The sequence below is a fragment of the Citrobacter sp. Ca225 genome, from assembly GCF_030337175.1.
In the GTDB taxonomy this organism is placed as follows: Bacteria; Pseudomonadota; Gammaproteobacteria; order Enterobacterales; family Enterobacteriaceae; genus Citrobacter_A; species Citrobacter_A amalonaticus.
In genome coordinates this window covers 1-46433 of the sequence record NZ_JAOWCD010000080.1, presented here as the reverse complement: position 1 = coordinate 46433, position 46433 = coordinate 1, and the positions used below count along the sequence as shown (strand labels likewise).

At 50.7% G+C, this 46433-nt stretch carries 51 protein-coding genes, 1 tRNA gene and 1 pseudogene; 32 read left to right on the top strand and 21 right to left on the bottom strand.

What is annotated here, in order from left to right; translation table 11 throughout:
* Nucleotides 1-416: 416 nt before the first annotated feature.
* Nucleotides 417-962 (bottom strand): oligoribonuclease, encoded by a 546-nt coding sequence (gene orn / locus OGW13_RS14875; protein ID WP_042999177.1) that lies wholly within the window; start codon nt 960-962, stop codon nt 417-419.
* A gap of 106 nt (nt 963-1068) precedes the next feature.
* On the opposite strand from orn, the gene rsgA reads away from it, so the two are divergent.
* The 3 genes from rsgA to mscM all read left to right on the top strand — a co-directional run bounded on the left by rsgA (nt 1069) and on the right by mscM (nt 6533).
* On the top strand, nt 1069-2121 hold the full coding sequence (rsgA, locus tag OGW13_RS14870; protein ID WP_044327158.1) for a small ribosomal subunit biogenesis GTPase RsgA: 1053 nt from the start codon (nt 1069-1071) through the stop codon (nt 2119-2121).
* Nucleotides 2122-2216: 95 nt separating this feature from the next.
* Nucleotides 2217-3188 carry an archaetidylserine decarboxylase gene (asd, locus tag OGW13_RS14865; RefSeq protein WP_042999175.1) on the top strand — a complete coding sequence of 324 codons (972 nt, stop codon included), beginning with the start codon at nt 2217-2219 and terminating at the stop codon, nt 3186-3188.
* Nucleotides 3189-3206: 18 nt separating this feature from the next.
* Entirely contained in the window at nt 3207-6533 is a 3327-nt protein-coding gene (mscM, locus tag OGW13_RS14860) for a miniconductance mechanosensitive channel MscM (RefSeq protein ID WP_042999174.1), read from the top strand.
* A gap of 58 nt (nt 6534-6591) precedes the next feature.
* Here mscM and OGW13_RS14855 read toward each other — a convergent pair whose 3' ends face one another.
* From OGW13_RS14855 to epmA, 3 genes are all read right to left on the bottom strand, one after another.
* Complete coding sequence (locus tag OGW13_RS14855; protein ID WP_287116249.1) at nt 6592-6906, bottom strand: YjeO family protein; 315 nt, start codon at nt 6904-6906, stop codon at nt 6592-6594.
* Nucleotides 6907-7572: a hypothetical protein gene (locus OGW13_RS14850; RefSeq protein WP_353622484.1), complete on the bottom strand. Its 666-nt coding sequence runs from the start codon at nt 7570-7572 to the stop codon at nt 6907-6909.
* A 475-nt stretch (nt 7573-8047) separates the two neighbouring features.
* Nucleotides 8048-9025 carry an elongation factor P--(R)-beta-lysine ligase gene (epmA, locus tag OGW13_RS14845; RefSeq protein ID WP_042999172.1) on the bottom strand — a complete coding sequence of 326 codons (978 nt, stop codon included), beginning with the start codon at nt 9023-9025 and terminating at the stop codon, nt 8048-8050.
* Nucleotides 9026-9348: 323 nt separating this feature from the next.
* Here epmA and frdA point away from each other — a divergent pair, with 323 nt between their 5' ends.
* From frdA to OGW13_RS14820, 5 genes are all read left to right on the top strand, one after another.
* Complete coding sequence (gene frdA, locus OGW13_RS14840; protein ID WP_042999171.1) at nt 9349-11139, top strand: fumarate reductase (quinol) flavoprotein subunit; 1791 nt, start codon at nt 9349-9351, stop codon at nt 11137-11139.
* Nucleotides 11132-11866, top strand: a complete 735-nt coding sequence (frdB, locus tag OGW13_RS14835) for a fumarate reductase iron-sulfur protein (RefSeq protein WP_042999170.1) — start codon at nt 11132-11134, stop codon at nt 11864-11866. Before frdA ends, frdB begins: the two co-directional genes overlap by 8 nt.
* Before the next feature lie 10 nt (nt 11867-11876).
* On the top strand, nt 11877-12272 hold the full coding sequence (frdC, locus tag OGW13_RS14830; protein WP_042321376.1) for a fumarate reductase subunit FrdC: 396 nt from the start codon (nt 11877-11879) through the stop codon (nt 12270-12272).
* A 10-nt stretch (nt 12273-12282) separates the two neighbouring features.
* Nucleotides 12283-12642 (top strand): fumarate reductase subunit FrdD, encoded by a 360-nt coding sequence (gene frdD / locus OGW13_RS14825; protein ID WP_042999169.1) that lies wholly within the window; start codon nt 12283-12285, stop codon nt 12640-12642.
* Between the two features lie 107 nt (nt 12643-12749).
* Nucleotides 12750-13283, top strand: a complete 534-nt coding sequence (locus tag OGW13_RS14820; protein ID WP_042999168.1) for a lipocalin family protein — start codon at nt 12750-12752, stop codon at nt 13281-13283.
* Here the strand turns inward: OGW13_RS14820 and sugE are convergent.
* Nucleotides 13280-13597 carry a quaternary ammonium compound efflux SMR transporter SugE gene (gene sugE / locus OGW13_RS14815; RefSeq protein ID WP_042321373.1) on the bottom strand — a complete coding sequence of 106 codons (318 nt, stop codon included), beginning with the start codon at nt 13595-13597 and terminating at the stop codon, nt 13280-13282. The genes OGW13_RS14820 and sugE overlap by 4 nt on opposite strands.
* Nucleotides 13598-13853: 256 nt before the next feature.
* Here sugE and OGW13_RS14810 point away from each other — a divergent pair, with 256 nt between their 5' ends.
* A complete protein-coding gene (locus OGW13_RS14810; protein ID WP_287116248.1) occupies nt 13854-14444 on the top strand; it encodes a LuxR C-terminal-related transcriptional regulator in 591 nt (196 codons plus the stop codon).
* A gap of 33 nt (nt 14445-14477) precedes the next feature.
* Here OGW13_RS14810 and ecnB read toward each other — a convergent pair whose 3' ends face one another.
* From ecnB to efp, 3 genes are all read right to left on the bottom strand, one after another.
* Nucleotides 14478-14624 (bottom strand): lipoprotein toxin entericidin B, encoded by a 147-nt coding sequence (gene ecnB, locus OGW13_RS14805; protein ID WP_042999166.1) that lies wholly within the window; start codon nt 14622-14624, stop codon nt 14478-14480.
* Nucleotides 14625-14732: 108 nt separating this feature from the next.
* Nucleotides 14733-14867: an entericidin A/B family lipoprotein gene (locus OGW13_RS14800; RefSeq protein WP_287116247.1), complete on the bottom strand. Its 135-nt coding sequence runs from the start codon at nt 14865-14867 to the stop codon at nt 14733-14735.
* A gap of 63 nt (nt 14868-14930) precedes the next feature.
* Nucleotides 14931-15497: an elongation factor P gene (efp, locus tag OGW13_RS14795; protein ID WP_042999164.1), complete on the bottom strand. Its 567-nt coding sequence runs from the start codon at nt 15495-15497 to the stop codon at nt 14931-14933.
* Nucleotides 15498-15538: 41 nt separating this feature from the next.
* On the opposite strand from efp, the gene epmB reads away from it, so the two are divergent.
* Nucleotides 15539-16567: an EF-P beta-lysylation protein EpmB gene (gene epmB, locus OGW13_RS14790; protein WP_287116246.1), complete on the top strand. Its 1029-nt coding sequence runs from the start codon at nt 15539-15541 to the stop codon at nt 16565-16567.
* A 161-nt stretch (nt 16568-16728) separates the two neighbouring features.
* Nucleotides 16729-17595 (top strand): YjeJ family protein, encoded by an 867-nt coding sequence (gene yjeJ, locus OGW13_RS14785; RefSeq protein WP_287116245.1) that lies wholly within the window; start codon nt 16729-16731, stop codon nt 17593-17595.
* A gap of 166 nt (nt 17596-17761) precedes the next feature.
* Here the strand turns inward: yjeJ and OGW13_RS14780 are convergent, their stop codons facing one another.
* From OGW13_RS14780 to OGW13_RS14770, 3 genes are all read right to left on the bottom strand, one after another.
* Nucleotides 17762-18115, bottom strand: coding sequence for a DUF4156 domain-containing protein (locus OGW13_RS14780; protein ID WP_042999161.1), 354 nt, complete (start codon nt 18113-18115; stop codon nt 17762-17764).
* A gap of 158 nt (nt 18116-18273) precedes the next feature.
* Nucleotides 18274-19920: a chaperonin GroEL gene (gene groL, locus OGW13_RS14775; RefSeq protein WP_003025464.1), complete on the bottom strand. Its 1647-nt coding sequence runs from the start codon at nt 19918-19920 to the stop codon at nt 18274-18276.
* Nucleotides 19921-19963: 43 nt separating this feature from the next.
* Entirely contained in the window at nt 19964-20257 is a 294-nt protein-coding gene (locus OGW13_RS14770; protein ID WP_000027827.1) for a co-chaperone GroES, read from the bottom strand.
* Nucleotides 20258-20529: 272 nt separating this feature from the next.
* On the opposite strand from OGW13_RS14770, the gene yjeH reads away from it, so the two are divergent.
* Nucleotides 20530-21780, top strand: coding sequence for an L-methionine/branched-chain amino acid transporter (gene yjeH / locus OGW13_RS14765; RefSeq protein ID WP_109739545.1), 1251 nt, complete (start codon nt 20530-20532; stop codon nt 21778-21780).
* 53 nt (nt 21781-21833) lie between these two features.
* Here yjeH and OGW13_RS14760 read toward each other — a convergent pair whose 3' ends face one another.
* A complete protein-coding gene (locus tag OGW13_RS14760) occupies nt 21834-22310 on the bottom strand; it encodes an FxsA family protein (RefSeq protein WP_042999159.1) in 477 nt (158 codons plus the stop codon).
* A gap of 340 nt (nt 22311-22650) precedes the next feature.
* Here OGW13_RS14760 and aspA point away from each other — a divergent pair, with 340 nt between their 5' ends.
* The 5 genes from aspA to OGW13_RS14735 all read left to right on the top strand — a co-directional run bounded on the left by aspA (nt 22651) and on the right by OGW13_RS14735 (nt 28266).
* Nucleotides 22651-24087 carry an aspartate ammonia-lyase gene (aspA, locus tag OGW13_RS14755; RefSeq protein WP_042999158.1) on the top strand — a complete coding sequence of 479 codons (1437 nt, stop codon included), beginning with the start codon at nt 22651-22653 and terminating at the stop codon, nt 24085-24087.
* A gap of 114 nt (nt 24088-24201) precedes the next feature.
* Nucleotides 24202-25503 carry an anaerobic C4-dicarboxylate transporter DcuA gene (gene dcuA, locus OGW13_RS14750; protein ID WP_042999157.1) on the top strand — a complete coding sequence of 434 codons (1302 nt, stop codon included), beginning with the start codon at nt 24202-24204 and terminating at the stop codon, nt 25501-25503.
* Nucleotides 25504-25622: 119 nt separating this feature from the next.
* Entirely contained in the window at nt 25623-25970 is a 348-nt protein-coding gene (gene cutA, locus OGW13_RS14745; RefSeq protein ID WP_044257253.1) for a divalent cation tolerance protein CutA, read from the top strand.
* Nucleotides 25946-27655, top strand: a complete 1710-nt coding sequence (locus OGW13_RS14740; protein WP_109739546.1) for a protein-disulfide reductase DsbD — start codon at nt 25946-25948, stop codon at nt 27653-27655. The genes cutA and OGW13_RS14740 overlap by 25 nt, the downstream gene beginning before the upstream one ends.
* Nucleotides 27656-27690: 35 nt before the next feature.
* The gene (locus tag OGW13_RS14735) at nt 27691-28266 is read left to right on the top strand and encodes a transcriptional regulator (RefSeq protein ID WP_287116250.1); all 576 of its coding nucleotides are present in this window, start codon (nt 27691-27693) and stop codon (nt 28264-28266) included.
* On the opposite strand, the gene OGW13_RS14730 is transcribed toward OGW13_RS14735, so the two are convergent.
* Together OGW13_RS14730 and OGW13_RS14725 are read right to left on the bottom strand one after the other, a co-directional pair.
* Nucleotides 28263-28853, bottom strand: coding sequence for a LysE family translocator (locus OGW13_RS14730; protein ID WP_109739547.1), 591 nt, complete (start codon nt 28851-28853; stop codon nt 28263-28265). The two genes, OGW13_RS14735 and OGW13_RS14730, sit on opposite strands and share 4 nt — an antisense overlap.
* A 38-nt stretch (nt 28854-28891) precedes the next feature.
* Complete coding sequence (locus tag OGW13_RS14725) at nt 28892-29737, bottom strand: AraC family transcriptional regulator (RefSeq protein ID WP_044268503.1); 846 nt, start codon at nt 29735-29737, stop codon at nt 28892-28894.
* 169 nt (nt 29738-29906) lie between these two features.
* Here OGW13_RS14725 and OGW13_RS14720 point away from each other — a divergent pair.
* A tRNA-Phe gene (locus tag OGW13_RS14720) sits at nt 29907-29982 on the top strand.
* A 595-nt stretch (nt 29983-30577) separates the two neighbouring features.
* On the opposite strand, the gene OGW13_RS14715 is transcribed toward OGW13_RS14720, so the two are convergent.
* Nucleotides 30578-31996, bottom strand: a complete 1419-nt coding sequence (locus OGW13_RS14715; RefSeq protein WP_039260992.1) for a hypothetical protein — start codon at nt 31994-31996, stop codon at nt 30578-30580.
* Nucleotides 31997-32535: 539 nt separating this feature from the next.
* On the opposite strand from OGW13_RS14715, the gene OGW13_RS14710 reads away from it, so the two are divergent.
* Nucleotides 32536-33720 (top strand): tyrosine-type recombinase/integrase, encoded by a 1185-nt coding sequence (locus OGW13_RS14710; protein WP_266072310.1) that lies wholly within the window; start codon nt 32536-32538, stop codon nt 33718-33720.
* Nucleotides 33721-33773: 53 nt separating this feature from the next.
* Here the strand turns inward: OGW13_RS14710 and OGW13_RS14705 are convergent, their stop codons facing one another.
* The 4 genes from OGW13_RS14705 to OGW13_RS14690 form a co-directional block, all read right to left on the bottom strand.
* Entirely contained in the window at nt 33774-34142 is a 369-nt protein-coding gene (locus tag OGW13_RS14705) for an Arm DNA-binding domain-containing protein (protein ID WP_248188627.1), read from the bottom strand.
* A 49-nt stretch (nt 34143-34191) separates the two neighbouring features.
* A complete protein-coding gene (locus OGW13_RS14700; protein ID WP_266072294.1) occupies nt 34192-36105 on the bottom strand; it encodes a DUF927 domain-containing protein in 1914 nt (637 codons plus the stop codon).
* Between the two features lie 84 nt (nt 36106-36189).
* Nucleotides 36190-37020: a tyrosine-type recombinase/integrase gene (locus OGW13_RS14695; RefSeq protein WP_287116244.1), complete on the bottom strand. Its 831-nt coding sequence runs from the start codon at nt 37018-37020 to the stop codon at nt 36190-36192.
* 131 nt (nt 37021-37151) lie between these two features.
* Nucleotides 37152-37451, bottom strand: a complete 300-nt coding sequence (locus tag OGW13_RS14690) for a hypothetical protein (RefSeq protein WP_249417253.1) — start codon at nt 37449-37451, stop codon at nt 37152-37154.
* 567 nt (nt 37452-38018) lie between these two features.
* Between OGW13_RS14690 and OGW13_RS14685 the strand changes: the two genes are divergently transcribed.
* From OGW13_RS14685 to OGW13_RS14640, 10 genes are all read left to right on the top strand, one after another.
* Entirely contained in the window at nt 38019-38372 is a 354-nt protein-coding gene (locus OGW13_RS14685; RefSeq protein WP_136088100.1) for a hypothetical protein, read from the top strand.
* Nucleotides 38365-38796, top strand: coding sequence for a hypothetical protein (locus OGW13_RS14680; RefSeq protein WP_136088099.1), 432 nt, complete (start codon nt 38365-38367; stop codon nt 38794-38796). Before OGW13_RS14685 ends, OGW13_RS14680 begins: the two co-directional genes overlap by 8 nt.
* A 46-nt stretch (nt 38797-38842) precedes the next feature.
* Nucleotides 38843-39271 (top strand): DUF2787 family protein, encoded by a 429-nt coding sequence (locus OGW13_RS14675; protein WP_049012548.1) that lies wholly within the window; start codon nt 38843-38845, stop codon nt 39269-39271.
* Between the two features lie 58 nt (nt 39272-39329).
* Nucleotides 39330-39794 carry a lecithin retinol acyltransferase family protein gene (locus OGW13_RS14670; RefSeq protein WP_023293479.1) on the top strand — a complete coding sequence of 155 codons (465 nt, stop codon included), beginning with the start codon at nt 39330-39332 and terminating at the stop codon, nt 39792-39794.
* Nucleotides 39773-40012 carry a DeoR family transcriptional regulator gene (locus OGW13_RS14665; RefSeq protein ID WP_071977973.1) on the top strand — a complete coding sequence of 80 codons (240 nt, stop codon included), beginning with the start codon at nt 39773-39775 and terminating at the stop codon, nt 40010-40012. Before OGW13_RS14670 ends, OGW13_RS14665 begins: the two co-directional genes overlap by 22 nt.
* 74 nt (nt 40013-40086) lie before the next feature.
* A complete protein-coding gene (locus OGW13_RS14660; protein ID WP_223349776.1) occupies nt 40087-40473 on the top strand; it encodes a hypothetical protein in 387 nt (128 codons plus the stop codon).
* Between the two features lie 143 nt (nt 40474-40616).
* Nucleotides 40617-41366 (top strand): YaaW family protein, encoded by a 750-nt coding sequence (locus tag OGW13_RS14655; RefSeq protein ID WP_136088098.1) that lies wholly within the window; start codon nt 40617-40619, stop codon nt 41364-41366.
* Between the two features lie 103 nt (nt 41367-41469).
* A complete protein-coding gene (locus tag OGW13_RS14650) occupies nt 41470-42183 on the top strand; it encodes a DeoR family transcriptional regulator (RefSeq protein ID WP_136088097.1) in 714 nt (237 codons plus the stop codon).
* Between the two features lie 58 nt (nt 42184-42241).
* Complete coding sequence (locus tag OGW13_RS14645; protein WP_114213009.1) at nt 42242-42553, top strand: hypothetical protein; 312 nt, start codon at nt 42242-42244, stop codon at nt 42551-42553.
* A gap of 61 nt (nt 42554-42614) precedes the next feature.
* A complete protein-coding gene (locus tag OGW13_RS14640; RefSeq protein WP_305955580.1) occupies nt 42615-42806 on the top strand; it encodes a DUF262 domain-containing protein in 192 nt (63 codons plus the stop codon).
* Between the two features lie 9 nt (nt 42807-42815).
* Here the strand turns inward: OGW13_RS14640 and OGW13_RS14635 are convergent.
* Nucleotides 42816-43510, bottom strand: a protein-coding gene (locus tag OGW13_RS14635; RefSeq protein WP_114213008.1) for an IS1 family transposase whose coding sequence is annotated in 2 segments (ribosomal slippage) — nt 42816-43264 and nt 43264-43510 — 696 coding nt in all. Because the reading frame shifts where the segments join, the coding sequence is not laid out codon by codon here.
* 212 nt (nt 43511-43722) lie between these two features.
* Here OGW13_RS14635 and OGW13_RS14630 point away from each other — a divergent pair.
* The 3 genes and pseudogenes from OGW13_RS14630 to OGW13_RS14620 form a co-directional block, all read left to right on the top strand.
* On the top strand, nt 43723-44433 hold the full coding sequence (locus OGW13_RS14630; RefSeq protein ID WP_114213007.1) for a flagellar brake protein: 711 nt from the start codon (nt 43723-43725) through the stop codon (nt 44431-44433).
* A gap of 118 nt (nt 44434-44551) precedes the next feature.
* Nucleotides 44552-45136, top strand: a complete 585-nt coding sequence (locus OGW13_RS14625; RefSeq protein ID WP_114213006.1) for a helix-turn-helix transcriptional regulator — start codon at nt 44552-44554, stop codon at nt 45134-45136.
* 141 nt (nt 45137-45277) lie between these two features.
* A pseudogene (locus OGW13_RS14620) lies at nt 45278-45382 on the top strand (EAL domain-containing protein); the annotation flags it as partial.
* Between the two features lie 50 nt (nt 45383-45432).
* Here OGW13_RS14620 and OGW13_RS14615 read toward each other — a convergent pair.
* Nucleotides 45433-46401: an IS5 family transposase gene (locus OGW13_RS14615; protein ID WP_000654811.1), complete on the bottom strand. Its 969-nt coding sequence runs from the start codon at nt 46399-46401 to the stop codon at nt 45433-45435.
* Nucleotides 46402-46433 lie beyond the last annotated feature (32 nt).

Here is a 46433-nt window from a genome sequence, read left to right as displayed (position 1 = left end):
GAGACTCGAACTCGCGACCCCGACCTTGGCAAGGTCGTGCTCTACCAACTGAGCTATTCCCGCTTAATCTTCGTCTTTCATGTTGCTGCTGTGTTGGCTGCCTTTACTCACCACAGTCACTTACTTAAGTAAGCTCTTGTGGATTCGCTCAGTTGCCGCCTTGCTGCAACATGAAATGCTTTGATTAAAATTTGTTGCTGCCGTAACGCATAATTCTCTGTCGTTACGGGAGGCGCATTATACGAGAAATCCTTTCTCCTGCAACCCCTTCAAACGCAATTTTTTGTGAATTTCGTTTGAGTGGCGATTTTATCAGCAAAGCGAGTAATTTAGCGGCAATCTTCGGTATACGCAAGCTTCCCGGATGTAAACTGTAGGCCGGGTAAGGTAAAGCCGCCACCCGGCATAGCCACCTTTTAAAGCTTAATAAAATTCTCACGATAGTAAGCCAGTTCCGCCACCGACTCGCGGATATCATCCATCGCCTTGTGCGTTCCTTCCTTGCTCAAACCGTCCAGAATTTCGGGTTTCCAGCGACGAGCCAGCTCTTTCAGCGTGCTGACATCCAGGTAGCGGTAATGGAAATACGCTTCCAGTTCTGGCATGTACTTAAACAAAAAACGGCGATCCTGTCCGATGCTGTTCCCGCAGATTGGCGACTTACCCGCTGGCACCCACGCTTGCAAAAATTCAATCGTCGCCAGTTCCGCTTCACGTTCACCCATTGTGCTCGCCTTCACTCGCTCCACCAGCCCGCTCCCGGTATGGGTACGCACGTTCCAGTCATCCATCAGTGCCAGCTGTTCATCAGACTGATGAACAGCAATCGTTGGCCCTTCAGCCAGAATATTCAGGTTGGCATCGGTGACCAGTGTGGCGATTTCAATTATGCGATCGCGCTCGGGATCCAGACCGGTCATCTCCAGATCAATCCAAATCAAGTTGTTTTCATTGGCACTCATGCTATTTTCCACCCCTCATACGTCACATTCTGTGTGACTACTCTCAACTAGAATTGTGTGTATCATAGATGTTTTGCCCAACATGGGCGACCAGGAGCCAGTACGATTGAGTAAAAATAAACTCTCCAAAGGCCAACAGCGCCGCGTGAACGCTAATCACCAGCGTCGTCTTAAAACGTCTAAGGAGAAGCCAGACTACGATGACAACCTGTTTGGCGAGACCGCTGAAGGGATCGTCATTAGCCGTTTTGGCATGCATGCCGACGTCGAATCTGCCGACGGTGAAATTCACCGCTGCAACATTCGCCGGACGATACGCTCGCTAGTGACCGGCGACCGTGTGGTCTGGCGTCCCGGCAAAGCGGCTGCGGAAGGGGTCAACGTCAAAGGCATCGTCGAGGCGGTGCATGAACGTACCTCGGTATTGACGCGCCCGGACTTCTACGATGGCGTAAAACCCATTGCCGCCAATATCGACCAGATTGTCATTGTCTCCGCGATTTTACCGGAGCTGTCACTCAATATTATCGACAGGTATCTGGTGGCCTGTGAGACATTGCAGGTTGAGCCGATCATCGTGCTCAACAAAATCGATCTGCTGGATGACGAAAGCATGGCGTTTGTGAATGAGCAGATGGATATCTATCGTCATATCGGTTATCGCGTGCTGATGGTCTCCAGCCACACTCAGGATGGTCTGAAACCGCTGGAAGAAGCGTTGACCGGGCGCATCAGCATCTTTGCCGGTCAGTCCGGCGTTGGGAAATCCAGCCTGCTCAACGCATTGCTCGGTCTGCAGGAAGCCATTCTCACCAACGATGTCTCTGACAACTCCGGTCTGGGGCAGCACACTACCACCGCGGCCCGCCTCTACCACTTCCCACATGGCGGCGACGTCATCGATTCCCCTGGCGTGCGTGAATTCGGCCTGTGGCACCTGGAGCCGGAACAAATCACCCATGGCTTTGTCGAATTTCATGACTATCTGGGGCTGTGCAAATATCGTGACTGTAAGCACGACACTGACCCAGGCTGCGCCATTCGTGCCGCCGTAGAGGACGGGAAAATTGCGGAAACCCGTTTCGAAAATTATCACCGTATTCTCGAAAGCATGTCGCAGGTAAAAACGCGTAAAAACTTTTCTGATACCGATGACTGACAACTAAGCTAAGCATCGCTAGAATCGTCCCCCTTTTTCAGGATCCGGCATCAACGCCGGGTCAGGAACGATAAAACAATAGCCTGGAGGCTACCTTGTTAAACTCATTTAAACTTTCGCTACAATACATTCTGCCGAAACTATGGCTCACTCGCCTGGCGGGCTGGGGCGCGAGCAAACGAGCGGGATGGCTGACTAAGCTGGTTATCGATCTGTTCGTGAAGTACTACAAGGTCGATATGAAAGAAGCGCAGAAGCCAGATACCGCCAGCTACCGCTCATTCAATGATTTCTTTGTCCGCCCACTGCGTGACGACGTTCGCCCGTTGAATACCGATCCGAACGTACTGGTCATGCCGGCTGACGGTGTCATCAGCCAGTTAGGCGCTATCGAAGAAGATAAGATCCTGCAGGCCAAAGGCCACAACTACAGCCTGGAAGCCCTGCTGGCTGGTAACTACCTGATGGCGGATCTTTTCCGTAACGGGTCGTTTGTGACCACCTATCTGTCACCGCGTGATTACCACCGCGTGCACATGCCATGTAACGGCATTCTGCGTGAGATGATTTATGTTCCGGGCGATCTGTTCTCGGTTAATCATCTGACGGCCCAGAACGTTCCAAACCTGTTTGCCCGTAATGAGCGTGTTATCTGCCTGTTCGATACGGAGTTTGGCCCAATGGCGCAAATTCTGGTCGGTGCTACGATTGTTGGCAGTATCGAAACCGTCTGGGCGGGAACCATCACGCCGCCGCGCGAGGGCGTGATCAAACGCTGGACCTGGCCTGCCGGAGAAAGCGAAGGCTCCGTGGCGCTGCTGAAGGGTCAGGAAATGGGTCGCTTTAAACTGGGTTCCACGGTGATCAACCTGTTTGCGCCAGGTAAAGTGAATCTGGTCGAGCAGCTTGAGAGCCTCTCTGTGACCAAAATTGGTCAGCCGCTGGCGATCTCCACAGAGACATTCGTTGCGCCAGTCGACGCCGAGCCTGCACCACTGCCAGATGAAGAGATCAAAGCTGAACACGACGCCAGTCCGCTGGTCGACGATAAGAAAGACGAAACCTAATAGTAGAAGGACGTTGCTGTGCGCCTGATTATCGCGTTTCTGATGGCCTGGTGCCTCAGCCAGGGGGCGTACGCTGCAACCGCCCCCGACGCCAAACAAATCACTCAGGAACTGGAGCAGGCGAAATCCGCAAAGCCTGCTCAGCCTGATGTTGTTGAAGCCCTTCAGTCTGCGTTGAACGCGCTCGAGGAACGTAAAGGTTCTCTCGAACGCGCACAGCAATATCAGCAGGTTATCGATAATTTCCCGAAAATGTCCGCCAGCCTGCGCGCGCAGTTAACCAATCTGCGCGATGAACCCCGCAGCGTATCGCCGGGCATGACGACTGATGCGCTGAATCAGGAAATTCTCCAGGTCAGTAGCCAGCTGCTGGAAAAAAGCCGTCAGGCCCAGCAGGAGCAGGAACGCGCCCGTGAGATTGCCGACTCATTAAGCCAACTGCCTCAGCAGCAAACCGATGCCCGCCGACAGCTCAACGAAATTGAACGCCGTATTGGCAGCGCCACCGGCAACACCCCGCTCAACCAGGCGCAAAATTTCAGCATGCAGGCTGAATCCGCTCGCCTGAAAGCGCTGGTTGATGAGCTGGAGCTGGCGCAGTTGTCGGCCAACAACCGTCAGGAACTGGCTCGTATGCGCTCGGAACTGGCGGAAAAACAGAGCCAGCAACTGGATGCGTATTTACAGGCACTGCGCAATCAGCTCAACAGCCAGCGCCAGCGTGAAGCCGAACGGGCGCTGGAAAGTACCGAGTTACTGGCGGAGAACAGCGCTGATTTACCGCCGGATATTGTCGCCCAGTTCAAAGTGAACCGGGAACTGTCAGCCGCGCTGAATCAGCAGGCGCAGCGCATGGATCTCGTCGCCTCTCAGCAACGTCAGGCCGCCAGCCAGACTCAGCAGGTACGTCAGGCGTTGACGACGCTGCGTGAACAGTCGCAATGGTTAGGCTCGTCTAACCTGTTGGGTGAAGCGTTACGCGCCCAGGTGGCACGTCTGCCGGAAATGCCCAAACCCCAGCAGTTGGATACTGAAATGGCGCAACTGCGCGTCCAGCGTCTGCGCTATGAAGATCAGCTCAATAAGCAGCCTCAGCTGCGCCAGCTCCATCAGGCGGACGGGCAGCCGCTCACCGCCGAACAAAACCGTATTCTTGAGGCGCAACTGCGCACCCAACGTGAGCTGCTGAATTCGCTGTTACAGGGCGGCGACACGCTGATCCTTGAACTGACCAAGCTGAAGGTCTCCAATAGCCAGCTTGAAGATGCGTTGAAAGAGGTGAACGAAGCGACCCACCGCTATCTGTTCTGGACCTCAGACGTTCGTCCAATGTCATTCTCCTGGCCGATAGATATCGTGCAGGATCTGCGTCGGCTGATCTCACTCGACACCTTCAGCCAGTTAGGTCAGGCCAGCGTGATGATGCTGACCAGCAGAGATACCCTGCTGCCGCTGTTTGGCGCGTTGATTCTGGTCGGGTTCAGCATTTACTCGCGTCGCCACTTTACCCGTTTTCTGGAGCGTTCTGCCGCCCGAGTGGGCAAGGTGACGCAGGATCACTTCTGGCTGACGCTGCGTACCGTATTCTGGTCGATACTGGTGGCCTCGCCGCTGCCAGTACTGTGGATGACGCTGGGATACGGACTGCGCGAGGCCTGGCCTTATCCGCTTGCCGTCGCGATAGGCGATGGCGTCACGGCGACGGTGCCGCTGCTGTGGGTCGTGATGATTTGCGCGACATTTGCCCGGCCCAATGGCCTGTTTATCGCCCACTTTGGCTGGCCGCGCGAACGCGTGTCACGTGCGATGCGTTATTATCTGATGAGTATCGGGCTTATCGTGCCGCTGATTATGGCGCTCATCATGTTTGATAACCTCAACGATCGGGAGTTTTCTGGCTCGCTCGGTCGCCTGTGCTTTATGCTGATTTGCGGCGCGCTGGCACTGGTCACCCTGAGCCTGAAAAAAGCCGGGATCCCGCTCTATCTCGATAAAGAGGGCAGCGGCGACAATATCGTGAACAGCATGCTGTGGAACCTGATGATAGGCGCGCCGGTGGTGGCGATACTGGCTGCCGCCGTGGGCTATCTGGCGACGTCACAGGCGCTGCTGGCGCGACTGGAAACCTCCGTCGCCATCTGGTTCCTGCTGTTGGTGATTTACCACGTCATTCGCCGCTGGATGCTAATTCAGCGTCGCAGACTGGCCTTTGACCGTGCCAAGCACCGCCGTGCGGAAATGCTGGCCCAGCGCGCCCGTGGCGAAGAAGAGCCGGCTCATTCAACCAGTCTGGAAGGGACCATCGACGTTGATGAGAGCGAAGTCGATCTTGATGCTATCAGCGCCCAGTCGCTCCGTCTGGTGCGTTCCATCCTGATGCTGATCGCCCTGCTGTCGGTCATTGTGCTGTGGTCGGAAATTCACTCCGCATTCGGCTTCCTCGAAAACATCTCGCTGTGGGACGTCACCTCGACGGTGCAAGGGGTTGAAAGTTTAGAACCCATTACGCTGGGCGCGGTGCTGATCGCGATTCTGGTGTTTATCATCACCACCCAACTGGTGCGTAATCTGCCTGCGCTTCTCGAGCTGGCGTTGCTACAACACCTCGATCTCACGCCGGGTACCGGCTATGCCATTACCACCATCACCAAGTACCTGCTGATGTTAATTGGCGGTCTGGTGGGCTTCTCGATGATCGGGATTGAGTGGGCGAAACTGCAATGGCTGGTGGCGGCACTCGGCGTCGGTCTGGGCTTTGGTTTGCAGGAAATTTTCGCCAACTTTATCTCCGGCCTGATCATCCTGTTTGAAAAGCCGATTCGTATTGGTGACACCGTGACCATTCGCGATCTGACAGGCAGCGTAACGAAGATCAATACCCGCGCGACGACCATCAGCGACTGGGACCGCAAAGAGATCATCGTGCCGAACAAAGCGTTTATCACCGAGCAGTTCATCAACTGGTCGCTGTCTGATTCCGTGACACGCGTGGTGCTGACCATTCCGGCCCCATCCGATGTGAACAGCGAAGAGGTGACGCAAATCCTGCTAACCGCCGCACACCGCTGCTCGTTAGTCATCGATAACCCGGCGCCAGAAGTCTTCCTTGTGGACTTACAACAGGGGATTCAGATCTTCGAACTGCGTATCTATGCCGCCGAGATGGGTCATCGCATGCCGCTGCGCCATGAAATCCACCAGTTGATTCTGGCAGGCTTCCGCGAGCACGGTATCGATATGCCGTTCCCGCCATTCCAGATGCGTCTGGAAAGTTTGAATGGCCGACAAACAGGAAAAACGCTCAGTTCTGCCGGCAGAAGAAGTCGTCCGGCGGGGAGTTTGTAAATCGTTTGTACGTGTATCAGCAGAGGTTGGTTGTATTCCATCAGCCAATCTCTACTTTTTAGAGGCATAAATGATATCGAATAATAAAACGCCATAACCAAAAACTCAGCAGAGTTAACACAACAAAATATTGCCAAATACTGCGATGTTTTTTCCATATAATCACATAGAGGAAAGGGATAAAGATGGGTAGTGTTATTATCATTCCAGCTGCGCCAATGTCGTCATTTTCATTATACATCATGACATCACAGATGTTTTTAATTCCCCTTCCATCGATAAACCATTCCTTACTTTGCGTTGACAACATGATTATCAATAAAATACAAATCACGCTTCCTATAAAATTCAAAACAAAAGCTTTCCAGTTCATTTAATTTCCTTGCAAAATCTTTTGTAGAATATCTTTCTTTTCTATAATTCGTCGGCCATATTCACTATATTCACGTTCTGCAGAGCCCGGTGATTTTCTAATCGAGAGAATAATATCTTCTTTGGCCCGTATAAGTCCGCGATTATACCTGGACCCCGCTAATATAATTTGCTCATCAGTCAGATGAAGAGTATCAGTATCTGGATTATCATAGAGAGTAAGGTCATGTAAATGGAATGCTACAACACGAATGTTAAAACTGTCATCGAGTAAGCATTGTGATAACCTAAATTGCTGAAAATGCGAAAGCGTGTTTGGGTGAATACCGATTGTTCTGGCAGCGACGCCTATCTGGATCGCGATAGAACCAATAGATGTTGCATTGGACAACTCATTGTTGTTCTTTCCCAGGATCTCTTCTATTACTTGTCTGAATTGCAGAACGCCAACACCTTTGAATCTCTCCGGAGTTCCCCCTACTTCAGCAACCGCAACACCCGCAAGGAGTAATTCAGGTATTCGCGCTTCATAAGTATATTGTTTAATTTTTATTCGATGATGTACTAACCAGGCTGTTTTGTAATACCAAAGATATGCTTTTCCTGTCATAAAATGCCAATTAGTGGGCAACGCATACCAACGGAAAAAAAATCCCAACCATTCCAATGAGGGAAACCATATTCATCAATATCACAAAAAGGAGGCGAACTGATCACGATAACAACCCTATGATAGACCTCACTATTGAAAAGACAATAGCTCTTTCGTAACTACTCAGGATGGGATAGACATCACAATTATAAAAACGCATGTCAGCCTAACACAATCTTATTACAATAAGATATTCAAGCCATCTATAAACACAAGAAAATATATAATGCTGTTTATATATTCACACAGCGCGTTATATATAAAGAACAATATAGCTTCTGCAATTAATGTCCATCTAATGATTAAATAAATATCTTGTGTAAAATAAATATATGATGAAGTCGTTCATACTAACCATCTACAGCGACTTAACGTTGAAACCTTAAGGTAGAAGTTACAAAAATAAAATGTGGGCGTTAAATATTAACTGAAAAGCATTCTTTAAAGCGGCGAGAAAAAACACGCCGCTTTGCTTTTTTGATTGAACAAGTTATGCGCGATCAACAGTAAACGCGATCACTTCCGCGAGGCTTTCTGCGCCCAGCGCCAACATCACCAAACGATCCACACCCAGTGCGACGCCAGAACAGTCCGGCATGCCAACCTTCAACGCCTCAATCAGATTGTTATCGATCGGCTGCTGCGGCAGTCCGCGCGCGGCACGCTTACGGTTATCCTGTTCAAAACGTTGCTGCTGTTCACGCGCATCCGTCAACTCATGGAAACCATTCGCCAGCTCAATACCTTTGAAGTAGACCTCGAAACGTTCCGCTACACGGTGATCTTCCGTACTGATCTGCGCCAGTGATGCCTGGCTTGCCGGGAAGTGATACACAAACGTCGGTTTCTCTTTACCAATGTGCGGTTCAACGCCCATCGCAAACAGCAGTTGCAGTAAGGTATCGCGATCTTCTTCCGTATCGGCAATGTTGCTTAAATCCAGCTTTGCGGCAACTTCACGCAGCTGCGTTTTATCCGCAGACAGCGGATCAATCTCCAGATGACGCTGGAACGCTTGCTGATAAGAGAGGCTCTCCGCCGCCGGGCATTCCAGCACCTGCTGCAGCAAATCATCCACTTCGTTCATCAACCGGTACATGTCGTAATGGGGACGATACCACTCGAGCATAGTAAATTCGGGGTTGTGATGACGCCCCATCTCTTCATTACGGAAGCTACGGCACAGCTGAAAGACCGGACCACACCCTGCCACCAGCAGACGCTTCATGTGATATTCCGGACTGGTCATTAAATAGAGGTTCATCCCTTGAGAGTGACCGGGGCCGACGAAACGCGTTTCGAACGGGAACAGATGAATGTCTGTGACCGTCGCCTGGCTCATGCAGGGCGTCTCAACCTCCAGCACGCCGCGATCGGCAAAGAAACGACGAATTTCCGTCATAATTGCCGCGCGTTTTAACAGGTTAGGTATGGACGCGCTCGGCTGCCAGGTTGCCGTTTCGCTCATGGTTCTTTCTCCAGTTTAAGACAAGGGCACGAAGTCTACTCGTAACGCGGCAATGAAACAAATTTTGCTCAGGAATACTCCGACACGGCTGAAGAGTTAAAAAACCGTAAAGCGATGGTTTAGTAATTAAATTAATCAAGATCACTGATAATTCCGGCCTCTGACACGCTAAAAAAATCGAACACGTCAAATTTCCCACTCATCGCAGAGACTATACTGTTGTACCTATAAAGGAGCAGTGGAAACGCATTCGCACCCCACCTGTTTCAGGGGGTTTACCCGAAATATGTGGTGGCGAAATTACAATAATCTGGAGGAATGTCGTGCAAACCTTTCAAGCCGATCTTGCCATTATAGGCGCCGGTGGCGCGGGATTACGCGCTGCAATTGCCGCAGCGCAGGCAAATCCTAATGCAAAAATCGCACTGATTTCAAAAGTGTACCCAATGCGCAGTCACACCGTGGCTGCTGAAGGGGGCTCAGCTGCTGTCGCCCAGGATCATGACAGCTTCGACTACCATTTTCACGATACGGTAGCGGGCGGAGACTGGCTGTGTGAACAGGATGTCGTGGATTATTTTGTCCACCACTGTCCTACCGAAATGACCCAACTGGAACAATGGGGCTGCCCGTGGAGTCGTCGCGAAGACGGCAGCGTCAACGTTCGTCGCTTTGGCGGGATGAAAATTGAGCGTACCTGGTTTGCTGCGGATAAAACCGGCTTCCATATGCTGCATACCCTGTTCCAGACTTCTCTGCAGTTCCCGCAGATCCAACGCTTTGACGAACACTTCGTCCTGGATATCCTGGTCGATGATGGTCATGCTCGCGGCCTGGTGGCGATGAACATGATGGAAGGCACGCTGGTACAGATTCGTGCTAACGCGGTAGTAATGGCGACAGGCGGCGCAGGCCGTGTGTATCGCTATAACACCAACGGCGGCATCGTGACCGGTGACGGCATGGGCATGGCGCTGAGCCACGGCGTTCCACTGCGTGACATGGAATTTGTTCAGTATCACCCGACCGGTCTGCCGGGCTCCGGTATTCTGATGACGGAAGGCTGTCGTGGTGAAGGCGGTATTCTGGTCAACAAAAACGGCTACCGTTATCTGCAGGATTACGGCATGGGTCCGGAAACTCCGCTGGGCGAGCCGAAAAACAAATATATGGAACTCGGTCCGCGCGACAAAGTTTCTCAGGCTTTCTGGCACGAATGGCGTAAAGGCAACACCATCTCCACGCCGCGTGGCGATGTTGTACATCTCGACCTGCGTCATCTGGGCGAGAAGAAACTGCTGGAACGTCTGCCGTTCATCTGTGAACTGGCGAAAGCTTATGTGGGCGTCGATCCAGTGAAAGAACCGATTCCGGTGCGTCCGACCGCGCACTACACCATGGGCGGTATCGAAACCGATCAGAACTGCGAAACCCGCATCAAAGGTCTGTTTGCCGTCGGCGAATGTTCTTCTGTGGGTCTGCACGGCGCGAACCGTCTGGGCTCTAACTCTCTGGCTGAGCTGGTGGTCTTTGGTCGTCTGGCAGGCGAGCAGGCGATGGAGCGTGCAGCAACGGCGGGCACTGCTAACGACGCCGCCCTTGACGCACAGGTTGCTGGCGTTGAACAACGTCTGAAAGACCTGGTCAACCAGGAAGGTAACGAGAACTGGTCGAAGATCCGCGACGAAATGGGGCTTTCGATGGAAGAAGGTTGCGGTATTTACCGTACACCGGAACTCATGCAGAAAACCGTGGATAAGCTGGCCGAACTGCAGGAGCGCTTCAAGCGCGTTCGCATCACCGACACCTCCAGCGTATTCAATACCGATCTGCTGTACACCATCGAGCTGGGTCACGGCCTGAACGTCGCTGAGTGTATGGCGCATTCCGCGCTGGCGCGTAAGGAATCACGCGGCGCACACCAACGTCTGGACGAAGGTTGCACCGAACGTGACGACGTCAACTTCCTCAAACATACTCTCGCCTTCCGCGATGCTGATGGCACGACTCGCCTCGACTATAGCGACGTGAAAATCACCACGCTGCCGCCGGCAAAACGTGTTTACGGTGGCGAAGCGGAAGCAGCCGATAAGAAGGAGAAGGCTAATGGCTGAGATGAAAAACCTGAAAGTTGAGGTGGTGCGCTATAACCCTGAGACCGACACCGCGCCGCACAGTGCTTTCTATGAAGTGCCTTATGATGAAACCACGTCACTGCTGGACGCGCTGGGCTACATCAAAGATAACCTGGCACCAGACCTGAGCTATCGCTGGTCCTGCCGTATGGCGATCTGCGGCTCCTGCGGCATGATGGTCAACAATGTGCCGAAACTGGCATGCAAAACCTTCCTGCGTGATTACACCAACGGTATTAAGGTGGAAGCGCTGGGTAACTTCCCGATTGAGCGCGATCTGGTCGTCGATATGACGCACTTTATCGAAAGTCTGGAAGCAATTAAGCCGTACATCATCGGTAACCCGCGTACGCCGGATCAGGGACCAAATATCCAGAGCCCGGCGCAGATGGCGAAGTATCACCAGTTCTCTGGTTGCATCAACTGTGGTCTGTGCTATGCCGCATGTCCGCAGTTCGGCCTGAACCCTGAGTTCATCGGACCGGCTGCAATTACCCTGGCGCATCGTTACAACGAAGATAGCCGCGACCACGGTAAGAAGGAGCGTATGGCACAGTTGAACAGCCCGAACGGCGTATGGACCTGTACTTTCGTGGGCTACTGCTCCGAAGTTTGTCCGAAGCACGTCGATCCGGCGGCTGCCATTCAGCAGGGTAAAGTAGAAAGCTCGAAAGACTTTCTTATCGCTACCCTGAAACCACGCTAAGGAGTGCAACATGACGACTAAACGCAAACCCTATGTGCGGCCGATGACGTCCACCTGGTGGAAAAAATTGCCGTTTTATCGCTTTTACATGCTGCGCGAAGGCACAGCCGTTCCGGCAGTCTGGTTCAGCATTGAGCTGATTTTTGGCCTGTTCGCACTGAAGCATGGTGTCGAATCCTGGGCGGGCTTCGTCGGTTTTCTGCAAAACCCGGTGGTGGTGATCCTCAACGTGATCGCCCTGGCGGCAGCACTGCTGCACACCAAAACCTGGTTTGAGCTGGCGCCGAAAGCCGCCAACATCATCGTAAAAGACGAAAAAATGGGGCCAGAGCCGATCATCAAAGGTCTCTGGGCGGTTACTGTGGTGGCGACCGTAGTCATACTGTTTGTTGCCCTGTTCTGGTAAGGAGTCCGGGATGATTAATCCAAATCCAAAACGTTCTGACGAACCCGTATTCTGGGGTCTGTTTGGCGCAGGCGGTATGTGGGGTGCGATTATCGCGCCAGTGATGGTTCTGCTGGTGGGGATTCTGCTGCCGCTGGGTCTGTTCCCGGGCGATGCCCTGAGCTATGAGCGTGTTCTGGCGTTTGCTCAGAGCTTTATCGGCCGTGCTTTCCTGTTCCTGATGATTGTCCTGCCGCTGTGGTGTGGCTTACACCGTATGCACCACGCGATGCATGACCTGAAAATCCATGTGCCGGCTGGCAAATGGGTGTTCTACGGTCTGGCAGCCATCCTGACCGTCGTTACGGCGATTGGCATTCTGTCCGTCTAACGTCATCCGCCCTCTTGTCTGCTGATAAGAGGGCGTTTTTATCATTCCCGCCATTATTTCCCCCGCCAGGTTCTACACTTAGGAAAAAACACCCTAAGGATAAAACTATGCGCCTGCTCCCCATCGTTGCCGCTGTAACCGCTGCGTTTCTTGTGGTCTCCTGTAGTACCCCAACCCCGCCACAGGGCGTTACCGTGGTGAATAACTTCGATGCCAAACGCTACCTCGGAACCTGGTACGAAATTGCCCGCTTTGATCATCGCTTTGAACGCGGACTGGAGAAGGTCACGGCGACTTATAGCCAGCGCGATGACGGTGGCCTTACTGTCATCAATAAAGGCTGGAATCCGGACAGGAACAGATGGCAGCAAAGTGAAGGAAAAGCCTATTTTACCGGTGACCCAAGCCGCGCAGCGCTGAAGGTTTCGTTCTTTGGGCCTTTCTACGGCGGGTATAACGTTATCGCGCTCGACAGAGAGTACCGACACGCGCTGGTCTGCGGCCCGGATCGCGACTACTTGTGGATACTCGCCCGCACGCCAACCATTTCTGACGAAATGAAGCAGCAGATGCTGGCCGTCGCGACCCGGGAAGGGTTTGATGTCAATAAACTTATCTGGGTGAAGCAGCCCGGCGATTAGTGGGTGCTTAATTTCAGACCAATAATACCGACAACGATTAACGCCAGACTTGCCAGACGCATGGGATTGGCCGATTCGCCCAGCAGCAGAATACCGGTGATGGCGGCACCGACGGCGCCAATCCCTGTCCACACGGCATACGCGGTACCCACGGGTAGCGTTTTCATCGCCCACGCAAGGAGCGCCATACTGACGATCATCGCGGCAATAGTGATGATACTCGGTGTCAGGCGACTAAAACCGTGGGTATATTTCAGCCCCACCGCCCAAACGACTTCAAGCAGACCGGCGATTAATAAGATTATCCAGGACATATCAGGCTCCAGAGAAATGGGGCCGTCCCCGATGAAAGAAGCGTTCGCAGGTCGTCCTGCAAAGCTGAAGGTGGAAAAAACATTCTTGCCCGAGCGGCGGTGAATTTCAACATTTTTATCTTTCCGCACCTAAAAGCTTGAATTAGGCGCATTTCGCTGCGTATTTTGCGCATTCAGCACTCATCCGACTTCTCTATGATGGGACGCTTTCTGAAGTCAGGAAGCCATTTGCCTTACTTCTGAATGCGAAAACGCTATGTTGAAAATATTAGTGATTGACCGTTGCCACTTCACCCGCACAGGGATCGACGCATGGCTTAATCATTCCGAACTCTTTAATACGTCGTTTCTGGTCTCTGGGCTCAATAATCTCTTACTGGTTAAAGAGCACATCCAGCAGTGGAAACCTCACCTGGTTATTGCGGACTTATACGGTTTTCTCAACGACACCCTGTCGGCCGAGTCCATTGCCCCATTTTTACTCGCCTGTGGCAGCAGTCCGTTGATATTACTGGAGTCAGGAGGAGTGATGGTAGAGACGCAGCGCTATCCTGTCTGTGCGTCATTAACCAAGCAGGTCTCTTTGGCGATACTGGCTGAAAATATCCACAACGCCCTGCTGAGCGGCTCGGTATCGGAAGCGCCCGGCAATACCTCGACGCTGCTTACACCTCAGGAAGAGAAAGTACTGACGATGTGGATGGAGGGGGCGAGTAACAACGCGATTGCCTGTGCGCTCAGTATTCATGGCAAAACGGTGTACACCTACAAACGCAATATCCGCATGAAGTTACACATGGATAATCGCTTTTCGCCGTTTCTTGCGCCAGCCGAGCTGAAAAATTAACGGCACGACAACACTGCCGTACCGTTTTCACCGTTACTGCTGAGCTTTGGTTGCTGCGCCTGAAATAGCGTTGCCGCCGTCGGAGATGTCTTCGCCCACACCACGTGTGGTGTTACACGCAGTCAACACGGAGGAAAGTACTAACACAGAAAAGATCGCTGCAATTGTCTTTTTAACCATAACGTCTTCCTTTTCTAGCCAATGTTATTTGTGTAGTGCCACTTAATCATAGACAAGATCCCGAACAATGCCGGGAGATAGACGCTTTTTAGGACGATGAGAAGAAAATTAACCGGCCGCGTGAGAAATGGAATTGCCGAGGTGCTTAATATCCTCACCAAAGCCGCGCGCGGTATTGCAGCCCGCCAGCAACGAGGTGGTGAGAAGAATCAGTGTTACAAGACCGAGAAGACGTTTCATCATTCCTGCCTTGGATAAACAATGGCGCAGCAAAGCTGCTGCACCATAATGAGCTAAACGCGCGGATTATTTAACGCGGGAAACGTATTCGCCTGAACGCGTATCCACTTTAATCACTTCGCCAATCTGAACGAACAGAGGCACTTTAACTACGGCGCCAGTAGACAGCGTTGCCGGCTTGCCACCTGTACCAGCGGTATCGCCTTTCAGACCCGGATCGGTATCAACGATTTCCAGTTCAACAAAGTTCGGCGGCGTCACGGAGATAGGCTGACCGTTCCACAGGGTCACGATGCACTCAGCCTGATCCAGCAACCATTTTCCGCTATCGCCAATCGCTTTAGCATCTGCGGAAAGCTGCTCGAAGGTTTCGTTGTTCATGAAGTGCCAGAACTCGCCGTCGTTGTACAGGTAAGTCAGGTTCATATCTACAACGTCAGCGCCTTCAGCAGAGTCAGTCGACTTGAAGGTTTTCTCAACGCGAGTACCGGTCAGCAGACGACGCAGTTTCACGCGCGCAAAAGCCTGACCTTTACCTGGTTTAACGAATTCGCTGGCTTCAACCGCATAAGGTTCGCCGTCCAACATGATTTTAAGACCAGCACGAAAATCGTTGCTATAGTACGTTGCCATAAGGCCCTCTGAAAATTGTTAACTGGTAGCTAAGCCACAAAATGGCGCATATTGTAACCCTAAATACCCCATCCAGAGAAGATTGGTTATCGCAACTTGCCGATGTTGTGACCAATCCCGATGAACTCCTGCGTCTTTTGAATATAGACGCAGATGAAAAACTGTTGGCTGGACGCGACGCCAAACGGCTGTTCGCCCTGCGCGTGCCGCGTGCATTTATCGCACGTATGGAAAAAGGCAATCCTGACGATCCGCTTTTACGTCAGGTACTTACCTCCGAAGATGAGTTTATTACCGCGCCGGGTTTCTCCACCGATCCGCTGGAAGAACAGCATAGCGTCGTACCGGGACTGCTGCATAAATACCGTAACCGGGCGCTGCTGCTGGTGAAAGGCGGCTGTGCGGTAAATTGTCGCTATTGCTTCCGTCGCCACTTTCCGTACGCCGAAAATCAGGGAAATAAGCGAAACTGGCAGACGGCGCTGGACTACATTAGCGCGCACACCGAGCTGGATGAGATCATTTTCTCCGGCGGCGATCCGCTGATGGCCAAAGATCATGAGCTGGACTGGCTGCTCACACAACTGGAAGCCATTCCCCATATCAAACGTCTGCGTATTCACAGTCGCCTGCCCATCGTCATCCCTGCGAGGATTACGGAGGGGCTGGTTGCCCGCTTCACCCGTTCTTCGCTGCAGATCCTGCTGGTGAATCACATTAACCACGCTAACGAGGTGGATGACGCGTTTCGACAAGCAATGGCGAAACTACGCATCGCAGGCGTTACGCTGCTCAATCAGAGCGTCCTGTTGCGTAGCGTCAATGATAACGCGCAGACGCTGGCGAACCTCAGTAATGCGCTGTTTGATGCGGGCGTCATGCCCTATTACCTGCACGTGCTGGATAAAGTGCAAGGGGCGGCGCATTTCATGGTGACGGATGATGACGCGCGCCAGATTGTGCGTGAACTGCTCACCCTGGTCTCGGGTTATATGGTGCCCAAACTGGCGCGGGAAATTGGCGGCGAACCGAGTAAAACGCCACTGGATTTACAACTGCGTCAACAATAACCTCGCAATCAGGTGTCCGTATCCGGACACCTGTCACCAAAACCCCGGATTCCCCCATTCTGTATGCTATTTTAGCGACACCTTGCGAACTATATATTTAAAAATCATATGTATAAGTCGCAACTAATCGCTGAATTTATTATTGGTGAGGGAGAACCGTTATGGCTATCAGTATCAAAGGAGTGAATACGGGTGTTATTCGTAAAGCGAACGAATTCATCGCGCTGGCGCTGAAAATTAAAGAGCTAAGGAACAAGGAATCGCTGTTTTTTCTACCTGCGCTGGAATTACGCGATCTGCTGATTGCCGTGGAAAGTCGTCTGTACCAGAAACAGCAACTGAACGCTGCCGAACGTCAGCACTACGAAAAAACGCGCGATGCTATCAGCAAGAAAATGCAGGAAAACATTCCCGCGATGGTGGAAAACGAACTTCGACATGCGGATATTCATCGCCGTGTCACCGCTGTCGCCTTAACTGACGCGAGTGGTGACAACATCACACTGACCTTCACGCTTCACGATGGCACAACCTGCGACCTGCGGGTGAACGAATTGCAGATTGATACTTTGGTGTATGCCATTATTCGGGCGATAGAGAACGCGGGTATGCGGGAACTGGCACTGAGGATCTCCTCGTTGCTGGATTTTTTGCCGCTGTACGATGCGGACTGTCTGGACCATGAGCGACTGGAATACGACGCCTACACGCAGTCAGAGTGGAAACACGCGCTTTTCACGCATTATCTTGCGGTACTTTATCGTTTTACGGATGAAACAGGAAAGGAACGGTTCTGCGGCGCTGTCGTGAAAACCCGCGTTCCATCGGGTAGTAAAGAGGCGGAAGCCATTTCCCGTCGTGTACTCGACTTTAGCCCGAGGCTGAAAAAGCTGGCAGGTAAATCGTGTCAGGTTTTTGTCAGAACGCTGACGGCGGATAAAGCGCAGACGCTGACCCAGGAGCAATGCCTGCGCGCGCTACATCATTTACGGGTTCAGTCCGTTAACGCCGCAACACAGCACGCCTGATGGCGCTGCGCTTATCAGGCCTACGACATAACTTCGAGTCATTACACAAAATCATTCAATCAGAATCGCGGCGGCAAGCGAAGAAATCCCCAGGAGCATAGATAACTATGTGACTGGGGTTTCACAGCGCAGCCAACAAAGAGGCTGGTTGAAGGATGAAGTGTAATCAATTAGGGCACTTATAAACCTGGCCAATCATCTCACTGGCCGTCGGGACAAAGCTGGATAACATGCCCTGGCTCGGGCTGCTGACGCCATAAATCACGTTGCCGCCCATCGCTGCTGCCTGGTTGCGCAGGTCATTTGCCGCACCACGCATAGAACCGCCTTCTTCACCGTGCTGACCTGAAAGCCAGTTGCTTTGCTTCCCGGTGGCCGTGCCAATCAACTGACATTCAGCGCCTGGCTTCTCTTCCACAAAGCGAACACTTTGCCCTGCGGAACTCAGTTCGTTGCTGGAGCTACAACCCGCCATCAGTAGCGCGGCACCGACGATCCCTGCTAAATATTTCACGTGCATGTTATTCCCCATAATCAATGAGCTGGACGTTTTGTCCGTCACTGAATCTTATACTAAAAAGATGACCAAAAGAAAAACCCCCGAACATTTCTGCCCGAGGGTTTCTCATTTCCGGGAGATTAACACCCTGCAGCCTGAAGGATGCAGGGTGTAGGCGATTACATCATGCCGCCCATACCACCCATGCCGCCCATACCACCAGCAGCACCTAAGTCAGGCGCGTCGCCTTTCGGCAGGTCGGTTACCATGCACTCTGTGGTAATCATCAGGCCAGCCACAGAAGCCGCGTACTGCAGAGCAGAACGGGTGACTTTGGTTGGATCCAGGATACCCATATCGATCATGTTGCCGTATTCTTCGGTCGCTGCGTTGTAACCGTAGTTGCCATCGCCCGCTTTCACGGTGTTAGCGACAACAGACGGTTCTTCGCCGCAGTTCAGAACGATCTGACGCAGCGGAGATTCCATTGCGCGCAGCGCAACTTTGATACCGACGTTCTGATCTTCGTTCTGACCTTTCAGGCCAGCGATTTTGGAGGCTACGCGAATCAGCGCCACGCCACCACCGGCAACCACGCCTTCTTCTACCGCAGCACGGGTCGCGTGCAGGGCATCTTCAACGCGGGCTTTTTTCTCTTTCATTTCAACTTCAGTCGCAGCACCAACTTTGATGACTGCCACGCCGCCTGCCAGTTTCGCTACGCGCTCCTGCAGTTTTTCGCGGTCGTAGTCGGAGGTGGCTTCTTCGATCTGCTGACGAATCTGAGTCACACGACCCTGGATTGCCGCTTCGTCACCCACGCCATCGATGATGGTGGTGGTGTCTTTGTTGATCACAACGCGTTTTGCCTGACCCAGGTCTTCCAGCGTTGCTTTTTCCAGCTCCATACCGATCTCTTCAGAGATCACGGTACCGCCAGTCAGAGTCGCGATATCCTGCAGCATCGCTTTACGACGATCGCCGAAACCAGGAGCTTTAACCGCAGCCACTTTCACGATGCCGCGCATGGTGTTAACCACCAGCGTTGCCAGCGCTTCGCCTTCCACATCTTCAGCGATGATCAGCAGCGGTTTGCCTGCTTTCGCAACGGCTTCCAGAACCGGCAGCATTTCGCGGATGTTGGAGATTTTCTTGTCAGCCAGCAGGATGAACGGGCTTTCCAGTTCTACTGCACCAGTTTCCGGCTTGTTGATGAAGTACGGTGACAGGTAGCCACGGTCGAACTGCATACCTTCAACGACGTCCAGTTCGTCCTGCAGACCGGTACCGTCTTCCACGGTAATCACGCCTTCTTTACCGACTTTGTCCATCGCTTCTGCGATCAGTTTACCTACGGTTTCGTCGGAGTTAGCAGAGATGGTACCCACCTGAGCAATGGCTTTAGAGTCGGAGCACGGTACGGACAGCGCTTTCAGTTCTTCAACCGCAGCCGCAACCGCTTTGTCGATACCACGCTTCAGGTCCATCGGGTTCATACCCGCAGCAACGGCTTTCAGCCCTTCGGTGATGATGGACTGAGCCAGTACGGTCGCAGTGGTGGTACCGTCGCCTGCTGCGTCATTCGCTTTAGAGGCGACTTCTTTCACCATCTGCGCGCCCATGTTTTCGAACTTGTCTTCCAGTTCGATTTCACGTGCTACGGAAACACCATCTTTAGTGATGGTCGGTGCGCCGAAGGATTTGTCCAGAACGACGTTACGGCCTTTCGGACCGAGGGTGACTTTCACTGCGTCTGCCAGTACGTTTACGCCGCGCAGCATTTTCACACGAGCGTCGTTACCGAATTTTACGTCTTTAGCTGCCATTTTCTCTTTCCCTTAAATTCGTATGTTCAGTGTCGTTCGCGGATTACGCTTCAACAATTGCCAGGATGTCGCTTTCAGACATGATCAACACTTCTTCATTGTCGATCTTCTCAGATTTCACACCGTAACCATCGTTGAAAATCACGATGTCGCCGACTTTCACGTCCAGCGGTTGCACGGTACCGTTATCCAGGATGCGACCCTTACCGACAGCGATGATTTCGCCACGAGTTGATTTACCCGCTGCAGAACCGGTCAGAACGATGCCGCCAGCAGATTTGGACTCAACTTCTTTACGTTTAACGATCACGCGATCATGTAACGGACGAATACTCATTGATAGCTCTCCTTTGAGAAAGTCATTATCAGTTATGGGTGACGCCGGCCCGCTAAGGTTCCCGGCTAGTGACCAGAGAGATGGGGATGGGTTTTTGCCCCTTCAAGGGGCAATGTGAAAAAAAATTCTGATCAGCAAAAAATCCTGTAAAAACCCTACTTACCTCACATTTCTCGCCTATTTAATCGCTGGCGTCATAAGCAAATCTGATTGTGATAACATCGAAAACCTGCGCAGTGGCCTGGCATTCAGGCGCAAACGGATAACAACTCATGAGTGGACTGAAACAAGAGCTTGGATTGGCTCAGGGTATTGGCCTGTTGTCGACATCATTATTGGGAACAGGCGTGTTTGCCGTCCCGGCCCTGGCGGCACTGGTAGCAGGCAACAACAGCCTGTGGGCCTGGCCAGTTTTGATTGTGCTGGTGTTTCCCGTTGCGATTGTGTTTGCCCTGCTAGGCCGACATTACCCCAGCGCAGGCGGCGTCGCACATTTCGTCGGCATGGCGTTTGGCCCACATCTTGAACGGGTCACCGGCTGGCTGTTTTTGTCCGTCATTCCCGTGGGTCTTCCTGCTGCGCTGCACATTGCCGCCGGGTTTGGTCAGGCGATGTTTGGCTGGCACGGCTGGCAACTATTGCTGGCCGAACTGGGTACCCTGGCGCTGGTGTGGTTTATCGGTTCACGCGGCGCGAGCTCCAGCGCAAACCTGCAAACGGTGATTGCCGGTCTGATCGTGGCGCTGATTGTCGCTATCTGGTGGGCTGGCGATCTCACACCAGCAGAAATCCCTTTCCCTGCGCCAGCCGATATTGAAATGTCGGGGTTATTCTCCGCGCTGTCGGTGATGTTCTGGTGCTTCGTCGGTCTGGAAGCGTTCGCCCATCTGGCCTCAGAATTCAAAGACCCCGAACGGGATTTCCCTCGCGCACTGATGATGGGTCTGCTGCTGGCCGGTTCGGTCTATTGGGCCTGCACCGTTGTGGTTCTGCACTTTGATGCCTATGGCGAAACGATGGCAGCGGCGGCCTCATTACCGGAAATTGTCGTGCAATTGTTTGGCGTTCAGGCGCTGTGGGTAGCCTGTGTGATCGGTTATCTGGCCTGCTTTGCCAGCCTCAATATTTATATTCAGAGTTTTGCCCGTCTGGTGTGGTCACAGGCGCAATACAAACCGGACCATTATCTGGCCCGTCTCTCCTCTCGTCATATTCCACGCAACGCGCTCAATGCCGTGCTGAGCTGCTGCGTGGTCAGTACGCTGTGCATTTATGCGTTAGAGATCAATCTCGATGCGCTCATCGTCTATGCCAACGGCATCTTTATCATGATCTATCTGTTGTGCATGCTGGCAGGGTGTCGCCTGTTGAAAGGGCGGTATCGCGCGCTGGCGATGGTGGGCGGATTACTATGCCTTCTGTTACTGGCAATGGTCGGCTGGAAGAGTCTGTATGCGCTGATTATGTTGGCGATACTGTGGCTGTTTTTGCCACAACGAAAAAAGGTTGAACATCACTTATAGGCCGGTTCTACGAAAATGCCCGGTGGCGCTTACGCTTACCGGGCCTACGGGAATCAGTCGCGACGATCGTCTTTGTGTTCGATACGGTCACGTTCTTCATCTTTGCGCTGGAACTCACCGTCAAAGGTGTCGCCACCGCCGGTTCCGGCGCTAAAGCCGCCACCCGGCATCCGGGAAAAACGCAAATGCGGCAGCAGCTTCATCGTCAGATGCTTCTGCACCGGTGGTAATAAAAGAAGAAGACCGAGGAAGTCGGTGAAAAAGCCTGGCAACAACAGCAACAGACCCGCGATGATCAGCGAAACACTCTTGATCATCTCTTCAGCCGGGCTCTCTCCTGCCGCCATTTTCTGCTGCATCAGCAAAAAGTTCTTAAATCCCTGGTTGCGTACCAGCGACATCCCGATGACCGAGGTGAAAATCACCAGTATGAGCGTCATCAGTACACCCATCACATGGGCAACCTGAATAAAGATAGAAATCTCAATATAAACATAGAGAAAGACTGCAAGTAACGGTATCCAGCGCAAAAGGATTCTCCTCAAACGACCGCCGTGATGCCCACGTCGGCCCGAAAATAGTTGCGATTCGCATTAGTCGGATGTAGGGGTAGTTCGCAAAATTTCAAGCTATTTGTACACTTATTTTTAGAGATAATCCTAAAGCGGTGACCTATTTCACAAAATAATAATTAAGGAGTAATTTACCACACTTAAAGTGATCCAGATTACGGCACAATTTCTGAAGCAGAATATGATCTCGTTGACCAGACCGATGTAGGGGATAATCGTCGGTCAAGAAACAATCGAAACCACATATATTCTGTGTGTTTAGTGCATTCATTGGCAGCTTTAAATAAAGAAGGTTCACATGTTAAACAACATTCGTATCGAAGAAGATCTGTTGGGTACCAGGGAAGTTCCAGCCGAAGCCTACTATGGTGTTCACACTCTGAGAGCGATTGAAAACTTCTACATCAGCAACAACAAAATCAGTGACATCCCTGAATTTGTGCGCGGCATGGTAATGGTTAAGAAGGCCGCTGCTCTGGCAAACAAAGAGTTGCAGACCATCCCTAAAAGTGTAGCGAACGCCATCATTGCTGCATGTGATGAAGTCCTGAATAACGGCAAATGCATGGACCAGTTCCCGGTAGACGTTTACCAGGGCGGTGCAGGCACCTCCGTCAACATGAATACCAACGAAGTGCTGGCCAATATCGGGCTGGAGCTGATGGGTCACCAGAAAGGTGAATATCAGTACCTGAACCCGAACGACCACGTGAACAAATGTCAGTCTACTAACGACGCCTACCCAACCGGTTTCCGCATCGCCGTTTACGCTTCTATCGTAAAACTGGTCGATGCTATCAACCAACTGCGTGAAGGCTTTGAGCGTAAAGCTGTCGAATTCCAGGACATCCTGAAAATGGGTCGTACCCAGTTGCAGGATGCAGTTCCGATGACCCTGGGTCAGGAATTCCGTGCTTTCAGCGTACTGCTGAAAGAAGAAGTGAAAAACATCGAGCGTACCGCTGAACTGCTGCTGGAGGTTAACCTCGGCGCAACGGCTATCGGTACCGGTCTGAATACCCCGAAAGAGTACTCTCCGCTGGCAGTACAGAAACTGGCGGAAGTCACTGGCTTTGCCTGCGTTCCTGCTGAAGACCTGATCGAAGCGACCTCTGACTGCGGCGCTTACGTGATGGTACACGGCGCGCTGAAACGCCTGGCGGTGAAGATGTCCAAAATCTGTAACGACCTGCGCTTGCTCTCCTCTGGCCCACGTGCCGGCCTGAATGAGATCAACCTGCCGGAACTGCAGGCGGGCTCTTCTATCATGCCAGCGAAAGTGAACCCGGTTGTACCGGAAGTCGTCAACCAGGTGTGCTTCAAAGTCATCGGTAACGACATCACCGTCACCATGGCGTCTGAAGCCGGTCAGCTGCAGCTGAACGTGATGGAGCCAGTGATTGGTCAGGCGATGTTTGAATCGATTCACATCCTGAGCAACGCCTGCTACAACCTGCTGGAGAAATGTGTTAACGGTATTACCGCTAACAAAGAAGTGTGCGAAGGGTATGTCTACAACTCTATCGGCATCGTCACCTACCTCAACCCGTTCATCGGCCACCACAACGGCGACATCGTCGGTAAGATTTGTGCCGAAACCGGTAAGAGCGTACGTGAAGTGGTGCTGGAGCGCGGTCTGTTGACTGAAGCTGAGCTGGACGATATTTTCTCCGCACAGAACCTGATGCACCCGGCTTATAAAGCAAAACGCTATACTGATGAAAACGAACAGTAATCGTACAGGGTAGTACCATGGAGGGCACGTCAGATGACGTGCCTTTTTTCTTATAAGAAGTTACTAAATAACAACAATTTAATATCAACTTGTTAAACAACAAGGAAGGCTAATATGATAGTTGTCGAACTTATCATTGTTTTGCTGGCAATCTTTTTGGGCGCCAGACTTGGGGGCATCGGGATTGGATTTGCAGGTGGACTGGGTGTTCTGGTTCTTGCCGCTATCGGCGTGAAACCGGGTAACATTCCGTTCGATGTGATTTCCATCATCATGGCGGTTATCGCTGCTATCTCCGCGATGCAGGTTGCGGGCGGTCTGGACTATCTGGTTAACCAGACAGAAAAACTGCTGCGTCGGAATCCGAAATACATCACGATCCTTGCACCAATCGTGACCTATTTCCTGACTATTTTTGCAGGCACCGGGAACATCTCCCTGGCAACGCTGCCGGTTATCGCTGAAGTGGCGAAGGAACAGGGCATCAAGCCTTGCCGTCCGCTCTCCACCGCGGTGGTTTCCGCTCAGATAGCGATCACTGCATCGCCTATCTCTGCTGCGGTCGTCTACATGTCTTCGGTCATGGAAGGCCATGGCATTAGCTACATCCACCTGCTGTCTGTGGTCATTCCGTCCACGCTGCTGGCGGTGCTGGTAATGTCCTTCCTCGTGACCATGCTGTTCAACTCCAGGCTCTCTGACGATCCGGTATACCGTAAACGTCTGGAAGAGGGTTTGATTGAGCTGCGCGGTGAGAAGCAGATCGAAATCAAACCTATGGCGAAGAACTCCGTCTGGCTGTTCCTGCTGGGCGTAGTGTGCGTAGTGGTTTATGCGATCATCAACAGCCCGAGCCTCGGTCTGGTTGAGAAACCGCTGATGAACACCACCAACGCTATCCTGATCATCATGCTGAGCGTCGCGACGCTGACCACGATCATGTGCAAAGTGGAAACCGACGCCATCCTCAACTCCAGCACCTTCAAAGCCGGTATGAGCGCCTGTATTTGTATTCTGGGCGTTGCATGGCTGGGTGACACGTTCGTGTCTCACAACATTGACTGGATCAAAGACACTGCAGGTGAAGTAATTCAGGGCCATCCGTGGCTGCTGGCTGTCATCTTCTTCTTTGCTTCTGCACTGCTGTACTCTCAGGCAGCAACCGCTAAAGCACTGATGCCGATGGCGCTGGCGCTGAACGTTTCTCCGCTGACTGCCGTTGCGTCTTTCGCTGCGGTTTCTGGTCTGTTCATTCTGCCTACTTACCCAACGCTGGTTGCGGCGGTACAGATGGATGACACCGGGACAACGCGTATCGGTAAATTTGTCTTTAACCACCCGTTCTTCATCCCTGGTACGCTGGGTGTGTTACTGGCGGTTTGCTTCGGCTTCCTGCTGGGCAGTTTCATGCTGTAAGTGTTACCTGCGGGGCGTGTTCACGCCCCGCATTTCCCTCCCCTTTGTCTAACATCCTTCCCTCGTCCGTTGTATAGTGACCACTCTTTTGCCGGTCATTCTGTTCATTCGAGGTGTTTATGCATGATGTGAGTCGTCAGGATATCGCCCTCTCCGATGCCGTTGTTGTACTCTGTACCGCGCCGGATGAAGCCACCGCCCAGGATCTGGCGGCCAAAGTGCTGGCAGAAAAACTGGCGGCCTGCGCCACGATTATTCCCGGTGCCACCTCGCTGTATTACTGGGAAGGAAAACTGGAGCAGGAATACGAAGTCCAGATGATCTTAAAAACCTCGGTGGCACACCAGGACGCCTTACTCGATTGCCTGAAGTCTCATCACCCGTATCAAACGCCCGAGCTTCTGGTTTTACCCGTTACCCACGGAGACAGTGATTACCTCTCATGGCTCAACGCATCCTTACGCTGATCCTGCTTTTTTGCAGCACATCGACTTTTGCCGGACTTTTCGACGCGCCGGGTCGCTCGAATTTTGTCCCTGCTGACCAGGCCTTTGCCTTTGACTTTCAGCAAAACCAACACGATCTTAATCTCACCTGGCAGGTGAAAGACGGGTATTACCTGTATCGCAAGCAGATCAGTATTACCCCTGCACGGGCGGAAATCGCGGAAGTGACGCTGCCAGCGGGCGTCTGGCATGAAGATGAATTCTACGGGAAAAGCGAAATCTATCGCAATACGCTCACCATTCCGGTTACCGTCAACCAGGCGCAGTCTGGCGCCACGCTAACGGTCACGTATCAGGGCTGTGCCGATGCGGGTTTCTGTTATCCGCCGGAAAGCAAAACCGTGCCGCTAAGTGAAGTGACCGCCAGCGCGAAGCAGAAACCAGTGGCGCCAGCAGCAATACAGCAACCGCCGCAGCCGGAGCAAGCGCCAGCCCAGCTCCCCTTCTCCGCCCTGTGGGCGCTGCTGATCGGTATTGGCATCGCTTTTACCCCCTGCGTACTGCCGATGTATCCACTGATTTCCGGCATCGTACTGGGCGGTAAACAGCGTCTTTCCACCGGACGCGCACTGCTGCTGACATTCATCTACGTACAGGGGATGGCGCTGACCTATACCGCGCTGGGGCTGGTGGTGGCCGCCGCCGGATTGCAGTTCCAGGCGGCTCTTCAGCATCCGTATGTCTTAATCGGCCTGGCAGTGGTCTTTACCCTGCTCGCCCTGTCGATGTTCGGCCTGTTCACCCTGCAACTGCCATCGTCGCTGCAAACGCGCCTCACGCTGATGAGTAACCGTCAGCAAGGCGGTTCTGCGGGTGGCGTGTTTGTGATGGGCGCGATTGCCGGGCTGATTTGTTCGCCGTGTACCACCGCACCGCTGAGCGCCATTTTGTTGTATATCGCTCAGAGCGGGAATCTGTGGCTCGGCGGCGGTACGCTGTATCTCTATGCACTAGGGATGGGGCTGCCGCTGATGCTGGTCACCGTCTTTGGTAACCGTCTGCTGCCGAAAAGCGGCCCGTGGATGGCGCAGGTCAAAACGGCGTTTGGCTTTGTTATTCTCGCGCTGCCGGTCTTTTTGCTGGAGCGCATCATCGGCGATACGTGGGGCTTACGCCTGTGGTCGCTGCTGGGCGTGGCCTTCTTTGGCTGGGCGTTTATTACCAGCCTGCAAGCAACGCGTAGCTGGATGCGCATCGTGCAGATAATCCTGCTGGCGGCGGCGCTGGTCAGCGTGCGTCCGCTCCAGGACTGGGCGTTTGGCACGACGGTGACCCAGACACAGGCGCATCTGGACTTCAAACCGGTGGCAAGCGTTGAGGAGCTTAATCAGGCGTTGGCCGAGGCGAAAGGCAAACCGGTGATGCTGGACCTGTACGCCGACTGGTGCGTCGCCTGTAAAGAGTTTGAAAAGTACACCTTCAGCCATCCACAGGTAAAACAGGCGCTGGGCGATACGGTACTGTTACAGGCTAACGTCACCGCCAATAACGCACAGGATGTGGCGCTGTTGAAGCATTTGCAGGTATTAGGACTGCCAACCATCCTGTTCTTTGATACGCAAGGTCAGGAACACCCGCAGGCACGGGTGACGGGCTTTATGGATGCGGCGACATTTAGTGCGCATTTGCGCGATCGCCAACCGTGAGCGACACTTTCAGAGGTAAAGACGGAGGAATGACCGTGCAACGTGAAGATGTCCTGGGAGAAGCCCTAAAATTACTCGAGATCCATGGGATTGCGAACACCACACTGGAGATGGTGGCCGAGCGCGTAGATTATCCGCTCGATGAAATGCAGCGTTTCTGGCCGGACAAAGAGGCCATTCTGTATGACGCGCTGCGCTATCTCAGCCAACAGGTGGATATCTGGCGTCGCCAGCTATTGCTGGATGACACCCTGAGTGCCGAGCAAAAGCTGCTGGCCCGCTACACGGCGCTGGCAGAGTGCGTGAGTAACAATCGTTACCCGGGCTGCCTGTTTATCGCCGCCTGTACGTTTTATCCCGATCCGTCGCACCCCATTCATCAACTGGCAAATCAGCAAAAAAGCGCGGCGCACGATTTCACTCACGAACTGCTGACCACGCTGGAGATTGACGATCCGGCAATGGTGGCTAAACAGATGGAACTGGTGCTGGAAGGCTGTCTGAGCCGTATGCTGGTCAATCGCAGCCATGCGGATGTGGAGACGGCGCATCGTATGGCAGAAGACATTCTGCGCTTTGCCCAGTGCCGCCAGGGCGGGGCGCTGACCTAAGCAAACACTCCCGCCCACGCAGAGATCAACAAACACAACGCCATCACACGCTGAAAACGCACCATCGCCACGGTGGTGCGAAACACTCGGTTTACCGCCTTTCCCAGCCACGCCCAACACAGCAAACATCCGATAGAGATGAGCAAAAACCACAGCGCCATCAATGTAATATCGCGCAGTGCGTGACTCCCGGTCGGCGCAAACAGACTCACCACCGCCAACGCCATCATCCACGTTTTCGGGTTTACTATCTGCAGCAGCGCCGCGGCGCGCGCGGTAAAGCGATGAGATGGTTTTCCGGACAGATTCGCAGCCGGAGCGTTGAATAACTGCCAGCTCATCCAGCTTAGCCACGCTACGCCTGCCCAGCTCATCACCTGCCGCACCAGCGGATGTTGATGCAATATCTCCCCAGCCCCGGCCCCAGAAATCAACACAATCATGCTCGCCGCCACACAACCGCTGACCAACGCAGGTAGTGTCGCTTTCACGCCATGATGCTGACTGTTCGCCAGGATGAGGATATTGGTGGGACCGGGGGTGATAGAGGCGACAAACGCAAACAGCAAAAACGGCGCGATACTCACAGGCAGACTCCTTTTTAGTTGAGCTTCTGACTGTGACGCTATTTCCTGTAAACGTCTGGAAGGTTTGTGCACAAGCGACGGTAATGCGCAGGCGAAATACGATACGCACGCTGGAACCAGCGCCCCAGATGGCTTTGATCGGCAAATCCCAACGCTGCTGCGACATTAACCGGCAGCGCGCCCTTCGCCAGCATCTGACGTGCCTTTGCCAGCCGTAGCTGAATCAACCATGCGTGTGGAGCGAGGTGAAACTCGCGTTTAAAGCTGCGCGTCAGCGTAAAACGATCCGTTCCGGTCTCACGCGCCAGATCGGAAAGGCCAATGTTGTCACCCATATGCGCATGCAGATAATCCCGGGCGCGATGGGCGATCGCCGCGCTCTGTATCTGCGAAGGGAGGCGCTTTCGCCAGTGGCAATGGGTGGTGAGCTGTGAAAGAAGATGATCCATCGTACTTTGTTGCACAATACGCATCTCTTCGGTATGCAAGGCGTTAAACGTTTCGCCAATGGCGCGCACCAGCTGCGGCTCACGCGACAGCGTCCGGCTGAAATGCAGGGAATAGCTGTCCGGCGTGGTGTCATAAAGGCCCTGCAACGTTTTTGTCAGCCACTGCTCATCCAGATAAAAGGTGAGATAGGTAAACCCACCGGCCACCGGCGCATCGCCATCATGAATCTCACCCGGCTCCAGCAAAAAAGCATCACCCGGTTGGCTGTGGTGACACTCACGCCGACAGTGAAATTGCTGCGTACCGGAAAGGGTAATACCGACCAGAAAGCTATCGTGCCAGTGCGGGTCAAATGCATGCCCTTCAAAATGGGCTTTGATTGTCTCAATACCGGTATCGGCATGTTGTCGCAGCTCAAGCCAGTCGTTTGCCATACTGCCCTCCTCTCGCTGCCAGCATTGCCTGTTCAGAACGCATCTGTCTGGAAGATTTGTGCAAACTGAACGCAGAAACGCACAGATTGCCGCAAACTTAAGCAGTTGAACAGCTTTTCCCTAAATTAGGTTGACTGTCGTGCATGATTACGGTTTAATGCGCCCCGTTGCCCGGATAGCTCAGTCGGTAGAGCAGGGGATTGAAAATCCCCGTGTCCTTGGTTCGATTCCGAGTCCGGGCACCAATATTCATAAGGCCTCGCTGCAAAGCGGGGCTTTTTCCTTTTCTGGCTACGGTAGATTTCTGGTCGTTGCAACACGTTATTTGTTTGCTGGATTTCTCGCCATTTTCGCAGATGTTCGTTACTTTTACACACCTCAACACCCTCTGATGTGTCTCTTCCTTACCCCACTGCTACGGTCTTTCTACGGTCCTCTACGGTTCCTTTCTCTAAGATTATTCATAATGAAGCAGAGAATACGGGGGAAATGGGGGATTTCATAATTTACTTTATTTAACAACAAATTACCTTCCATTACCCCCGAGGGAAGACCGGGGAGACTCCTCTTCAGGCAAGGGGGAAGAACTCAGCGTTATCAACTCCCCTTGTCAGTCGGGTGTTTCCACCATCTACTCCACCTGTAATATTCCTTTTTTTCACCTTATGATTCTTCGCATCAGCAAAATCCCCCGCTTTCCACGTCATTAAAAAATGACTCAGCCCCATCGGAATTCCTTACCTGAACATAAACTTTGAACTGTAATACTTACATTAAACAATGTGTATTACCGATTTAAAATAGCCATAACCCAGCCCCTTTATAAGGGGCTAGATTTTGTTAGAAAATAATATTACTTATATCAGAAATAGCATTCAAAGATCCTCTATAGTCGCTCCCTGTTTTAGGAAGAATGTAAGAGTATCTGGAATCACCATTATATACTAACTTCCAATGCTTACCTTCCTCAGACAACTCAAACCCAAGTTCCTTAAGCTGCCTTGACGTTGCCTTATCCATACTCCTGTAGCCATTAAGTGCTCTTTTCAAATGAGTTTGACGCGAATTTGCTTCCATAGTTTGAGGGTTATTGGAAATTAAAGAAGATAATATATGATTACTTCGACTACCCTCTTTCGTATTCACAATAGCAACCTTCAGTGCTTCTATTATTACATCTTTGATCTCACCATTGAAAAAGTCAGTTTCTTCCCCTGCATTCATTACTATACTTCCTTGAGCTGAAGCTTGTGATTGAAGCATTCGAACACGATATTCTAAAGATAATATATTACTTTTGAGTTCTTCTATTGTTTCATCTTTTGCAACATTATCGGCCTCATACAAACCCATCAATTCACTTGTGTATTCACCTCTAATCTTAAGTGTATTAATAGAATCCTTAGTTCTTCTTTTTTGTATTTCACTCCATCCCCCCTCAGAGACGGGAGCCATTGTAGATGTGGCTTTTACGACATCATCAAATAATTCATCCTCAAACTCCTTCGCTGTTTTCTCACCCCGACGGTAAAAGGAGATATTTTGTCCTCGCGGCCAGTAAATTCCGACTGCACCTGCGTAAGCATTTTTAGAATTTGTCTCATTTTTTAGTTTTATTGAAAACATTTTCTCACGAGGTTCAATTAGAACATGAGCTATGCCACACACCTTTCTTGCTAATCGCTCAGGAATAATGTTATGAGGATGTTCATTGTAAAAATATTTCGAACTGACATAGATTATTGGCAGCCTGTTTTCAGTTTCTCCATTGATAACTTTTGCCGCCAACTTTAAATGCTCTTCAGAATTCGAAAGGTAATCAGGTTCTATTGATGTTTTGAAGGCATCATCCAAACCACCAGAAAATTTATCTATCAACCTAATTACTATCAAAGGTTTTTTAGGTTGAGGTGCTAAATACGCAGCCTCCTGACTAACCACACTTGATTCAACTTGGATCCATACCGTATTATTTATTAAGTTCTTATTTATAGATATATCAGTTACCCATTTGTGTGGTTCGGAAATTTTAGAATATCTGAAGCAACCTAACTGAACATCTTGGTTGCCATGAGTAATTACATCAATCCTTTCATTACTTGACTCTACATAAAAATCTTCACTAAGATAGTCACACGCCAATTGTGCAGGTATAAAGTTTGTGTGTGGTGATTCATGAATCCAAGAAAAGCACTCATTGAATACATCGTCAAATAAAACATCATTCGAAACATAGAAACCAGTGGAGAAAAACTTCATTGACATTGTCCTTTTGATATGAGGTTACCTTAAGAAGATAATGAAAATTAAATTTAAAATCAACCCACAAGCCCTCCCTTCCCAAAAAAAACAACTATATCAACTGAGATAGGGGGGTCAGAACAAAGACGATGTATTCCACATAATCATGAAATAAACCTACAACACCAAAATTAAAAAATGTAGCCCTATAAAAAACAACACCTACTAAATTAATGATTAATCATTAATGCAGAAGCATGCTCTCAAAATAAGCACATACTCTCCAATAAGGTATTTCTGGATAATGTCGACCATATATGTAATTAAAATCAATCAAAGCACATATTATTTTTTTGAATACATCCCCCACCGGTATTTTTTCCATTAAGACCAGAAACAGACCGTAACACCTATTTTTGCGGCATTTCTCGTCTTCATTCATCTCATGTGGCACCTGTATTCCCTTCGCCACGCTAGAAAATCAACTCAGCCATTAACAGCGCCGTGCCGGGGATGGGTCAACCCTGACGTTCTTTACACCAGTCACAGGAGGTAATATGTCCAGCGCGAAACGCTTCCGTTTTACTAATCAGCTCATTAAATCCCTGCCCCCTAACACATCCGATGCACGCAGTACCGATGCCGAATACAGCGACACCGAGATTTCCGGCCTCAAGTGTCTGGTCAGCAGAAGAGAAGGTCGTAAAAAGTTTTTGCTACGCTACCTTTATCATGGACGAAAACGCGCCATCGCCATTGGTCACTGGCCTGAAGTGGACGTCAATCTTGCTCGTCAGATTGCCATAGAACACAAACGTTCCCTTGCCACCGGCACTGACCCTAAGCAGGAGCGTGAAAACAAGAGAATGGAGCTGACGTTCGATGAACTCTTTAATCAGCATTATCTGCCATGGGCAAAATCCGCTAAACGCAGTTGGGGAAAGGATGTTCAGCGCTACCGCGATCATATCCGTCCCGCCATTGGTCAGAGGCTGCTGAGCGATATCACACCAGCGAGCATTCTGCGCCTTCAGCAGACGTTAAGTACTTCCCTGTCAGCGGCTACCTGTAACCGTGTCATCGTACTCATTAAAGCCGTCTTTACATGGGCCGGAAGGCAAAGCATGACCTCTGTTCATCCGGCAAGGGTGGTACAGCTACTCAGGGAGAACAACGCCCGACAGCGTTATTTTACCGAGGACGAAATTCGTCGTATTTTTCTCTCCGCCGATAACGATACCAGCCCTGTAGCTGCCCGCTATGTCAAACTGCTGTTACTGACCGGCCTTCGTCGTGATGAGCTGCGTCTGGCTAAGTGGGAGCATGTTGACCCGGTTAAACGCACCCTGTGGCTCCCTGAAACCAAGAATGGCTATGGACGGATTGTTCACCTTAACTCACTGGCGATGGACGTAATCAGAACGCTGCCAACGCAGCGGGGAAATCCGTGGTTGTTTATTGGTAAAAAACAGGGAATGCCGCTGAGTAACCCGGTTAAAGCCTTTCAGCGTATCGTGCGTCGGGCGGGAATTTTCGACAAGGAAGTGTGTATTCATACCTGCCGCCATTCGGTTGCCGCCCTCATCGTGTCCTACGGCGGAACACTGTATGACGTTCAGGCTCAACTGGGGCACCGCAGCAGTCAGTCTTCACAACGGTATGCGCATCTTCATCCTCAGCGCTTACAGAACACCAGTCAGTTACTGGCGGAAAGGATAACGGCTCAGCTACCGTCCTTGTGATAACAGAAAAGCAGAGGCAAATGCCCCTGCTTTTTTTACTGTTCAGCCATCAGTCAGAACGGGATATTCTCATAAGCGGCCCCATATTCTTCATCCGGCACCCGGTTATCATCATATCTGTTATAGAGTTCACGAGCACACTCGCGCGCGTCTTTAATAGACATACGAGGGAACCTGCCGAGGGGTTCATAATAGCAGGCCCCTCTAAGCGTATAACGAGCCAGGAATTTAATCTGACCGTTGGCAATGACGGCCCGGAGCGCCGGCTCACTGCCATCGAAGATTTCACGAGAAATGTCGTGATACAGGCACTCCGCCAGTGTGTTAACCAGAGCGTAATCATTGAATGAGGTTTTTTCTTCATTTTCGCTGCTGATAGCGTGAGGAAAACCGTCATAGTACTGGTCTGATTCAAAAATCATACATCACCTTCTATTCGTTGTTATTCAGTCAAAATGGTTTTATTCAGGGTTAAAATTCGGTCATCACATTGCATTTCAGAAACGCTTTTTTGACCTGGTAGTAAGACTGCGCCATCGTCTTCAGCGCTCTTTTTTTATAGTGTCCGGCACTTTCGCCAAGCAGATAACCGGAACGCTCTAACGGTCTGGCCACATCAACGGTCTTAAGTCCCTTTTCAGAACAGAGCTTTTCAAACACCGATTCATAAATCAGGAAGTCGCCGGTTTTGTAATGGACGAATCCCCACATATCTCCCGGGCATCGGGCATGTTCGTCACGCAGGGTGATAAAGTGCCTGCTGCTTTTTGTCACCAGCGTCAGCTGAAGCTCCTCCAGCATGTTACGCACCGGGTTATACTGATTCTGGTTATCATCCAGCCAGCGTCGTGCAGCGGACATAACGGATTCAGCCACCGCATCGCTTTCGAAAGGTAAAAGGCCATATTTCAGCGCCTTCTCTCCTGCCAGCCATACCAGCGCAAATCTTTTCAGTCCGCGCCGCTGAACGCGGGTAATATCACGCCCCTCATCCCTCAGGGCCTCTTCCAGTGCGTTACAGCAGGCATCTGTCTGTTCCTGGAGCCAGGATGAAAACTCTGCGTAGGTGCGAAGACCGCCAGCCGTATTTTTCCCGGATAACAGTTTGCCGATAAATGCAGGCCCGGCATGACCATAAGCCTCTGCCAGCCCCGTCTTCAGTGCATCTGCACGGGCACGTGTTTCTGATACCGGTTCATCCGGTTTTTGAGCATCCTCAGGCAACAGTTCCATACTGATGGCCCTGTGCTCCTGCCCTCCCTGTAACACGGCTTTCTGTTCAGCCAGCTTTTCGGAGATTGACATCTCACCGGTGGAGAGAATAAACATGCGCCATTTAAACGGCTCATCTGCCGTCAGGCCACGGTTCAGGCGCTCTTTTGCCGTACCTGACGTAATGTTGTAAAGCAGTGAGGAAAGTTGCTTATGATTACTCGCACCCAGTTCATCGACGCAGGCGACCAGACCAGAATAGTCAGCGAGAAGGCGCTCCATCGCGTTAGGCGTGGTATTCCAGCGAATAATATTTACATTCCCCCCACTACCCGGCTCGCTGCCATCACCATGGACCGATGCAGCCAGCATCAGGAGAAGCGTTTTACCGGTGGTGGATACGCCGTGAAAATGAAACATGCCCACATCCATACCGGCAGGAACCAGAAGCATCGAAGCAAAGGACGCACTCAGCGCAAAGGTCTGCGCCCAGCCATGGACATTTTCCCGGATGAGGTTAATCCACTCCTCCAGAGCCCCACCTTTGTGCAGTCCGGGACGCACGCGGAATCCCGGCAGCAGATAATCAAACCCGGTCAGAGAGGTCACAACGGGCTCATAACCATGTAAAAAGGCCATATCCTCCGAAACGAATCCCATCGCATCTGCCATCAGATAGACAGGCAGCGGTAAACTCCGGCAGCGCTGAAGAAAACGGTCAAAAAGGGCAAACTGCTGTGGAGAGGAGCCAACACAAAATCCACGATCTGCCAGTTTGCCTACTACCTGAGCACCGCTCTGAACAATATCCTCAAAGCGCACCAGGGCCTTAACATACTTACCCAGCCCGTTACCGGTCATAAGGCGAATCCCAAGACTGGACTCCTTATCTTTCCCGCAAAACAGGGCGACAGGCACAACTGGCGTACCGCAAACCAGCACAGGTTTCTGTCCACCGATGAAGAAAAGGCCATCAGCCGTATTCACATAATGCCGTGGCAGCCCATCACTAATACCGAGTGAAGCGATATCATCTTCACCGACTTCAGTCTTTTCAGCACGCCTGATAATTGCCTCCGACATTTTGGTGAAATTTTTATCGCGGTCAGCAAAAACGCGAATACGCTTAATCCCGGAAACCTTAGGAACATTAGTTGTCACTTTTTTATTCATGTGTATTACCATCAAATTACGCCACCGTCAGAAAACGGGTGCATCAGAACCATAGTTAAAAACCATACCGTTGAGTGAAGGTTGTTATCCCATCGCCCGGTTAACGACTTCGTGGTAACGCGCGGGCGAACTGTGCACATATATTTCGGTTACTTTGATAGTGCTGTGACCCAATAAATCTTTGATGGTGTGAATGTCGGCCCCGCTCTCAATGAGCTTTGTCGCAAAGGTATGACGCATCTCATGGATGGTGAACGGTGGAATACCCGCAGCCTCACAAAGTCGTTTTTGCAGGCGACGTGGCTCAGCAACCGGATTGTCGGTTCCCTTGCCCGGAAATACCCAGCCTTCATCACCCAGATGCTGACGCTGTTCTGTCAGAAGAACGAAAGCCTTATCACATACCGGTACACGGCGTAGTTTGCCGTTTTTGGTATGGCGAAGGGTGATAACCTTGCGGCTCCAGTCCACATCTTCAAGACGAAGGTGACGGGTTTCCCCCAGACGCAGCCCCGTCAGGGCAAGGAACATGAGAAGAGTAAGGGCTTCATGATCGGGTTTACCATTACGCCAGCACTCACAGACTTCCATCCAGCGCTGAAGCTGGGAGTCATCCATGGCGCGGCGATCTGACGTCACTTCAGGCAGCGCTTTGATATAAAGCGCCGGAGAACGGCTGATGTATCCCATGCGTATAGCCCAGGTAAACACCGCTTTAATGAGCGCCAGATGGCGGTTGCGGGTGGCAGGCTTGAGATCGAGATTATGCAGATAGCTCAGAATATCTGCCTCCGTCATACCTGCCAGCTTTTTGGCACCGAGAAGAGGGCGCAGGTATTTACGGATCTTAGAAAGATCGGTGTTAGCTGAACGCTTAACGCCTGTGCTGAGTACGCTTTTCTCATACTCATCCACAAGCTCATTAAACGTCATTTTACTGTGAGTAAGAAAACGCTCACCATAAGTCTCAACGGAAGCCTTAAGCTCCTGAATTATTTTAAAGGCATGCTCCCTTGCGTTATTAATGGAAAATTCAGGGTAACTTCCTACGGAAACGTAAACATTCTTTCCGCGAATACTTTTGCGGACAATAAACTTAATGCGTCCGGATGAGTGGAATATAGCCTTAAGCCCGGTACATTTTGTATCGCTGGCTTCGATAGTCCGGCCAGTTTGTATTGCACGGGTTTTACACTCATCAAAAAAAGCTTTAGTGAATGCCTCTCTTTGATTCTTTGGGCTGCGATGTCGGGCCATTGGTTCAACACAGCAATCATCAACGTCAACGCTGGTTTTGATGTTTTGCGCTGACTTACAAAAGCGACCATCCACAGAATCAACATCATTCTGTTTCATTGTCAGCGTTATTAGGTTTAAAGAACTATCGGGTTTCATAATGCATACATCTCGCTCAATTAATACAAATTAAGGGTATTGAGTTAGATGCTGGCCAGCACATGAAGCGAATAGTATTGGCAGAAATACTGAAGTGCAAATCACCGACTCTGACATTTTGGTGAGAAAAGCACGCGTTAAAGAGGCCTGTTTGCCCCCTTAATCTCCTGAAAGTGCCACTCCCCCACTTTCAGGCCTGAACGTCGTTTCTCTCCATAAAGAATATCGATTATGGGGTGTTGCTTGTTTTTTGAACTATTTAAGGCGTTTTGTGATTGAGAAAATAAGTAAGAAAATCAATAGCAATTGTGCGCAAGCGTTCTCTCATTTTCAGTTAAAACAGCTCATGCTAATTTCTTTATAAAACGCTTAAAATCTAAAAAAAACGGGATTTAACGCCAGCCCACCACTAAATTTAAGGACATAATCCAAAATAAGCAAACAACGTAAAAAAAATGTAACTAAAAGTCATTTGAAAACATATTATCAATATGAATCAATTAGTTATGGAGATAATCATGTTTAAACTCACGACTCCCACCAGTATTCCCCTTCTCAACCTGCCCGCCTCCGCACTGGTGGCCCTCAGCAATGAAATCCTTGGCCCTGTCGATGATATCGACCTGTTTACCGATTTCTGGAACGAAACGGGAACCCTGCTCTGGCATCTCAACCACGATGACACGCTCCCCGAAGACCCGCTGCTGGCAGTCGCACTGGCTAACCCGGAATACGTCACCGCACTTGATGATGGCTGGTATCTCCTGCTCGGTATCGTCTGCGATGACGGACAGGGTATCTATCTGGTGTTCCCGGAAACAACCGTTATCCCGCAGCTACAGAACCTGATTGAGGCACTGAACCATGAGTAAGAAAAAAATCGCTACCGAAGCCGCCGTCACCGAAAGCTATACCGTGTTCTACAGTGGGGACGCCGAGAAAATCAGCCCCCACAGTAAGGGGCTGCTGACGTATGAGCTGGGTAAGGAGGGTGATACCGGAAGCCTTGCCCTGCGCTTAACCGCCAATGGCGAAGGAGGCCTGTTCTCCCGTGAATGGATAACGCTTGATGCGATTCACGCCATTCTTGAACAGCAGCAGGACAGCTTTCCGTCGCGTGTGTTTCGACCACTATTTGGTCAGGGCAGCACCAACAACGCCGGGTTTCTTGCCGCCGTACTCAGAAGTCCGGATATCTGCCTTATCGAAGCGGACAGCAGCAGACTCTTTATGCACCGCTGCTATGCCGACTGGCAGCATCGTATGACGCAGCTTGCTACGCTCAGCCAGGACTAACCCCGCTTTTTCTGTGTTCTGTTAACCAAAAATCAGGAAATTCACTATGTCATCACCCGTAATATTGCAGGGCGGCTATGTGCTGCCTCTCTCCCGGTCGTTCACCCAACTGCTTCTGGATATCCTCGCGCAAAAACCGCCTCATCGTCACCCCATCACCGGATTAACCATTAACTTCCGTGACCCTGAATACTCACCGGAAAAGGGCGGCTGGCATCCGGTCGAAATACGCCTCATCCCTGCCGGAGAAGACTGGCAGCTCGATTACGTCACCGATTTTCACTATGCAGGGCATCCATGGCCTGAGCTTGAAAAAGATGTCGATGTGAGCTGGACGCAACAATACACGTGGCTTTCCCGTTGTGGCGATATCTCTCATGTCGACGCCCGTGAGTTCTGGTCGCTATGGGAAAGTAACTTTATGGCTTACCACGATATGGGGGTTTTCACGGTCCGTACGTTGTGGGAAAGCTGAGTGTTCACAACGTTTCCCCCGCATCCCCCCTCTCCCCCGTAGTAAGGAACTGAATGTTATGTACCGGCTTCTGCTGCTGAACTTCGTGGATTCATTTATCGATAACTGCATTCTCTCCTGCGTCGATGAACCGGCTTACGGTGGTATCGTGCAGTGCGAACTGCTTTTTGGCCTTGCCGCACACAGCGGTATCTATGTGGGTAACGGCGATATTGTTCATCTTGATGGCGATGGAACCGTTATCAAAAGTAAGGCCAAAGGGTTTCTTGACCGGCTCGATGGCTGGAACTCCGCTATCTCGGTGTATACCGACTGTATGGATTTGACGCCTCAGGGTTGTGCGCAGGCCGCTGAACGGGCAAAGGCGGCAGTGGGTCAGCGCTATCCTTATAGCCTGCTCGACTTTAACTGCCACCGGTTTACTGCCCGCTGCGTTACCGGCGATTCGTGCCCTGATATCTGGCTTGCCAGACACCTCGATTCTTTTCAGAAAGGGGACCGATGGCGCGTATGGCAACGATGAAAGCCAGCCGTTGCAGGCAACGTGTCACCGGACAGGGAGAACGGCTTATCCGACTGACCATGGCCCTGTTTTACGGTCAGACAATATCTGTTCGCTACATCATCCGGCAGTTTGACGTGTCTCCCCGTACAGCAAGACGGGACCTCACCCATCTGGCCTTTGTGCTGGAATCCGCTGGCCCTCACCTCTGGCGACTGGCTCCCTCGCTGAAACCCTGACTTTTTTCTCTGCCGGACATCTCCTGACCACCCCGTATGGCAGGCTGTCTCCGCTTTTCAATCCATAAGGGAACATGATGAAAATTTTAAAACTGTTAACCGCCACAATTCTGCTTTCCGCCTTCAGCCACAGCGCGTTCGCCGACGAGCAGGCTGACGCTCAGATGATAACCAACTCGACCTTCTGCGCGATGTACTCCACCCGCCTGACCCAGACCAGTGACAGCGGCCTTCAGGTAAAAGGCGTCAATCTCAATGCCCGCTTCAACGGACCGGTATTCAACAGGGTACTTCAGGTGATGAACAAAACCTATGGCAGAACCTGGCTCGAATCAAATGCCCGTAACGGCAGCATGACCGCCATGCAGCTTTCGCAGTCGGAGCTGCTCTATAACCCGGAATATGCCCGGCAGTGCGATGCTTTTGCGGATAAAGTGGAAAAGGAATGGCGCGGAAAGTAATCCCGACGCGTTATACCTCCATCCGGTGAACAGAAACCTGCTTTCGGGCAGGTTTTTTTTTACTTTTTCTTGATCAGCCGGACACGTCCTGTCCGGGGGGAGTAATTAAACTGTCAGGTCCAATATCCGCTATGAGGTGAAATATGGCTACCTACCGACACGACCCTGACCTTGAGTTTCTGCGCCACTGCCATCGTGACGATCTGGATTTACTGGTTTCTGTGCTTATCTGCGATCCGAAAGACGGACTGGCACGCATCACGGAAACGCTGACCTATGATCCTCAGTATAAAAAACACAAGCCCAACCACCCGCGCTACTGGGATGCCATTGCCGCCGAGGTTCAGACGTTTGGGGCGAACAGCTTTGCCACGCTGCTCCGGTGGGGGAAAGGGGTGCTGTACCGGGAAATTCTCACCGATGCCTGCGATAAAATGAAGGTGAACTACAACAACAAATCCAGCGTTGAAACCATTGAAATGAATCTGCTGATGAAGATCCTGGAGAAAAGCCTTGAGAAGATGACGCCCGATCAGCTAAAGACCGTGGCGGAAGAATTGCAGACAGGCTACAGCAACCCCACGCCGGAGTTGCTGACCATGGCAATCCAGGCGGGGATAAAAACATCCGGGTTTGCGGCCTATCAGATGGCACTTGTTGTCACAAATGGTGTGGCGAAAGCCCTGTTAGGCAGAGGGCTGACCGTTGCAGGAAATGCCATGCTGACACGTACCATGGGCGCTTTTGCAGGTCCCGTGGGCTGGGTGCTCAGTTCTCTCTGGCTGCTGATAGATTTAGCCGGTCCCGCATACCGGGTGACGTTACCATCCTGTATTTTTATTGCCTACATGCGCCAGAAGCATCTTTATTCACCTGAGAGTACTGACGTTTAACACTTAGCATTTAAGGTTTTCAGGCTTTAAAAAACATCAGAGGGCGGACAAATCCTGTCCGCTACTGCTGGCATCATTTCCCGGCTAAATTCGGGAACGATGTATGACGCTGATAACACAAGAAAACGAACATGACAGACTGGCAACCCGCCTTTCCATCATCCTGAGCCGTTTGTTTCAGGGTGAAAAGCTACATATTGGAACACTGGCAGAAGAATTTGGGGTGACGACGCGTACGCTGCGACGGGATTTCAACGTCCGTCTGACGTACCTTGATATTGAACAGAGCAACGGCGTGTATCAGCTTGCCTCCCATTACTTTCGTCGCCGCACGGAACGGGATATGAAGATACTGGCGAGACTGCTGCATCTTGACCGTCTGTTACCCGCGATGGATGCCAAACTGCTGAGCCTTCTGCTTGACGGGGAGCACCCTTCACCCTACAGGATTATGCTCCCGGAGCCGCGCCAGAAACCCACGCTCTTTGGGGATTTCAGCAGACTGACGCTCGCCATACTTAACCAGACCCAGGTACGTATCAAAACCGATAAAAACGTCAGCCATACCGTTCATCCCTATCGCCTGCTTTGCAGCCATGCGGAGTGGTTTCTTGCCGGGTGTACGTCACCGGGCGTGTTCGTTATCTCCCTGTCCCGAATCAGGCTGGTTGAGGTATTACCGGATACAATCTTTGAAATCGATAATGCGCTCATTTCGCTGATTGAACAGTCTGAATTTATGGAAGCGTTACCCCACATGAACATTATTCATCAGATAATGCATTACGGGAGCAAACAGACGAATAATCGTAATTAAAATCACAACATATTATTAGTGATGATTAAATCACATTAACATGATAAGTGAGAAAGTTATGATTATTGATAAAGAATACGCACTTGTAGATGCAACAGCAAGACTTAACACTGACCTGAGGGATTATGAAATTGAAATAAATAAGGCTGCCAGCGTAACGTTTGGCAATGACCTGACAGACATAACGGTATACCAGTTCAGTTTTATCATCAGTATCAGGGCAGACGGTGAAAAAATAAAGCACGGCCTTCTTGTTAACTTCGGTAAAAATATAGCAAGACAGGTTTCATCACTTTGTGCATCCGCAATGCGCGTCTACCCGAATGAAAAACACAAACCGAGCCGTCAGCTTTTCCATTGCATAAATTAGTTTGTGCAAAGACTGTACTACCGACACGTATTAAATTAAAATAGGCCAGCTAATATAACATATGAGGTTTATGATGGCTGGCCAGTATGAAAAAGCAATAACGATAAAACAAGCGATAGATTCGATTAATTTACGCCACTATCTTCTGCCTGCAATTCAGAGGAAGTTCGTCTGGAGCAGCAGTCAGATATGTCTGCTGTTTGATTCCATCATGCGAGACTACCCGATAAACTCTTTCATGATGTGGGGGTAGTGCATCCAATTAGTAGAACATGTATTTTTCGATAAAAGCTCCGATGACTTTTTCGTGGACCTCAACTGAGCGTGAGAAGCAGATTGTTTTACGAGCCAACCGCTTAATGCGGGTGCGGAGCGTCAGGTTATTACGCTCAATACGTTGGGTGAATATCTTGCCGGTCAGATGCTTATCCTTCGGCACCTCCCGGCCATAGCTACCCCAGTCGTCGCTGGTGATCATGCCGATGGTGAAGGGCTCCAGTAACGCCAGCAGTTCACGGCAGGTTTCATCGGTTCGTGGACCAAAAGTATAGGCCAGTACACCGCCTGTTTTGGTGTTGTACGCGTACCAGAGCCAGTGCTGCCGGGCTTTACTGCCAACGAAGCTCCATTGCTCATCGAGTTCACAGATAAGTGCCACATCAGCATGGGCAACGGGCGAAGAGGTTATTCGCTTTGGCGCGAGTTTTTTAAAGTCCGGATGACGGTGTTAATGCCAATCTTCAGTGTTCTGGCAGTATCGCGAACCCCGGCACCGTTGAAGGCCATTTCGGTTATCTGCTCTTTAACGCCCGGCTTACGGGCCTCATAAGCGTAAGTGAGCTGAAACACGCGGTGGCAGTTACGGCAGCGAAATCTGTCATGACCTTTAGGGTTCTGACCATGGCGGTAAACCTGAGGAGACTGACAACGGGGACAATGGACGTTAACGCTGGGCATGAGAGAACCTCAAAAGCCCGCATTATACATCAGATTCAACCAATTAGAGGCATCACCAAAGAAAGTTCGACAATGTCAACCACCAATCAATAGGATTATCCTATTTTTTTAAATTAAACAATAGGTTATGAGGGCGTATTTTTTAAGAAAAATACGATTCCAGCATGGGATAATAAATTAAAATTTTGTTTTTTTTGGATTAGGGAGTCAATATGTCTGAGGGAGTTTCTAAAAAGTTCAAATATGAAATTATTGCAATTCTGAGAGATGAACTCAGGATTCAATCTGAATTGTACTTCTATTGTAATGGTATAAAACACCAGTCGACACTAAAAAAAGTAGAAGGTAATTTTTTCTATATAAAACCATCCACCTATTATCCAGATCTTCCTAAAGAGAGCATTTTTTATTTTATCATCCACAGTCCATTAGGGAAAATAGAATTCGCAACCAACAATCGAATCACTGACAAAAGAAATTCAAACAATCTTCTATGCTTCATTATTCCTGAATCATTATCAATACTACAACGAAGGACATCACCAAGAATTAACGTTAGGTACGAAAGTCAGTTTTATTGCTCTGGAAGATACAGAAGTGGCACTATTTATAAATATCACTTGAATGATATATCAGAAGGTGGTTGCTCGTTTATATACCCGGAACCTTTGCATAGTTTTATTAGAAGTGGAAATAAACTTGAAAACTCAGAGTTAAATCTTGGGGAGTACGGACGAATCCTTGTTAATTTAAAAATAAAACATATATCCGAAACAAATAACCACAAACAATGTGATACAACAAACTTCAGGGTATCTTGCATGTTTTATTACGAAAGTGAAGAAAAAAAAGAGGAAATAGAAGAAATAATTATCAAATTGATAATTGATAGAAAAATAAAAAACAGGCGATCCTTGGCTTAATTCACCTGACAAAATAAAATTTCAAAAAAACACAATCACTTTAACCTAAATCAACATTAATGCAATAGTACGCAAGATGTTTTTATGATAAAGATAATCAACAGGAAATTTTAACCCATTGGAAAACATATTGCTTTATACTGACGACAATATCATCGGACAATCAATCCACGATTATATGGTTGATAACGAAAAAAACATCACCACCCTTAACTTCCAGGATATGGTTAAGGGAGTCATCACACCATCGACCACTACCGTTATTATCAACACTATCCATAAGGATATATCTGCAGCCACAACTGTCGCATTGCTTAACTCCCTGCGCAAGCGTCTTACGCACTGCGCGTTGCTGGTTTTAATTGTAAAAAGTGACCTCTCCAGACTGTTTCGGGAGTTGCTTGATATTGATAATTTATTGATTTTGAATGATGAATCATCTTTATCAGATTTCTCTGCCATCATCAACAGACCTTTAACCGCCGATGGCTGTCAGGGATTATGTACCCGGCGTACGCTAACCTCCAGGGAACTTCAGGTTCTGGAGTTAATCATTGCCTGCAACAACAATAAAAGAATCGCATTACTCCTCGATATTGATCACAAAACGGTACACAGCCATAAGGTACATATTATGAAGAAGCTGGGGATGAATAACTCACGGATAATGAATAAAAGGATAGTCAATATGTATCGGTGCTGAAGCCAAAAATATGTGGGTGACCAATCAAAAGCCGCTAATTCATTGGCAACCTTCCTTTAATAATCATTCCCATCGACACAAACCTCACCTATAATAATATTATCTTCTCTTTACCTTCGGCCTGATTTTTGACGAGAGATAATGAATGCGACGCTATTTTCCAATCATAACTTATCACGTAACGATATATCCGTTCGTTATGTCTTTCAAAAGATGTTTTCCCCAAAAGGTACGCTCGTCGGGCTTTGTTGAATAAATAAGATTTCGTGCGAACGACCCTGTAGCTGGCTGGATTTTCAGGCAATACGCACGCTTTCTGGCATCCCAGCCTTTGTCATCCTGTTCAACGCACGCACCATGGCCATAGCTTCCGCTACCTGACCATCGTAGTCACGCAGCGTCAGTGAATCTCCCAACAACTGCTTCATTCTGTACATTGCCGTTTCCGCTATCGAGCGACGGTTATATTCCGTTGTCCATTTCCACCGTGCATTGCTTCCGCTCAGCCGCTGATTAGCAACGGCACGGTTGCGGTCTGCGTACTCACCGGGCCAGTAACCTGCTCCTTTTCGGGGAGGAATAAGCGCGCTGATTTTTTTGCGGCGCAGTTCATCGTGACAGAGCCGGGTATCGTAAGCCCCGTCTGCCGCGGCTGCCCTGATTTTTCTGTGAGTCTGCCGGATAAGGCCCGGGAAGGCTTCTGAGTCCGTGACGTTATTCAGCGACAGGTCTGCACAGACAACTTCATGTGTGTTGCTGTCAACAGCAAGATGCAACTTTCGCCAGATACGACGGCGCTCTTTGCCGTGCTTTCTGACTTTCCATTCGCCTTCACCAAAGACCTTCAGCCCGGTGGAATCAATCACCAGGTGTGCGATTTCACCCCGGGTGGACGTTTTGAAACTGACATTAACCGACTTTGCCCGCTTACTGACACTGGTGTAATCCGGGCAGCGCAACGGAACGTTCATCAGGGCAAAAATGGAATCAATAAAACCCTGCGCAGCCCGCAGGGTCAGCCGGAATACGCGTTTAATCACCAGAACGGTGGTGATGGCGAGATCAGAATAGCGCTGGGGCCTTCCTCGTGATGAAGGCGTTGCCGACTCATACCAGGCCTGAATCGCCTCATCATCCAGCCAGAAAGTGAGGGAGCCACGGTTGATGAGAGCTTTGTTGTAGGTGGACCAGTTGGTGATTCTGAACTTTTGCTTTGCCACGGAATGGTCTGTGTTGTCGGGAGGATGCGTGATCTGATCCTTCAACTCAGCAAAAGTTCGATTTATTCAACAAAGCC

Coding starts and splice junctions, on each gene's coding strand:
- OGW13_RS14820 (WP_042999168.1), top strand. CDS start 12,750: ATGCGCCTGCTCCCCATCGTTGCCGCTGTAACCGCTGCGTTTCTTGTG.
- orn (WP_042999177.1), bottom strand. CDS start 962: ATGAGTGCCAATGAAAACAACTTGATTTGGATTGATCTGGAGATGACC.
- OGW13_RS14780 (WP_042999161.1), bottom strand. CDS start 18,115: ATGCACGTGAAATATTTAGCAGGGATCGTCGGTGCCGCGCTACTGATG.
- yjeH (WP_109739545.1), top strand. CDS start 20,530: ATGAGTGGACTGAAACAAGAGCTTGGATTGGCTCAGGGTATTGGCCTG.
- aspA (WP_042999158.1), top strand. CDS start 22,651: ATGTTAAACAACATTCGTATCGAAGAAGATCTGTTGGGTACCAGGGAA.
- OGW13_RS14670 (WP_023293479.1), top strand. CDS start 39,330: ATGTACCGGCTTCTGCTGCTGAACTTCGTGGATTCATTTATCGATAAC.
- OGW13_RS14660 (WP_223349776.1), top strand. CDS start 40,087: ATGATGAAAATTTTAAAACTGTTAACCGCCACAATTCTGCTTTCCGCC.
- OGW13_RS14630 (WP_114213007.1), top strand. CDS start 43,723: ATGTCTGAGGGAGTTTCTAAAAAGTTCAAATATGAAATTATTGCAATT.
- OGW13_RS14645 (WP_114213009.1), top strand. CDS start 42,242: ATGATTATTGATAAAGAATACGCACTTGTAGATGCAACAGCAAGACTT.
- cutA (WP_044257253.1), top strand. CDS start 25,623: ATGCATGATGTGAGTCGTCAGGATATCGCCCTCTCCGATGCCGTTGTT.
- ecnB (WP_042999166.1), bottom strand. CDS start 14,624: ATGGTTAAAAAGACAATTGCAGCGATCTTTTCTGTGTTAGTACTTTCC.
- epmB (WP_287116246.1), top strand. CDS start 15,539: ATGGCGCATATTGTAACCCTAAATACCCCATCCAGAGAAGATTGGTTA.
- OGW13_RS14740 (WP_109739546.1), top strand. CDS start 25,946: ATGGCTCAACGCATCCTTACGCTGATCCTGCTTTTTTGCAGCACATCG.
- OGW13_RS14710 (WP_266072310.1), top strand. CDS start 32,536: ATGTCCAGCGCGAAACGCTTCCGTTTTACTAATCAGCTCATTAAATCC.
- groL (WP_003025464.1), bottom strand. CDS start 19,920: ATGGCAGCTAAAGACGTAAAATTCGGTAACGACGCTCGTGTGAAAATG.
- OGW13_RS14725 (WP_044268503.1), bottom strand. CDS start 29,737: ATGGCAAACGACTGGCTTGAGCTGCGACAACATGCCGATACCGGTATT.
- dcuA (WP_042999157.1), top strand. CDS start 24,202: ATGATAGTTGTCGAACTTATCATTGTTTTGCTGGCAATCTTTTTGGGC.
- OGW13_RS14690 (WP_249417253.1), bottom strand. CDS start 37,451: ATGATGTTGATTCTGTGGATGGTCGCTTTTGTAAGTCAGCGCAAAACA.
- OGW13_RS14650 (WP_136088097.1), top strand. CDS start 41,470: ATGACGCTGATAACACAAGAAAACGAACATGACAGACTGGCAACCCGC.
- sugE (WP_042321373.1), bottom strand. CDS start 13,597: ATGTCCTGGATAATCTTATTAATCGCCGGTCTGCTTGAAGTCGTTTGG.
- OGW13_RS14705 (WP_248188627.1), bottom strand. CDS start 34,142: ATGATTTTTGAATCAGACCAGTACTATGACGGTTTTCCTCACGCTATC.
- OGW13_RS14715 (WP_039260992.1), bottom strand. CDS start 31,996: ATGAAGTTTTTCTCCACTGGTTTCTATGTTTCGAATGATGTTTTATTT.
- frdB (WP_042999170.1), top strand. CDS start 11,132: ATGGCTGAGATGAAAAACCTGAAAGTTGAGGTGGTGCGCTATAACCCT.
- frdC (WP_042321376.1), top strand. CDS start 11,877: ATGACGACTAAACGCAAACCCTATGTGCGGCCGATGACGTCCACCTGG.
- OGW13_RS14855 (WP_287116249.1), bottom strand. CDS start 6,906: ATGAACTGGAAAGCTTTTGTTTTGAATTTTATAGGAAGCGTGATTTGT.
- OGW13_RS14680 (WP_136088099.1), top strand. CDS start 38,365: ATGAGTAAGAAAAAAATCGCTACCGAAGCCGCCGTCACCGAAAGCTAT.
- efp (WP_042999164.1), bottom strand. CDS start 15,497: ATGGCAACGTACTATAGCAACGATTTTCGTGCTGGTCTTAAAATCATG.
- OGW13_RS14665 (WP_071977973.1), top strand. CDS start 39,773: ATGGCGCGTATGGCAACGATGAAAGCCAGCCGTTGCAGGCAACGTGTC.
- OGW13_RS14640 (WP_305955580.1), top strand. CDS start 42,615: ATGAGGTTTATGATGGCTGGCCAGTATGAAAAAGCAATAACGATAAAA.
- OGW13_RS14655 (WP_136088098.1), top strand. CDS start 40,617: ATGGCTACCTACCGACACGACCCTGACCTTGAGTTTCTGCGCCACTGC.
- OGW13_RS14800 (WP_287116247.1), bottom strand. CDS start 14,867: ATGATGAAACGTCTTCTCGGTCTTGTAACACTGATTCTTCTCACCACC.
- OGW13_RS14700 (WP_266072294.1), bottom strand. CDS start 36,105: ATGAATAAAAAAGTGACAACTAATGTTCCTAAGGTTTCCGGGATTAAG.
- OGW13_RS14685 (WP_136088100.1), top strand. CDS start 38,019: ATGTTTAAACTCACGACTCCCACCAGTATTCCCCTTCTCAACCTGCCC.
- yjeJ (WP_287116245.1), top strand. CDS start 16,729: ATGGCTATCAGTATCAAAGGAGTGAATACGGGTGTTATTCGTAAAGCG.
- OGW13_RS14810 (WP_287116248.1), top strand. CDS start 13,854: ATGTTGAAAATATTAGTGATTGACCGTTGCCACTTCACCCGCACAGGG.
- OGW13_RS14675 (WP_049012548.1), top strand. CDS start 38,843: ATGTCATCACCCGTAATATTGCAGGGCGGCTATGTGCTGCCTCTCTCC.
- OGW13_RS14770 (WP_000027827.1), bottom strand. CDS start 20,257: ATGAGTATTCGTCCGTTACATGATCGCGTGATCGTTAAACGTAAAGAA.
- epmA (WP_042999172.1), bottom strand. CDS start 9,025: ATGAGCGAAACGGCAACCTGGCAGCCGAGCGCGTCCATACCTAACCTG.
- frdD (WP_042999169.1), top strand. CDS start 12,283: ATGATTAATCCAAATCCAAAACGTTCTGACGAACCCGTATTCTGGGGT.